Genomic DNA, 54,760 nt, shown 5'->3' on the forward strand with positions numbered 1-54,760 from the left:
GTGGTGGGAAAGAACTTCCGCGACACGCATCGGCAGCTCGACGAGATCATCGAGGCCGCGCGCGGGTTCAGCGACACCGTCGCCGAGCGGATGCGGGCGCTGCACGCCCTCCCCGACGGGCGCAGCGACACGGTGGCCGAGACCACGACGCTGCCGGAGTTCCCCCAGGGCGAGATCGCGACGGGCGATGTCATCGACCTCGTCACCGAGCGACTCGAGGCCACGATCGGAACGTGCCGCGATGTGCACGATGCCGTCGACGAAGAAGACCCCACGAGCGCCGACATCCTGCACGCGATCCTCGAGAGCCTCGAGCAGTTCGCGTGGATGGTGAGTGCGGAGAACCGCACGCCCACGGCCTGATCATGGGAAAGCTCACGTACGACCGGGTTGTGAAGGTCGACTTCGAAGACCGCCAGCTCGCACACCTCCAGCTGGTCATCGGGACCAAGCTGCGCCGCGGGGAATCGTTCCACTTCTCCTGGAAGGACGACACGAGCATCGGCGACGGCCGCACGACCATCTGGGTGCACCCGCACTGCTCGCTGGTCTACAAGTACTACGGCAGCCGCCGCCCCCAGCTCAACATGGCCTGGGTCGAGGCGCTGGCCTACACGGCGAATTCGCCGTCGGGCCTGTACCTCGTGCCGGAGCCGGCCGAGCGGGCGATCGAGGAGGGAACCGAACTGTGAAGCGGATCGACATCTACTACGGCGGCGAGCGGTACAGCGTCGGTCAGCGGACGCTGGAGGATGTGCAGGCCGACATCGAGGCGGCCATGGCGGCGAGCGGTCCCGCCTGGATCCAGGTGAATGACGGCGACGGCGCCCCGCGTACGGCGTACCTGCTGATCACCCCGGGGGTTCCGCTGGCCGTCATCCCGACCCCCGAGGGGGGTGGCGAGGACACCGGGCCGATCGTGGACATCTCCGACAAGCTCATCCCGAGCTGAGGTCAGGAAGCCGGTTCCTCATCCTCGGTTTCGAAGTGGTGTGAAACGAGGGTGATCCCTCCCGAGGAGTTCGCCGAGTTCGCGAGCTCCTCGATCCACTCGCGGCTGAGCGGCGGCGCCTCCGGCTCGTCGAAGACGAAGCGCAGAGGGATGGAGGGGTGCAGCCACAGCGTCGTCCGGCCCTGCGGATGGTCGTCGGGATGCTGCCAGGACACCGTGAAACTCTCAGAGCGGCGCAGCTTCGTCGCGATGACGACTTTGAGGTGCGCGAGGGTGCGATCCTCGATGTGGATCGGCGTGGCTGAACCGCCGTAATAGATCATCCCCATACGGCCACCATAATGGTGCCTGGGCTCCGATGGTCGCATCCGGCGACGGACCGGATCCTGGGAGGTTCGACCCGGTGGGAAAGTTCATCTACGAGGGCACCGTGAAGGTGGACTTCGACGACCGCACGATGGCGCACGTTCAGCTCGTCATCGGCAACAAGCTTCGACGCGGCGAGTCGTTCCACTTCACGTGGCGCGACGACAAGAGCATCGGCGAAGGTCGCACCTCCATCTGGCTGCACCCGCAGGCCTCGCTCGTCTACAAGTACTACGGCAGCCGCCCCCTGCGACTGAACCGCGCGTGGACCGAGGCGCTCATGTTCACGGCGAACTCGCCGACCGGGCTGCACATCGTGCCCGAGCCCGCCGACCCGGGCGACGGCGACCTCTCCGCCTGACCCGCGGCGGGTAGCCGGGGGGCTGGGCGGTGTCAAGCCCCTGCGTACCCTCGCGGCGCGCAGGCAGTCTGCCGACATGAGGCATCCCGCATCGGGGCGTGATGAACCGTCGTCGACGCCCCGCACGCCCCCCGATCCGTCGACGTCCACGACGCGCACCGGACGGCATACGAAGCCGGTGCCCGTGCCGCACCGTCCGCCGCCGAAGGGCGGCGCCCGGCGGGACGGCTGAGCTCAGTACCCGTCGAGTGCGGGGACGAGGGTGAGCACGACCTCATCGACCTCGCGGCCCAGGCCGGGGGCGTAGACGACACTGCGGGACACCTCCGTGAACCCGTTGCGCTCGAGGACGGCGAGGGCGGCCGCATTGTGCGCGGCGGCGCGGGCGTAGAGCGGACGCTCCGCCTCGTGCGAGATCAGCAGACGCAGCGCCGCCGCCCCGACGCCGTGTCCCCAGGACTGTCGCTTGATCCAGACGCTGACCTCGCGATCGCCGTCGACGGTGAACGCCGCGGCGGTGCCGGCGAACCCGCCTCGATCGGTCACCACGAGCAGTGTCACGTCCTCCGCGGCGCGTTCCCGGGCGATCCAGGCGTCGAAGGCGTCGCGGTCATCCGGCCTCTCCGCCGCGAACGCCGCCATCCGCACGGCCTCGGGGTCGCGCATCATCTCGAAGACGGCGTCGAGGTCGTCGTCGTCGAGGTCGCGCAGTTCGATGTGGCCCACGCCTCGACGCTAGCGATCAGGTCGGACGGAGGGAACCCGTCAGTAGGTGCTCATCCCGCCGATGAGCACGATGCACGGCCCCACCAGCACGATCCACATCGCGGCGAAGATGATGAGCACCCCGGTCGCGAAGCGTCGCCACGCCGGCAGGAAGTACAGCAGCGCGGTGAGCAGCGGGATCACGAAAAACGGCCAGAACGGCAGGATGAACGCGGCGCCGCCGAACACACTGCCGTCGGTGGCCGGCATCATGCTGCCGGTCGCGAAGAAGAGCACGACCCCGAGGATGAACAGACCGACGCCGGCCAGGGTTCCCAGCCCGATGCCCGGTCCGGGCGGCGTCGGCGGCACGCCGTACCCGGGCGGCAGGCCGACGCTGCCTGGCGGGGGAGCGCCGTACCCGGGCGGCGGCACGGGCGGCCCCGGGTCGGGTGGCAGCGGCGGACCCGGGTCGGGTGGGAATGTCGGGCCCGGGGCCGGTGGCTGAGCGTCCGGGCCGGCGGCATCCTCGTCGTCGGGCGGTTCAGGCGTGCTGTTGCTCATGCTGCGGCGTCCTTCCTGGTTCGGCGGGGGCGGACGCGCGGAACTGGCCGCGCGCGGACTTGTACGCGATGCGGGCGAGGAGCAGCGGGATCGTCACGAGCAGGAACAGCTGCGGTCGGGTGAGCCCCATCCAGGCCACGTCGTTGCCGCGGACGAATTCGACGGCGAAGCGGAACACGCCGTACGCCGCGATGTACAGCGTGAGTGTCTCGCCGGCCGCGATCGGGCGGTGCCGCAGCCACCACCAGAGCGCCGCGAACGCGACGACGTGGAAGACGATCTCGTACACGAAGCTCGGATGCAGCGGCACGCCCGCGGGTGCCCCTACGCGCGCCGCGGCATCCGCATCCAGCACGATGCCCCACCCCGCCCCGGTCGGGGTGCCGGGCTGCTCGGTGAGCAGGCATCCGATCCGCCCGATCGCCATCGCGAGGGCGACGGCCGGCGCGAACAGGTCGCCGGTGCGCTCCGGGTAGCGGACGATCCGCTTCGCCACGTGCACGCCGAGCCACGCGCCGACGAGCGCGCTGAGCATCGACGCGTTCCCGTAGGCGAGCTGGTCGACGAGGCTGAGGTTCCGGGTGGGGTCGAGGTGCTGCGCCCACGTCCCGAGCCGGGAGGAGAGGGCGGCGCCGAGCAGCGCGCCGAGCACGATGTGCGGGATGCGGGGGTCGGTCACGCCGCGTCGGCGCTTCTCGATGAGGAAGGCGGCGCCGGCGGCGCCGAGCCCCAGCGCCACGAAGACCGCGTGGGTGTCAGCCGGCGGCATCCACCCGAGGAGGTCCTGCAGCGTCGGGAACACGGGTCAGGTCCAGACCGAGACCCAGAGCGTGATCCACATCGGGACCGCGGCGGCGGCCGCCACGGCGATCACCGCGAGGTAGGCGAGCACGAGTCGCGTGTCGCCGAGCTTGCACCGGGAGCGCAGCAGCCCGGCGCGGCGGGCCTTGGCGTAGCCGGCGATCGCGACGACGGCGAAGGCGACCACCGCGATCGGTCCGAGGACGGCGGCGATGAGGGCGACGGTCGTGTACACGCACAGCCGCAGCGGGTCGAAGGGTGGGGCCGGGTCGGCGACGGAGTCGTCCCGCTGGTTGAGGCCGCTGAACTCGTACGCGCTCATCGCGCCACGCTCACCGGGATCTGGCTGCGCGTGCCCGTCGCGGCGGACAGGCGCCGGCGGCCGAGAGGTGCCCACGCCTGCACGGCGCAGAACGGCGCGCACTGATGCGCATCCGTCGTCTCGTTGACCGTCGCGACGTGCACGCAGCACTGGGTGAGGCGCTCCTCGATCATCGTGTTGATGTCCATGAAGGGCTTGATCGTGATGCGCTTGACGCGCTCGCCGAGCATCTTGCGGAGCCGCTGGCGCTGCCCGGGCAGCCCCGATGCCGCAAGGGTCGCGAGCGTGCCGATGCCGAGGTCGCAGTTCTGGCAGATGTCGCTCCAGATGTTCGCCATCGACGGGTGCGACAGCGAGGACTGCTCGCTCAGCAGGTCGAGGAGCGAGTTCTTCACGACCTGACGGATGGCCTTGTTGATCTGCGAATCCGCGATGCGGTTCGCGATGAGGTCGGGCTCGAGCTCGAGGAACTCCTTGAGCCGGTCGTGACCGATCAGCGCCGTCAGCGACTTCCAGTCGCCGGAATCGTCCTGCAGCAGGTAGCCGACCGAACAGCAGTGCGGATGGCTGCAGGGAAGGGCGGTGAGATCCTTCCAGCTGACCTCCCCGTCGGTCTGCGGTCCGAGGCGTGCCAGGACGCCGGTGTGGGTGAGCCGGTCCTCCGGGTCGATGCCGGCCGACCGGCCCGACCCGAACACGGGCTGGATCGTGACCCCGCCGACGTACGGGGTCGTCATCGCGCGGCGGATGACGTCCCCGATCTCGCCGTCGTTGACGCCGAGCGCCGCGGTCATCGTGAGCGTCGTGAAGATCCCGGCGTCGGACAGGCGCGCGAGCGCCTTCTCCTTGAAGCGGCGGATGTCGGCGCCGCGGTGGTGCGTCGAAGCCTGCGCGCTCTCGCCGTCGTACTGCAGGTAGATCTCGACGCGCTCGCGGTGGCGCTTGAGGGTCTCGACGAACGTGTCGTCCTGCGAGATGCGCAGACCGTTGGAGTTGATCAGGATGCGGACGACGGGCCGGGCCACGAGGTGCTCCAGCAGCTGCTCGAGCCACGGGTAGAGTGTCGGCTCGCCGCCGGAGAGCATGAGGACGTCGATCCGGTTGTTCTCGCGGGCCAGGCGCGCGTCGACGGAGGCCAGCACTTCGGCCAGCGGGGCGACGGCCGAGGCGGCCGGACTGGATTCGGCGAAGCACGTGGGGCAGCGCAGGTTGCAGTGGTCGGTGAGGTCCTGCAGCAGGATGCAGGTGTGCTGGGTCTGCATCTGCGGGAGGCCGTCCTCGTACGCCGAGGGCACGGGCTTGAAGTTCCCGGCCAGGTCGGGCTCATGCACCTTCGTGGGGGCCGTCCACTGCTCGAGGTAGCTGAGGATCTCGGCGGACTCGTCGTACATCGTGCGGATGAGGCCGTGGTCGGGGCAGCCTCGCTCGAGCCAGACGCGGCCGTCGCGCACCGCGAGCCAGCCGGACAGCCGCCGCACCTCGGACAGGTCGCGGTCGGGGTCCTCTTCGTGGCACCGCGGACAGAAGGCGTTCACGTACCGGTGGATGCGGTAGTCCCGCAGTGGCATCCCGGTCCCGGCGACGGCGCTCATGGGGCCACCCTAGCGACCGGGCGCCGAGCGCGCCGCGCCGCGTGGCGCAGTGATTTGCAGGACCGTGTGTGACGGATGGGGCGCATGCGCCTCATCCGCCCCACCAGTCACGGCCGCTCCTGCAGTTCGCCGCCAAGCGGGCAGGACTCAGGAAGCGGGCAGGACTCAGACGGCGGAGAGACGCCCGCGCGGCCGCGGGCCGTGCAGCTCGCGGTGCAGGCGCTCCATCCGGGCGTCCAGCTCCGCGGCCGTCTCGGCGGCGTCCTTCAGCTCGGCGAGGAGCGAATCGGGCACGACGCCGTCGTACTTGTAGTAGATCTTGTGCTCGAGGCTCGCCCAGAAGTCCATCGCGATGGTGCGGAACTGCACTTCGACGGCGACATCCAGGCGGCCGGACGACAGGAAGACCGGCACCTCGACGATGACGTGCAGGCTCTTGTAGCCGTTGGGCTTCGGCTCGGAAATGTAGTCCTTCACCTGCCGCACGCGGATGTCGTCCTGCTGCGTCAGCAGGTCGGACAGCCGGTGGGCGTCCTCCACGAAGCTGCACGTGACGCGGATGCCGGCGATGTCGGTGATGTGCGCGCGGATCGCGTCGAAGTCGGGGTCGACGCCCTTGCGCGCGATCTTCTCGACGAGGCTGTCCGCCGACTTCACGCGGCTGGAGATGTGCTCGATGGGGTTGTAGTCGTGCGTGAGCTGGAACTCGTCGCGGAGGATCCCGAGCTTCGTCTCGACCTCCCGCAGCCCGAACTGGTATTCCAGGAGGAACCGCTGGAACTCGTCGCGCATGCTGCGCAGCTGCTCCGGGGAGAAGGTCGCCACTCCGTCGGCCGTGGTCACGACGAGGGAGTCGGGCTTCGCATCCATGCTCCGACCGTATCGATCGGCGCTAGGCGGATGCTGTGAAGTCGAGGAGCGGTGAGACCGATCAGGCGCGGCGGTACTGGCCGACCATGGGGCAGTCGAACGGATCGCGGGCGGCGAGGCCCACCTCGTTGAGGTAGTTGATGACGATCGCATACGAGCGGATGAGGCTCGTCTCGGTGTACGGCACGCCGAGCGTCGCGCAGTGGTCGCGGACGATCTCGCGGGCCTTCGCCAGGTGCGGGCGCGCCATGCTCGGGAAGAGGTGGTGCTCGACCTGGTAGTTGAGGCCGCCCATGAGCCAGGTGGCCCACCAGCCGCCGCGGATGTTGCGCGAGGTCCGGACCTGCTTGGAGAAGAAGTCCAGGCGGGCGTCGGGGGCGATGATCGGCATGCCCTTGTGGTTCGGGGCGAACGAGGCGCCCATGTAGACGCCGAAGACGGCGAGCTGCACGCCCATGAACGCGAACGCCATGCCCAGCGGCAGGAACAGGAAGACGGGGACCAGCAGGGCGGCGTGCCGCAGCGCGATGAGCGACAGCTCGGTCCAGCGGCCCTTCACGCCCGGTGTCGTCACGAGGTACTTCACGCCGAGGTAGTGGAGGTTCAGGCCCTCGAGGGTCAGAAGGGGGAAGAAGAGCCAGCCCTGACGCTGCGTGATGAAGCGCTGGATGCCGCGGGCCTTCGCGGCGTCCTCGTCGAGGAAGGAGATCGTGTCGATCTCGATGTCCGGGTCCTTGCCGACGCGGTTGGGGTTCGCGTGGTGGCGGGAGTGCTTGGCATCCCACCAGGCGTAGCTCATGCCGACGACGCCGGAGGCGATGAAGCGGGCGAGGCGGTCGTTGGCGGGGCCGCTCGAGAGGATCTGGCGGTGCGCGGCCTCGTGTGCGAGGAACGCGGCCTGCGTGAGCAGGAGGCCCAGTGCGCCGGCGATGAGCAGCTGGAACCAGCTGTCGCCGAGCAGGATGAAACCGGTGATGCATCCGCCGATGCCGAGTGCGACCGCGGTGCCGACGAGGGAGTAGAACCACGGCGCCCGACGGAGCAGGCCCGTCTCCTTGACGACGTTGGAGACTTCGGAGTACGCGCGGCCGATGGGCGGGAACGCATCGGAACCGGCATACGTCTGACGAATGGGCCCCATCGTGGCGGCGGCGGTGGCAGTGGTCAAGTCTGCTCCTCGGATCGGCAGAAAGACCCGAGAGCCAGACTGTGCGGAGGGGAAGTCGTGTGACCGCCCTTCAGCGTGACTCTACGCGCGTATGGATTCCCGAAGCGGCATGTGCGGGACTTGCACAGGCATGTGGTGCCTGACTGTCAGGTTGCCCGCGCATGCAGACGGCGGGACAGGCGTGAAGCCCGCCCCGCCGCCGCTCGCGATCACAGGACGCGGATACGCGAAGCCTGCGGGCCCTTCGGGCCGCGCTCGACGTCGTACTCGACGCGGGCAGCCTCGTCGAGCGAACGGTAGCCGTTGCCCTCGATCGCGCTGAAGTGGGCGAAGACGTCCGCCGAGCCATCCTCGGGCTCGATGAAGCCGAAGCCCTTTTCGGAGTTGAACCATTTCACAGTGCCAACGGCCATTGTGTTCTTCCTTCTTGGTGTGGGGCCGCGGTGCGACCCTGGTGATCCGAAGCGACGGCGTCGCGACGGAAGCGGGGTGGAGTGTCCGAGCGTGGCGAAGGGCGAGGGTCCGGAGTGGACGAACTCGGCCTGCGCGGCGGCGAGGGACGGGTGGACGCCGCGTCGCCGGGCGAGCGCGTCGTGAGCGGTGTAGCCGTCGGCGTCGACGGTGATGAAGCCGGCGAACTCGCTGCCCCGCGTGGCGGAGTAGACGTCGTCGTCGGCCTGATGCCAGATGACCTGGTGCGCGCATGACGGGCACGCGACCGGATGGGGTGAAGAGATGAAGAGTTATTCGATTCGTGAGGCAATCAGCCCGATGCGCGAGTGCGCGGATCCCTGCAGATTGAGTGGATGACGGTATTCGGTTCGCAGATCTCCGAGTGACCAGGAGATCCGGACGGCGGTATCCGTCGTGATCACCTTAGCCGGTCCGGATGTGGTTGTGCTGTACTCGTGTCGAATTCGTGACAGATCAGGCGCGCCCGCCGCGCGGCCGGAGACCGTCGAGCGCGACGGCGAGCACGTCCTCCGCGAGGAGGGCGGGGTCCACCGGGCCGTCCGGGCGGTACCACTCGACGACGGAGTTCACCATCCCGAAGATGAGCCGGGTCGCGACGCCGGCATCGATGTCGGTGCGGATGCGGCCCTCGGCCTGGGCGTTGCGCACAAGGCCGGTGACACGCTGATCGAAGTGGCGGCGACGCTCGAGCGCCGCGACCTCGACGGGGCTGTTGCCGCGGAGGCGCAGCAGCAGCGTGACCGAGGGCAGTTCGGCGGTGAGGGCCGCGACCGCCCCGCGGATGACGTGCTCCAGGCGGTCGGCAGCGGAGGCTTCGCGCGCGAGAGCCTCGTCGAGGGCGGCCTCCAGGCGGCTGAGCGCCGTCTCGAGCGCGATCGCGAGCAGTTGCTCCTTCGACGCGAAGTGGTGGTACAGCGCGGACTTCGACAGGCCGAGCCGCTCCGCGAGCGCGGCGACCGAGGTCGCGTCATACCCCTGCTCGTTGAAGAGGGCCACCGCGACGTCGAGCACCTGCCGGCGGTCGTAGCCGGGCCGGCCGCGGCGGGCGGCCGCCGTGTCGGCGGGGGTGGTCACGGTTCAGTCTCCCATCCGCGCGGCGGGCCGTTGACCGCCCGTCGCGCCCTCTGACACTATTACTGAACGATCGGTGAGTAACAGTGTGCGCACCGGCGGGGCTCGCAACGCGGCGGGCGGGGCGGAAGGATGACGATGTCCGGTGCGACGAACGGCGCGAGGGTGCCGGGGGGCCCGCTCCGCATCGAACGACGGCCCGACCGCGTCGTCGCGACGCTCGACCGCCCCGAGGTCCGCAACGCGATCGACCAGGCGACGATCGACGCGCTGCACGAGCTGTGCGCCGAACTCGAAGCGGAGCCCCGTGTGCTGATCCTGCACGGCGCCGGAGGGGTGTTCGCGGGCGGCGCGGACATCGTCCAGCTGCGGGAACGTCGTGCGGACGACGCCCGCGCCGGGATCAACACGACGGCGTTCCTGCGGGTGCGGGCGCTGCCCATGCCGGTGATCGCCGCCGTCGAGGGCTTCGCGCTCGGCGGGGGCGCCGAGCTCGCCTACGCCGCCGACATCCGGATCGGCACCCCGGACGTCGCGATCGGCAACCCCGAGCCTGCGCTCGGCATCATCGCCGCGGCCGGGGCGACCTGGCTGCTGCCGCGGCTCGTCGGGTCCGGGCGTGCCGCCGAGCTGCTGCTGACGGGGCGCGCGCTCACCGCGGACGAGGCCCTCGCCTGGGGCCTGCTCTCCGCCGTGCATCCGGCGGCCGAACTGCTGCCCGCGGCGCACGCGATCGCCGACCGGATCGCCCGCCTCGACCCGCTCGCCGTGCAGCACACCAAGCGCGCGCTGCACGCGCCGCTCGCGGAGCACCCCGCGATCGACCTGGAACTGCAGGCCGAGCTCTTCGAGAGCCCGGAGAAGTTCCGCCGCATGACGGCCTTCCTGGAGAGGAAGCGGTCATGATCCTTCCCGTGCGGGTCGGCGTCATCGGCGGCGGGCGGATGGGTGCAGGCATCGCGCACGCGTTCCTCCTCGCCGGGTCGGCGGTGACCCTCGTCGAGCGCGATGGCGCATCGGCACGCGCCGCCCGGCAGCGCATCACGGCGAGTCTGCAGGGGTCCCATGAGCGCGGCGCGACCGAGCGACCGCCGGCCGAGGTCGCGCCGCGGCTGCGCGTGACGACGGATGCCGGCGATCTCGGCGGCAGCGCACTCGTCGTCGAGGCGGTGTTCGAAGACCGGGACGTCAAGACCGCGGCGCTGCGCCGCGCGGAGGCGGTGCTCGACGTCGACGCCGTCCTGGCATCCAACACGTCCGCCATCCCGATCGGCGACCTCGCGGCGGGGCTCGACCGTCCGGACCGTCTCCTCGGCCTGCACTTCTTCAACCCCGTCCCGTCCTCGGCCCTCGTCGAGATCGTCGTCGCAGCCCAGACCGCCCAGGGCCTCGTCGAGACGGCCCGCGAGTGGGTGCTCGCGCTCGGCAAGACCCCCATCGTCGTGCGGGATGCGCCGGGATTCGCCTCGAGCCGGCTCGGCGTCGCCCTCGCCCTCGAAGCCATCCGCATGCTCGAGGACGGCGTCGCCACGGCGACCGACATCGACGCCGCGATGGAACTCGGCTACCGGCACGCGACGGGGCCGCTCCGGACCACCGACATCGTCGGCCTGGACGTGCGGCTCGATATCGCGGAACAGCTGCACGCCGCGCTCGGCGAGCGGTTCGCGCCGCCCGAGCTGCTCCGTCGCCTCGTCGCGGACGGACACCTGGGCCGCAAGAGCGGCCGTGGATTCTACGAATGGAGCACCGGATGACCGGCATCCTGCCCAGCTATCTGTCCGGCACGTGGTGGACGCCGGCGGACGACGTCGACGCCGTGGACGTGCGCGACGCGTCCACCGGCGAGACCGTCGCCCGCGTGAGCGCGGAGGGTGCCGACCTCCCCGGCGCCCTCGCGCACGCCCGCACCGTGGGACAGGCCGCGCTCGGCGCGCTGACCTTCCACCAGCGCGCCCTGCTGCTCAAGCAGTTCGCCCTCGTGCTCACCGAGCGCAAGGAGGAGCTCTACGAGCTGTCCCGGCACGCCGGTTCGACGCTGCGCGACTCGCTGGGCGACGTCGACGGCGGCATCGGCGTGCTGTTCACCTACGCCTCGAAGGGCCGGCGCGAGCTGCCCAACGCCCAGGTGTACGTCGACGGCGCCCCCGAGCCGCTGTCGAAGGACGGCTCGTTCCTCGGGCAGCATGTGTACACCCGGCTGCCCGGTGTCGCGGTGCAGATCAACGCGTTCAACTTCCCCGTCTGGGGCGCGCTGGAGAAATTCGCGCCCGCGTTCCTGGCAGGCGTGCCCACCCTCGTCAAGCCCGCGACGCCCACCGCCTACATCGCGGAGGCGTGGGTGCGGATGCTGGTGGAGTCCGGGCTCGTCCCGGACGGCGCCCTGCAGCTCGTGAGCGGCGGGGTGCCCGGGCTCTTCGATCACCTCCGGCTCGGCGACCTCGTCGGCTTCACCGGGAGCGCCGACACCGCCGAGCGGCTGCGTGCGCAGGCCCCCGACGGGGTGCGCTTCACCAGGGAGACCGACTCCATCAACGCCTCGATCCTCGGGCCCGACGCCGCCCCGGGCACCCCCGAGTTCGACGCGTACGTGTCGCAGCTCGTCGTCGAGCTGACCGCCAAGGCGGGGCAGAAGTGCACGGCGATCCGCCGCGCCCTCGTGCCCGCCGGCGCCGTCGACGCCCTCGTCGACGCGGTCCGCGAGAAGCTCGACCGCCGGCTCGTCATGGGCGACCCGCACGCCGACGCCGTCACGATGGGCCCGCTCGTCTCGCTCGCCCAGCGCGAGGAGGTGCTCCGCCAGGTCGCGGCGCTGCGCGCGGCGGGCGGGCGGATGCTGCTGGGATCGATGGCCGAGCCCGACGTGGTCCGCGCCGACGGGACGACCGGGCCCGCGCCGGACGGCGCCTTCCTGGCCCCCATCCTCGTGGGCTTCGACGACCCGGCGACCCCGGCGGTGCACGCGATCGAGGCCTTCGGGCCGGTCGCCAGCGTCCTCGCCTACGACACTCTCGCCCAGGCGGCGGACCTCGTGGCGCAGGGTGGCGGCTCGCTCGTCACGAGCGTCGCGACGCACGATCCCGCCGTCGCCGTCGAGCTGCTGAGTCGCATCGGCGCGTTCAACGGCCGCGTCCTCTTCCTGAGCCGGGAGAACGCCCGCACCTCGACCGGCCACGGCGCCCCCGTCCCGCACCTCGTGCACGGCGGGCCCGGACGCGCCGGCGGGGGCGAGGAGCTCGGCGGTATCCGCGCCGTGCTGCACCACATGCAGCGCACCGCCGTGCAGGGCTCGCCCGACATGCTCACGGCGCTCACCGGCGTCTGGCACGCGGGGGCCGCCGCCGACCGCGGCGGACGGCATCCGTTCCGGAAGTCGCTCGCCGAGCTGCGGGTCGGCGACCAGTTCGCCTCGCCCCTCCGGGCGGTGTCGCTCGAGGACATCGAGACGTTCGCGCATTTCACGGGCGACACGTTCTACGCGCACATGGACGAGGACGCCGCCGCCGCCAACCCGTTCTTCCCGGGACGCGTCGCGCACGGCTACCTGCTCGTGTCGTGGGCGGCCGGCCTCTTCGTCGATCCCGACCCCGGTCCGGTGCTGGCCAACTACGGGCTGGAGGCGCTGCGATTCGTGACGCCCGTCTCGCCCGGGGACGAGATCCGGGTGACCCTGACGGCGAAGCAGATCACCCCGCGGGAGACCGACGAGTACGGCGAGGTGCGCTGGGATGCCGTCATCCACAACCAGCGGGACGAGATCGTCGCCCAGTACGACGTGCTGACCCTCGTCGCGAAGACCGCCGGCGGGACGTCCGCGGCGGAGCCCGCGGATCGTCCCGCCGCGGAGGCGATCGCATGACCGCACCGCTCCGCCCGATGATGCAGCGCGACCGGGCCTCGGCCGCGCTCGGGATGGTGGTGGAGCGCGATGAGCCCGGGGAGGCCGTCGTGTCAATGGTCGTCCGCGACGACATGCTCAACGGGTTCGACATCACGCACGGCGGCTTCGTGTTCGCGCTCGCCGACACCGCGTTCGCGATCGCCTGCAACGAGACCGACCGGGTCACGGTGGCCTCGGGCGCCGACATCACCTTCCTGAAGTCCACGCGCAGCGGACAGACGCTCACTGCGCACGCCGCCCGTCGCGTCCGCAGCGGCCGCGCGGGGCTGTACGACGTGACCGTCACGGACGAGACCGGCGCGGTGGTCGCCGAGTTCCGGGGGCGTTCGCTCGTCACCTCGGCGCTCACCTCGTCTCCCAGCACCTCGTCTCCCATCGCCGAGACCGTTGCCCCCTCGGCATCCGGCACCTAGACTTACTGAACGAACGGTCTGTAAAGGAGTCGACGATGACGACAGCACCGGACCTCACCGCGGTCACCGCGGGCAGTGCGGATGACACGGCCGCCGAGCAGGCGGCCTTCGATGCGCTCATCGACGCCGAGCAGCGCATCGAGCCGCGCGACTGGATGCCGGAGGGCTACCGGAAGACGCTCATCCGGCAGATCTCGCAGCACGCCCATTCCGAGATCATCGGCATGCAGCCCGAGGGGACCTGGATCACGCGAGCTCCGAGCCTCAAGCGCAAGGCCATCCTGCTCGCGAAGGTGCAGGATGAGGCCGGGCACGGCCTGTACCTCTACTCGGCGGCCCAGACGCTCGGCATCACGCGCGACGAGATGACCCAGCAGCTCATCGACGGGCGCGCGAAGTACTCCTCGATCTTCAACTACCCGACCCCCACGTGGGCCGACATGGGCGCGATCGGCTGGCTCGTCGACGGCGCCGCGATCTGCAACCAGGTGCCGCTGTGCCGCGCGTCGTACGGCCCCTACGGCCGCGCGATGGTCCGCATCTGCAAGGAGGAGTCGTTCCACCAGCGGCAGGGTTTCGAGATCCTCCTCACGCTCATGCAGGGCACCGCGGCGCAGCGCGCGATGGCGCAGGACTCCGTGGACCGCTGGTACTGGCCGTCGCTCATGATGTTCGGGCCGCCCGATGAGTCCTCGCCGAACTCAGCGCAGTCGATGGCGTGGAAGATCAAGCGGTTCTCCAACGACGAGCTGCGGCAGCGGTTCATCGGGATGCTGGTGCCGCAGGCGGAGATCCTCGGGGTCACGCTGCCCGACCCCGAACTCCGCTGGGACGAGGCGGCGCAGCGCTGGCACACCAGCGAGATCGACTGGACCGAGTTCCACGAGGTGCTCGCCGGCCGCGGCCCCATGAACGCCGCCCGCCTGCAGCACCGGCGCGCCGCCCACGAGGACGGCGCGTGGGTGCGGGAGGCCGCCGTCGCCTATGCGCGCCGGCAGGCGGAGAAGACCGAGAGGGCGGTGGCGTGATGACGACCCCGGGCTCCTCGGACCGCGACACCTGGCCGCTGTGGGAGGTGTTCGTCCGCGCGAACCGGGGGCTCTCGCACGTGCACGCCGGATCGCTGCACGCGCCCGATGCCGACCTGGCCCTCCGCAACGCGCGCGATCTGTACACGCGGCGCGGCGAAGGGACGTCGGTGTGGGTCGTGCCTGCGGAGGCCATCACGACGAGCGACCCCGACGCCAAGGGGGCGTTCTTCGAGTCCCCGGCGGGGAAGAACTTCCGCCACGCGCGGTACTACACCGCCTCCGAGGGGGTGCCGCACCTGTGAACACCGGATCCGACACGCACGGCGACGTCACCGTCGACGAGGTGCAGCTCTCCGCCGAGCTCGCCGGAGCCGGCCGGCGCGCCGCGACGGCGGAGGCGGCCGAGTATGCGCTCTGGCTCGGCGACGACGCGCTCATCCTCGCCCAGCAGCTCGCCGGCTGGATCTCCCGAGCCCCCGAGCTCGAGGAGGACATGGCGCTCGGCAACATCGCCCTCGACCTTCTCGGCCACGCCCGCTCGCTGCTGCACTACGCGGGAACGTTCGACGGCCGCACGGAGGATGACCTCGCCTACTTCCGTGACGAGCCGGAGTTCCGTTGCGCGTGGCTCGTCGAGCAACCCAACGGGGACTTCGCGCAGACGATCGCGCGCCAGCTCGTGGCATCCGCGTACCTGTTCGAGCTCTACGCGGCGCTCGCCGGATCGGCGGATGAGACCCTCGCCGCCGTCGCCGCGAAGGCCGTCAAGGAGGTCGAGTACCACCGCGACCACGCCGTGCAGTGGACGCTGCGCCTCGCGGGCGGGACCGACGAGTCGCGCCGCCGGATGATCCGGGCCACCGGCGACGTGTGGCCGTACGTCGACGAGCTCTTCCGCGACACGCCTCTCATCGATGCGCTCGAGGGTGTCGCGGTGCGGCCGTCGAGCCTGCGGGCCGGGTTCGACGCGGTCCTCGCCGCGGTGTTCGCGGAGGCGGAGCTCGAGGTGCCGGCGGTGCCGCCGTCTGCCGCGGGGGGCCGGCACGGCCGTCACTTCCCGCAGCTCGCCTTCCTGCTCGCCGAGATGCAGGTCCTCGCGCGACGGCACCCGGGGGCGACATGGTGACGGCCTGGGAGGCGGCCGCCGCCGTCTGCGACCCGGAGGTCCCCGTGCTCACGATCGAGGACCTCGGAGTGCTGCGCGGCGTGGAGGTCGACGGCCGGCACGTCACCGTCACGATCACGCCGACGTACTCCGGTTGCCCCGCCGTGTCCGCCATCCGCGACGACGTCGTGCTGGCCCTCACCCGCGCCGGGTACGCCGACGTGGATGTCCGGCTCACGCTCTCCCCGGCCTGGACGACGGACTGGATGAGCGAGGACGGCAAGCGCAAGCTCCTCGCGTACGGGATCGCGCCGCCGACCGAGCGCCGGGCCGTCGGCCCGATCCCGGTGCAGCTGGCCGTCCGCTGCCCGCAGTGCGGCTCGCTGGACACCCGCGAGGTGTCGCGCTTCGGCTCGACCTCCTGCAAGGCGCTCTACGCATGCCGGTCCTGCCTCGAGCCCTTCGACCACTTCAAGGTGCACTGATGACGGTTCCTCCGTCGACGGGCACCGCGGATGCCGTCGCCGACGCGTTCCTGCGGAGCGCCGTCGGGGGTCCGTCCGTCGCCGGCCGCGGCCGCGCGCGGTTCCATCCGCTGACCGTCGTCGAGGTGCGCCCGCTCACGGCGGATGCCATCGAGGTGACCTTCGCGGTGCCGGATCAGCTGCAAGGCGACTACGGCTACCTGCCCGGCCAGTACGTCGCGCTGCGGACGACGCTCGACGGTCAGGAGACGCGCCGCTCCTACTCCCTCTGCCGCCCGCCGACCCCCGGCTCGCTGAGCATCGCCATCAAACGCGATCGCGGCGGCCGGTTCTCGACGTGGGCGCAGACCGAGCTGCACCCCGGCGACACCCTCGAGGTCATGAGCCCGCAGGGCACCTTCACCTCCGCGCTCGCCGACCTCGACGGCGCGCACATCGCCGGGATCGCCGCCGGGTCGGGGATCACGCCGGTGATGGCCCTGGCATCCGCCGTCCTGGCTCGCTCGGACACGTCGCGGGTGACGCTCGTGTACACGAACCGCTCGAGCGCCGACGTCATGTTCCTCGAAGACCTCGCCGATCTGAAGGACCGCTACCCGACGCGCCTCGCGCTGCACCACGTCCTCTCCCGCGAGCAGCGCTCCGCGCCGCTGCTGTCCGGCCGGATCGACGCGGGGAAGCTCCGCACCATCCTCGACGCGCTCGTGCTGCCGGAGACGATCGACGAGTGGTTCCTCTGCGGGCCGCTCGAGCTCGTGCAGCTCTGCCGCGACACCCTCGCCGACATCGGGGTCGATCGCTCGCACGTCCGGTACGAGCTGTTCACGAGCGGCGACGACCCGCGGCCACACCCTGTCGCGCCTCTCGCGGTGCGGCCGGATGCGCCGTCCGTCACCGTCGAGATCACGCTGGACGGTCACTCCGCGACGGTGCAGAGCCCCGTCGACGCGCACGAGTCGATCCTCACCGCCGCCCTGCGCGTGCGTCCGGACGCGCCGTTCGCCTGCGCCGGCGGCGTGTGCGGCACCTGCCGCGCTCGCCTGCTCACCGGCTCCGTGCACATGACCGAGAACTACGCGCTCGAACCGGACGAGCTCGAGCGCGGCTACATCCTCACCTGCCAATCGCATCCGACCAGCGACCGCGTCGCGGTCGACTACGACGTCTAGGAGCCCGCATGATCGACCTCCGCATCGACGACGCCGTCGCGCACATCGTGCTCGACAACCCCGACCGGCTCAACGCGCTCGACGCGCAGGCGCTCCGCGACCTCGGCGACGCATACGCCGAAGCCGAACTCGCCGGGGTCCGCGCGCTCGTCCTGCGGGGGGAGGGGCGCGCATTCTGCGCGGGCCGCGACATCTCCGGGGTCGATCCGCGTGAGGACGACGTCTCCGGGTACCTCGACGGGCTCGTCGCCCCGCTCCTCCAGCGCATGGCGGGGTTTCCCGCCCCGACCTTCGCGGCCGCGCACGGCGCCTGCCTGGGCGTCGGTCTCGGCCTCCTCATCGCGACCGACGTCGTCTACGTCGCCGAGAACGCGAAGATCGGCTCGCCCTTCGCGGCTCTCGGCGCGACGCTCGATTCCGGCGGGCACGCCCTGTTCTTCGAGCGGCTCGGAGCCCACAAGACGCTCGACCTCATCTACACGGGACGGTTGATGACCGGCGCCGAGGCCGTGGCATCCGGCCTCTTCTCCCAGGTGTTCCCCGCCGACGCCGTCCTCGAGCAGACGATGGATGCCGCGGCCCGCGCGGCAGCCGGCGCGACGGCGGCGTTCCGGGCCAGCAAGCAGCTCGTCGCGCAGCTGCGCGACGAGCGGCTGGGCCTCTGGCGATCGATGAGCGCGGAGAACGCGGCGCAGGTCGCGCTGTGCGACACCGACGACTACCGCGAGGGATTCGCGGCGTTCCAGGCCAAGCGGACGCCGGAGTTCCACGGGCGCTGACCGGCTCTTCACGTATCCGGGACGAAGGTCCCTATTGCACCGCGCGCGGAAGGAGGATCGTAAGTGTGGTCAGACCACATACGAATCGCCCGAAGCCACAAGCCCACGGGCGGAGAAGGAGTCACAGAAATGACCACTCACGCGGTTCCCACCGTCCTCCCGATGACGGCGGCCCGCACCGCCACCGCCGTCGCCGCGAAGCCCCTCGCCCTGCAGGCGGAGATCGTCACCTCCGTGACGGCTCGCCGCTGGCTCGCCGTCACCCGGTTCGCCACGGGCTTCATCTTCCTCTGGGCCTTCCTCGACAAGACCTTCGGCCTCGGGTTCTCGACCCCCATCGAGCGCGCGTGGATCAACGGCGGCACCCCCGCCCAGGGCTTCCTCAACAGCCCCGCCGTCGTCGGACCGCTGCAGCCCTTCTTCCAGAGCATCGCGAGCCCCCTCGTGGACGTGCTCTTCATGGCCGGCATGCTCGGCGTCGGCGCGGCGATCATGCTCGGCATCGGCACGCGGGTCGCGGCCGTGGCGGGCACCGCGATCATGGTCATGATGTACCTCGCCGAGTGGCCGTTCATGGTGGGCTCCACCAACCCGCTCGTGGACTACCACATCATCTACGCACTCGCGCTGATCGTCGTCGCGGCAACGATGGCCGGCGACACGTGGGGCCTGGGTGCCATGTGGAAGAAGCTGCCTCTCGTGCAGCGCTTCCGCTGGCTCGTCTGATACCCGGGCCGCACCCGCGGCGCGGATCCCTCCGGGGGTCCGCGCCGCTTCTTCGTGCGTCGCGGTCGTCGGGGTCGTCGGGGTCGTCGCGGTCAGCTGAGCGTGCGCCGGACGGCGTACAGCGCGGCCTGCGTGCGGCTCTGCACGTCGATCTTCCGCAGCAGCGACGTGATGTAGTTCTTCACCGTCTTCTCCGCGATGCCCAGGCGCAGCCCGATCTGCCGGTTGCCGAGGCCGGCGCCGATGAGCTCGAGGATCTCCGTCTCCCGCCCGGTCAGAGCCACCGCATCCCGTCGCGTCGTCGTCTTGGCTGCGGCGGCCCGTGGCCGGAGGGTGGCCGCCAGCGTGCGACCGGCCGCCACGGCGCGGAGCGCCTCGAGGAGGTCGGCGGCGCGGATGCTCTTGAGGAGGAACGCCGCAGCGCCCGCCTCCACGGCCGCGGCACGCGCGGTGTCGTCGCCGACGGAGCTGATCACGACGCACCGCGTCGCGGGGGAGAACGAGCGGATGCTGCGGCACACCTGCGCGCCGTCGCCGTCGGGCAGGCGCATGTCGAGCACGGCGAGGTCGGGCGAGGTCGCCTGGGTGCGGGCGAGGGCCTGGTGCGCGCTCGCCGCCTCGGCGACGACGCGGAAGTCCGGTGCAGAGTCGATCGTGTCGGCGATGCCCCGCCGCATGAGGTCGTGGTCGTCGAGCACGAGCACCGAGGTCATCGCCTCAGGCTAGCGGCGAGCACGCCTTCGCCCGCGCCGAAGTGCGGGTCTTCGGGGTGCCGACCCGCCATTCGGCGCGAGTCAACCGCATCCCGCTTCCTCGCCCGCGCCGAAGTGCGGGTCTTCGTGGCCCTGACCCGCCATTCGGCGCGAGTCAACCGCACACCAGCAGGATCAGGCGCCGGGTCAGGCGATGCGGGAGTGGTCGCCGAGGCGGTGCCAGGTGCGGTTGTGGTAGACGAGCGCGTCGCCGTGGTCGCCGCCGTCGACGTCGCGCTCGAGGCGGGACTGCAGGGCGTGGGCGGCGATGACGGTGGAGCCGCCGGCATCCATCCGGCCGATGACGGCGCAGCGCACCCAGGCGCGCACGTCGTGGTAGACCGGCTCACCGGTCACGAGCCGCGACCAGCGGTGCGTCTCGGCGAAGCGGTCGACGCCGCTCGTCGCGCCCAGCTTCGCGACGTCGATGTCGTGCGCGTCCAGGAGGTGCACGACGACGGTCTCCGCGCGGGACAGGACATCGGATGCCGAGGACTGGGCCGAGATGGAGAAGATGAGCAGCGGCGGCTCGGCGCTCACCGACGCGACCGAGGTCGCGGTGAGTGCGACGGGGCCGTCGCCGGCGTCCGCCGTGATGACCGCGACGCCGCCCGGGTGCCCGCGGAAGAGCGCCTTGAACTCATCCGCCGACAGGGACGTGCCGAGCGTGTGGGCAGCGTGTGCGGCGGCGACCTCGACGGTGGCGGTGCGAGTGGTCATGATTCGACGCTAAGCCGCGCGGGAGTGGGGGCGGGTCGCGTGTGTGCCCCCGTGACAGTGTGTGACGGCATGTGACGGCGCGGGTTTCGTCCTGTTGCGGCGGCATGGGTGCGGATGCCGCTTCCCGGCGACGATGGGGGCATGTCGCCCCTCGTCCGCGTCGATGAGCTCGTCGCCGAGCTCTCGGCGGGCGCGCCCGTGCGGCTCCTCGATGTGCGGTGGCGGCTCAACCAGCCGGAGGGGCGGCCCGATTACCTCGCCGCCCACCTCCCCGGTGCCGTCTACGTCGATCTGGAGCGGGAGCTCGCCCGCCCCGGGCGTCCCGAGGAGGGGCGTCATCCGCTGCCGGAGCGGGCCGATCTCGAGGCGTCGGTGCGACGTTGGGGCGTGCGCGCCGGCGATCGTGTCGTGGCCTACGACGACAACGACGGGGTCGCCGCCGCGCGGGCGTGGTGGACGCTGCGGCGGCACGGCGTCGACGTGCGCGTGCTCGACGGCGGCTTCCGGGCGTGGATCGCCGCCGGGCTCCGCGTCGAGGCGAGCGACCGCGCCGTCCGGCCCGGCGACGTCGTGCTGACGGCGTCCGATGCGGGCACGGCGAGCATCGACGACGCCGCGCGCGCCCCGCGCACCGGGGTGCTCGTCGACGCACGCGCCCCGCAGCACTACCGGGGGCAGGTGCCGGGCGTCGATCCGGTCGCCGGGCACATCCCGGGCGCCGTGAACATCCCGACGGTGAGTCACATCGCGGCCGATGGGCTGCTGCGTCCCGCCGCCGAGATCCGGGCGACGCTGGCCGGGCACGGGATCGCGCCCGGCATCGACGTCGTCGTCTACTGCAGTTCCGGCATCCCGTCGACGCATTCGGCGCTCGCGTTCGCGGTCGCCGGTATCGACGCGCGGGTCTTCGTCGGGTCATGGAGCCAGTGGGCGCGCAGCCCCGGCCGGCCCGTCGCGCGCGGCGCGGGCGACGAACACGTCGTCGCCGCGGTCTGAACCTGGCCTCTGACTGAGCACGCGGTCGTGGCGCGGGGCGACTGCCGACGTCACATGGCGCAACGTGCCTACACATGTCGCAATGGTCCGCGCGGTGGCAGGCCGCCATGCCGCAGGATCAAGACTCCGCACGACAGCACCACATCGAAAGGAGATTCCGCATGGCGCGTCACATCACGTTCGGCGTGATCCTCACCGGCACCGGCGGCCCGGGGGAACACAACCGCTGGCTCGACCCGGAGATCCCCGGGGATGCGAGCGTCGACATCGACTGGTATATCGAGCAGGCTCGAACCGCCGAGCAGGCGGCACTGGATCTCGTCTTCATCGTGGACAGCCAGTTCATCACCCCCGACTCGCCGCCCCACTACCTCAACAGGCTTGAACCGCTGACGCTCCTCTCTGCGCTCGCCGTCCGCACCGAGCGAATCGGACTCGTCGGCACGGCCACGACCTCCTACAACTCGCCGTACAACCTCGCGCGTCGCTTCGCTTCCCTCGACCTCATCAGCCGAGGTCGGGCGGGGTGGAACGTCGTCACGAGCGGCGATGCGGGAACGGCCGGCAACTACGGGCTCGACGAGCACTACGACTACGCGACCCGCTACGGGCGCGCTGCCGAGCACATCGAGGTCTCCCAGGCGCTCTGGGATTCGTATGAGGACGACGCCTTCCCGCGCGACCGGGAGAGCGGCGTCTTCCTCGATCCGTCGAGGCTGCATGCGACCGACCACCACGGGGAGCACTTCTCCGTCGTGGGGCCGCTCAACATCGAACGCTCACCGCAGGGGCAGCCGGTCATCTTCCAGGCGGGTGACTCCGATGAGGGCCGTGACCTCGGCGCTCGGTACGCGGACGGCATCTTCACGCACGCGTCGACCATCGAGCGCAATCGCGCGTTCGCAGACGACATCAAGGGTCGCGCTGCGGCGGCCGGCCGCGAGCCCGAGAACGTCCTCATCCTCCCCGGCGTCAAGATCATCGTCGGAGACACCGACGAAGAAGCCCGCGAACTCGAACTGGCGCAGCACCGGCTCTCGAACACATTCGATCAGGCGCTGGGCGAGCTCGGCAGGCCGTTCGGCTGGCACGACTTCCGTCAGTACGACCTGGACGCCCCGTTCCCGGATGTCCTCGTCCATGCCGAGCGCAGCTTCAAGACACAGGCCACGCAGATCGTCGAGCTCGCGAAGGCCCAGAGCCTGACGCTACGTCAGGTTGTGGATCTCCACGCCGCCCCGCGGCGTTCGCCGTTCGTCGGCACCGCGCTCACGGTCGCCGACGCGCTCGAGGCGTGGTTCCGGGCCGGGGCGGCCGACGGATTCAACATCTACGTGTCCCAGCCGTCGCAGCTGCGCCGCTTCATCGATGAGGTTCTGCCGATCCTCCGGGAGCGAGGGCTCGCACGTTCCGGCTACGAGGGCACGACACTTCGTGACCACCTCGGTCTGCCCAAGCCCGCCAACCGGCACACGCTTGCCCGCGCCGCGGCCGAAGCCGACCTCGTAGCCGTCCCCTGACCTGCATCACCCCGACCACAGAAAGAACCCCATGACCAGGAACACCCGTCGCCTCGCGCTCGCCGCAGCCACCGCCGTCTCCGCGATGATGATGAGTGCCTGCGCGACCGCTGGTTCCGAGACAGCGACGCCGGACGCGACGGAGATCACCGTCGCCCTCGCACTGCCCACGTCGTGGGATCCCATCACCAGTCGCACCGGCTTCGACATCAACACGATCTCGCTGGCGTACGCCTCGCTCACGCGTCTCGACGCGGACGGCGCGGTCCAGCCCAGCCTCGCGGAGTCGTGGGAGTACTCCGATGACGGAACGGCCATCACGTTCACGCTGCGCGACGGCCTCACCTTCAGTGACGGGGAGCCGGTCGACGCCGCCGCGGTGAAGGCCTTCTTCGATCGCGGGACGACCCAGGAGGACTCGCACCTCAAGGACCAGCTCGCCGACCTGAAGGAGGTCACCGTCGACAGCGAGCTGGAGGTGACACTCCACCTGACCGAGGTCGACTACCAGATCCCGTACCTCGTCGCCGGACGCACGGGTGCCATCGCCAGTCCCGAAGCGGGCACCGACCCGGCACGATTGGCCATCGAGCCGGTCGGAGCGGGCCCGTTCATCCTGACCGACTTCGTACCCGAGTCGCAGGCGACGTTCGTGAAGAACCCCGACTACTGGGATGCCGAGAACATCCACATCGATGAGCTCGTCCTGAAGCCGCGTCTCGACGCCGCCACCGTCGTCGCGGCGATCCAGTCCGGCTCCGTCGATGTTGCAGTCATTCCCGCCACGCAGGTCGACGCGGCGGAGGCGGCGGGGATCGACGTCACGATCGAGACGGCATTGACGGCGAGCGATGCGTCGATCAACCTCAACAAAGCCCCGTTCGACGACCCCGCCGTCGTCGAGGCGTTCCGCTACGCCTTCGACCGGCAGGCATTCGTGGACGCGGTGACCGCCGGTCGGGGCAGTGTCACCCATCAGCCGTTCCCCGAGGGATACCTGGCGTTCAACCCCGCGGTCGAGGACCTTTGGGACTACGACCCTGCAAAGGCGAAGCAGCTTCTTGCGGACGCCGGCTACGAGGAGGGCGAGCTGTCGGTGGGAATCACCGCGCAGGCCGGCGCCGAGGTAGCCGCGGAACTCACGCAGGCGCAGTTGGAAGCCATCGGTGTCAACTCGACGATCAGCGTCGTTCCTGCGGGGTCCACCACGTGGCAGGACGAGGTCTACGTCGCCAAGTCCCCGCAGCTGGCCCTGGACGGCACCATCGGACGCGAGTCGCCGGTCGCGAACCTGCTGGCTACCTACGGGCCGCAGGGGATCATGAACCTCAGTGGACCTCACGCGACGGAAGAATTCCAGGCTGCGCTGGACGCCGTACGAGCGACGCCGATCGACGCTCCCGAGTACCAGCAGGTGCTGTGGGACGCCGTCGAGGTGGCCGTGACCCAGTCGCCCACGAACTACCTCTACAGCTCGCCGTGGATCTTCGCGACGAGCGAGAAGGTGGGTGATCTCAACCTCCTGCCCTCCCAGGTGCGCTGGGAAGGCGTCACCGTCAACGGGTGATGACGCACATGACCACGCTCGCTCCGCCCACCGCCGCTTCCCTCCCGCGACGGCGGGCGGAGCGCGCCCTGCGCCGCATCGCCGGAGCGGTCGGCAGAACGGCCCTCATCGTCATCCCGGTGTTCTTCCTCGCAACCGTCATCACCTTCGCGCTGGGCGCGGCAAGCGGTCTCAGCCCGGCCGCATCGCTCTCCGGGGATGAGGCGACACCGGAGCGCATCGCCGCCATCAACGCCGAGCTCGGCCTTGACCAGCCGGTCGTCGTGCAATACCTGACGTGGATGTCCCGGCTCCTGGCGGGAGACCTCGGCACGAGTTGGTACAACGGCTTCCCCGTGTCGGAGCTGATCACCGAGCGCCTCGCCGTCACGGCGTCCATCGCCGGCGTCGCCCTTGGCATCGCTCTCGTTGCGGGCGTGGGGCTTGGCCTGCTCGCCGTCGTCTTCCACGGGCGCTTGCTGGATCGGACGATCACCGCCTTCACGACCGCCATCTCCACGTTGCCGCCGTTCGTCGTCTCCATCGGCCTCATCGTGGTGCTGAGCGTGTGGCTGCGGCTGTTGCCCTCCTCCGGGTACGTGCCGTTCGCCGAGGATCCGGTGCTGTGGTTCCGGCTCATCCTCATGCCGGCCATCGCGCTGAGTCTGGATCCCGCGGCCGAGTTGGCCCGTCAGCTCCGTACCGGACTGGTCCACGTGCTCGAGCAGAACTACATCGTGGGCGCCCGCGTTCGGGGGCTGAGCCCGGCCCGCATCCTCTGGGTGCACGCCCTCCGCAACGGGGCCGGCCCGGCGACGGCGATCCTCGGGATGAAGATCCCGACTCTCCTCGGCGGAGCCGTCGTGACCGAGACGATCTTCAGCATGCCCGGGTTCGGGATGCTGGCCGCGGACTCCGCATTGCGCGGCGACGTCCCTGTCGTGCAGGGCACCCTCGTCGTCGCGGTCGTGCTCGTCCTGGCGTTCAGCCTGCTCGTCAACATCGTGCTCGAGGGGCTGCAGCCCGCGGGCCGGAGAGAGGCGCGATCCGAATGAGAGCCGTCTTCCGATCCGTGTCCGCCAAGATCGCCGCCGTGGTGCTGGCTCTCGTCGCGACGCTGGCCGCCTTCGGGCCGATCCTTGCGCCACATGACCCGCTCGCGCAGAACACGGCCCTCCTGCTGCAAGGTCCCTCCTTCGTGCACCTGCTCGGGACCGACGCGCTCGGACGGGATGTCCTGAGCAGGCTGCTCGCCGGGTCGCCCGTCTCGCTGTCGGCTGCGCTCCTGGCGGTCGTGGTCGGGCTGGTGCTCGGCGTCATCCCCGGCCTCCTGTCGGTCTATCTCGGGCGCGCGTTCGAATGGGTGTCCCTTCGGCTCATGGACACCCTCATCGCGCTGCCGTTCCTCGTGTTCGCGATCGCGATGACCGCGCTCCTCGGCAACGGCGTCATCCAGGCGATGGTCGCCGTCGGTGTGCTGATCTCGCCGGCCTTCTACCGGGTGAGTCGGGCGGCGGCGCTCACGGCTTCGCGCTCCATGTACGTGGAGGCTGCCACGCTTCTGGGCGCATCCACGGCCTGGGTGCTGCGCCGCCACGTCTGGCGTCATGTCCTCCCTGCTGTCGCCGTGACCGCGGCCGGCATGAGCGGCGCCTCGCTCGTGATCGTCTCGTCGCTGACGTTCCTCGGCATCGGCGTGGTTCCACCGACCCCGACGTGGGGAGGGCTGCTCGCCACCGATCTGCAGTACCTGTACCAGCGGCCGTGGGGGCCTGTCGCCCCGGCGCTCCTGATCGTCGCGACGGTGTGGGCGCTGAACGCCCTCGCCGATGCGCTGCGCGACGCGCAGACCGCGAAGGCGCGCCGTGTCGTCGCCGAGGAGCCCGCGACCGAATCCCTGCCGCTGTCCATAGCTGAACCGGAGGTCTCAAGATGACAGATCTGCCCCTGCTGGAGATCCATGACCTGCGTATCGCGTCGGGGGCTTCGCAACTGGTCGGCGGCGTCGACCTGGTCCTGCGCCGGGGCGAGAGCGTGGGCATCGTCGGGGAGTCCGGCAGCGGGAAGTCGCTGACATGCCGCTCCGTCCTCGGCATCGTGCCCGAGGGGCTGGAAGTCAGCGCCGCTCGACTGGCCTTTCAGGGGACCGATCTCCGGTCGCTCAGTGAGCGCGCGTGGCGCGGGGTTCGCGGAAGCCGGATCGGCGCCGTGTTCCAGGACCCGGCGTCCTACCTGAACCCCTCGCTCACCGTCGGACGGCAGCTCGCCGAGGTGCTTCGCGTGAAGCAAGGGCACACACGCGGTACCGCTCGGACCGAGGCGATCGACCTCCTGGACCGGCTCGGCCTCCGCGATCCCGCGCGCGTCTTCACGCGCTATCCGCACGAGCTCAGCGGCGGAATGCTGCAGCGCGTGCTGATCGCCGTCGCCATCGCCGAGGGCCCGGATCTCCTGATCGCGGACGAGCCGACCACGGCGCTGGACGCCACAGTGCAGGCCGAAGTGCTCGACGTGCTCGCCGACCTGCGTCGCTCGTCCGGATTGACGTTGCTGTTCGTCTCGCACGACCTCGCCGTCATCACGCAGGTGTGTGATCGTGTCCTCGTCATGCGTGACGGGGTGGTCGTGGAGGAGGGAGCGGTGACGGACGTCCTCAGGGCGCCACGGCATCCATACACGCAGTCCCTCCTCGCCGCCCACCGTGAGTACGGACTCGACCGTCTTCGGCAGCAGGAGGTGGCGCATGTCTGACCTCATCGCGGAATTGCGCGACGCGACCGTGGGGTACCACCGGGGAACGCCGGTGCTGAAGGGTGTCACGCTCCGCATCGCGCCGGGTGAGTCCGTGGGGCTCATCGGGGAGACCGGTTCCGGCAAGACGACGATCGCGCGGTCCCTCCTCGGGCTGACACGCGTCCTCGCGGGCGAGGTCGCCGTCGACGGCCGGGATCTCGCACGCCTCCGGGGTCGCTCCCTGCGCGCGTTCCGGCGTGAGGGGGTCGTGCAGTACGTCTTCCAGGATCCGTTGCGCAGCCTCGACCCCGACATCCCCGTGGGCGATTCCGTCGCCGAGGGGCTCGATGTGCGTGGCCGCCTGGAGCGATCCGATCGGGCCACCCGGATCGCGGACGCGCTGCACGCCGTCGGTCTGGACCCCGCGCTCGCCGCCCGCCGGCCGGGCGACATCTCGGGCGGCCAGCGTCAGCGCATCGCCCTCGCCCGTGCCCTCATCCTCGAGCCCCGCCTGCTCATCCTCGACGAGCCGGTGAGTGCGCTGGATGCCGCGAACCGCGTGCACGTTCTCGACCTGCTCCGCCTCTCGGCGGGGGAGCGCGGCTTCGCGCAGCTCTTCATCTCCCACGACCTGGGCTCGGTGGCGGGCGTCACGGACCGGATCGCCGTCGTGTACCGCGGACGGATCGTCGAGGACGGGCCTACGGCGCAGGTGCTGACCCGCCCGCAGCATCCGTACACCCGGCTGCTCGTCGAGTCGGCGCCCACCCTCGATGCCGCGGGCGCCGACCGCGCACATCGCGCGAGACTGCGAGCCGAGATCGCCGAGCACTCCGCGGCATGAGACGCAACAGACGGAAACACCCGCGATTTCGCCCGACCGCTGCTGTGGAATGGACACCATGACGAACGCCACCGCCCCCGCGCCCGCCCTCTGGACGCCGCCCGCCGCCGTGCGGGTGCGCGGCGCATTGGCCCTCGTGGCCGGTGCCGGGGAGACGACCCGCGTGTACGAGCGGTTCGGCAGCCGCATCGCGGTGGACGGCTACGTCGTCGCCGCGTTCGAGGCGCCGGCCGCGGCCGATGCCGCCGCGTGGCTCGCCGTGCAGGAGCACGCGCCGCGCGTGCTGGTCGGCTCCGACCGTGGCGCCGCCGCCGTGCTGGCTCTGGCCGCGGACGGCGCTCCGGTCGACGGCGTCATCGTCGCCGGCACCCCGGCCGGGCCGGGCGACGACGCGGCGGCTGACGACGCGGAGCGCACCGCCTGCCCCGTGCACCTCGGCGTCCTCGGCGAGGCGGCGGCGCGCGCGACCTCTGCCGCCGTCGCGGCCGAGATCGATCTCCCGGATGCCGCGGCCCTCGGCCGCCTGAGCGTCCCGGTCCTCGCGATCCACGGCGGCGCCGACGTCATCGCCCCGCTGGCCGCGGCCCGCGATGCCCTGACGCCGATCCCGCACCTCGATCTCGTCGAGACGGTCGACGGCCTGCATGACGCGCTCAACGACGCGAGCCACCGCTCGGTCGCGGCGACGATCATCCTGTGGCTCGAGCGGCTTCGCGCCTCCGGCGTGCAGACGCCGATCGTGCGGGAGATCGTCCGATGACCGACGGATTCGCCTCGCTCCAGGTCCAGCGCGGCTACACGCCCGGCACACCGCAGAACGCCGTCGCACCACCGATCTACCAGACCACGGCGTACGAGTTCGCCTCGCTGCAGGATGCCGCCGACATCTTCGCGCTCCGCAAGGTCGGGAACCTCTACAGCCGTGCCGCGAACCCCACGCAGCTCATCCTCGAAGAGCGCGTCGCCGCGCTCGAAGGCGGGCGCGCGGCGGTGGCCGTGGCATCCGGTCAGGCGGCCGTCGCGATCTCCCTGCTGGCCCTCGCCAAGGCGGGGGAGCACATCGTCGCTGCCCGCCAGCTGTACGGCGGCACCGTCGACCTCCTCCAGGAGACGTTCGCCGACTGGGGCATCGACGTCACCTTCGTCGACCAGGACGACCTCCACGCGTGGCGCGCAGCCCTCCGCCCCACGACGCGCGCCCTGTTCGCCGAGTCGGTGACCAACCCGACGGCGCAGGTGCTCGACATCCGGTCGGTCGCCGACATCGCGCACGCGGCGGGCGTCCCGCTCGTCATCGACAACACCGTCGCCACGCCGTACCTGCAGCGTCCGGGCGAGCACGGCGCCGACATCGTCGTGCACTCCGCGACGAAGTACCTCGGCGGGCACGGCACCTCGATGGGCGGCGTCATCGTCGACATCGGCTCGTTCGACTTCGGCGCGGAGCCGGCCCGCTGGCCGCAGCTGACCGAGCCGTACCCGCGCATCGCGGACGTCGTGCTGTGGGACCGGTTCGGCCCATCCGGGCAGGCGCTCGCCGTGCTCATCAAGACGAAGTACGTGCACGACCTCGGGCCATCGCTGTCGCCGTTCAACGCCTTCCAGTTGCTGCAGGGCATCGAGACGCTCGACCTGCGGATCGCCAAGCACAGCGCCTCCGCGCTCGCCGTCGCGGAATACCTCGCGCAGCACGAAGGCGTCGCGAGCGTGCAGCATCCCGGCCTCCCGTCCAGCCCGTGGTCAGAGGCCGCGCGCCGCTACCTGCCGCGGGGCGTCCCCGCCGTGTTCTCCTTCGACCTCGTCTCCACCGGCGACGCGGAGGCCGACCGCATCCGGGTGCACCGCTTCGTCGACGCGCTGCGGCTGGTGAAACTCGTCGCCAACATCGGCGACGCGCGCAGCCTGGTCGCCCACCCGGCATCCATGACCCACAGTCACCTGACCGAGACGCAGCTCGCCGAGGCGGGCATCTCCCGCACGACAGTGCGTCTGTCGATCGGGCTGGAGGACCCGGCCGACATCATCGCCGACATCGCGCAGGCGCTCATCGCCGCATCCATCGAGACCGTGGAGGTCACCCCATGACGATCAACCTCGGCTACTGGACCCCCGTCTACGGCGGCTTCCTGCGGAACGTCGGCGACGAGGAGGGCATGGCCGCCACGTGGGCGTCGATCCGCGAGGTCTCCGTGACTGCAGACCGGCTCGGCTTCCACACGACGCTCGTCCCCGAGCTGTACCTGAACGACCGGAAGGGCATCGACGCGCCGAGTCTCGAGGCGTGGTCGCTGACCGCTGCGATCCTCGCCGTCACCGACCGCCTGCGGGTCATGACGGCCGTGCGGCCCGGTTTCCACTTGCCCGCCGTGCTCGCCAAGACCGTCTCGACCCTCGACTCCATCGCGCCGGGCCGCGTCGCCCTCAATGTCGTCGCGGCGTGGTGGGCGGAGGAGGCGCGCCAGTTCGGCGGCACCTTCACGACCCACGACGACCGGTACGTGCAGGCCGAGGAGTTCGTGCAGGTCCTCCGCGGACTCTGGGGGCGCAGCCCGTTCACGTTCGCAGGCGACCACTATGAGCTCGAGGGCACGATCGTCGAGCCGAAGCCGTCCGCGCAGCCCGTCGTCTTCGCCGGCGGCGAGAGCGAGGCCGGCAAGGAGTCGATCGCGCGTTTCGCGGACGCGTATGTCATGCACGGCGGCACGCTCGACGAGGTGCGGGCCAACGTCGCCGACATCACCGAGCGCTCGCTGCGCATCCACGACCGGCCGCTCCGCGAGATCGGGATGCCGGCCTACGTCATCGTCCGCGACACCGAGGCGGAGGCGCAGCGGGAGCTCGAGCGCATCACGACGGTGGACCCGACCTCGCCGGGGTATGCGTCGTTCGAGGAGTTCCAGCGCAACTCCAAGCTGTCGCTGGAGCTGACCAAGCGTGAGTACTCCGTGGGCACGCGCGGCCTGCGCCCGAACCTCGTCGGGACGCCCGAGCAGGTCGCCGAGCGCATCCGCGCGTACGGGGATGCCGGCATCTCGCTGCTGCTCATCCAGTCCTCGCCGCTGAAGGAGGAGCTGGAGCGCATCGCCGAGCAGGTCTTCCCGCTCGTGCCGCAGGGCGAGTTGGTGCACTGATGGCGCTCCGGGCCGTCGCCGTCTCGGGGAGCCTCCGGTCGCCCTCGACGACCGCGGCGCTCATCGACGGCATCCTGGACGAGCTGTCGGCGCACGTCGACATCACCCGCGAGGTCATCGAGTTGCATCCGATCGCGGGCGACCTCGCCGCCGCGCTGACGGGCGGGGGGACGTCGGATGCCGTCACGGCGGCGCTGGACGCCGTCGCCGGCGCCGACATCCTCGTCGTCGCGACGCCGATCTACCGCGGTTCGTACACGGGTCTGTTCAAGGAGTTCTTCGACCTCGTGCACCAGGACGCGCTCGCCGGCACCCCCGTGCTGCTCGCCGCCGGCGGCGGCGACGACCAGCACTCGCTCGCGATCGACCACCAGCTGCGGCCGCTGTTCGCGTTCTTCCGCGCTGTCTCGCTGCCGGTCGGGGTCTACGCGCGCGGCGCGGACTTCGCCGACCGCCGCATCAGCGGCGAGGCTCTCCCGGCCGCCATCCGCCGCGCCGTCGAGGCGGCACTCCCGGCGCTGCCCGGCGTGCCCAGCGTGACCCGCGTGCCCGTGCCGTAGCCCGCGGTCAGGCCGAGGCGAGCATCCGGCGCAGGTGCGCGCGCAGCGCCGTCAGCTCCTCCGCGCCGAGCGCGCCGGTCAGCTCGGCATCCGCGACGTTCACGCGCGGCCGCAGCGGTCGGACTCGGCGCCCTCGACGCGGACGGCGGTGACGCCGAAGCGGAGATCCTGCCCGCCGGCGAGACGCGCCGCGATGAGGTCCTTGAGCGCCTCGTGCTGCGGGTACAGCCAGACGCTCCGGTCCACGAGGTGGGCGAAGTCGATGCGGTGGCCGGCCCCGTCGAAGCGCAACTCGATGCCGTCGTGCCGGTGCCCCACGGTGCGGGCGCGGCTGAAGTCGCCGAGACCGTCGAGGACTTCGACCGTGCCCTGCTCGAGGATGCCGGCGCGGATCGTGGACTCGATCTCCTCGCGGGTGCGCTGGTCGATCACGATCGATTCCATGCCGGCCTCGGCGAGGAGGTGCGAGAGCAGCAAGCCGGCGGGGCCGGCTCCGATGATCGCGACACGGGTGGTGGTGGGCATGACGTCTCCTTCGACGGGTGGGATGTCGGAGCCCAGTCTGCGCCGCCGCCGCCCACCCCGGAACGAGTCTTCCCGTTGAACGGGAGCGCTCAGTGGTACCGGGCGAGCGCCGCTTCGATGCCGCGTGCCGCGCGGTGCAGCTCGGCGAGGGCCGGCTCCGGCGACGCCTCGCGGGGCAGCACGACCGACAGCGCCGCGATCACGCGCCGCGTGCCGTCCCGCACCGGGACGGCGACACCGGTCGAGACGTCCTCGATGAAGCCAGGGGCGACGGCCTGGCCGCGCGCGCGGATCTCGGCGAGCAGGCGGCGGATCGCGGCGGGGTCGGCGGGCGTCGCGGCGGTGAGCCGTGCGAGCGGGCGGGCGAGCACGCGATCCTGCGTCCCCCGATCGGCGTACGCGAGGAGCAGCAGGCCGGACGAGGAGGCGTGCAGGGGCAGCCGCCCCGCGACCCGGGTGATGTTGGCGCCGGACCGCGGCCCGCTGAGCCGCTCCAGGAACAGGGCCTCGTCCTGCTCGAGGATCGCGAGCTGGGTGTGCTCGCGCACCCGGGTCTGCACGGCATCCATGAAGGGCATCGCCGCCTGACGCAGCCGCAGCGCGGCCGAGGACCGGGTGGCGAGCTCCCACAGCCGCATCCCGATCCGGATGCCGTTGTCGTCGTCGCGCTCGAGGAGCCCGGCGCCGACGAGATCGGCGACGATCCGGTGCGCCGTCGAGCTCGGCAGATCGGCGCGGCGCCCGATCTCGGCGGCCGTCTGCACCGTGCGGGTCGGGGTGAAGGTCTCGAGCACCCGCACGAGCCGCTCGGTCATGCCGTCACCGGAGGAGGAGTTCGCCACGGGGACAGTCTGACAGCGGTCTCCCGTTGATCGGGATGGATCAGCGGATCCGGGTGCCGGCGCGCTGCAGGTCCGCCTCGATGCGGCGGGCGGCCTCGAGGAGGGGCGGCACGACCCGCTCCCGCGTGTCGTCGACGCCGCCGCGGCGGACCGGCGTCGAGACGTTGACGGCGGCGGTGACGGCGCCCGAGGCGTCGCGGATGGGCGCGGCGAACGACCGCAGCCCCTCCTCGAGCTCCTGGTCGACGAAGCTCCAGCCCTGGGCGGCGATCTCCTCGAGGGCCTTCCGGAGGCGCACGCGGGTCGTGATCGTGAAGTCGGTGAGCGGGCGCAGCTCGACCCGCTCCAGGAACGCCTCCCGTTCCGCGGGCGGCAGGAAGGCGAGGAGGGTCCGTCCCATCGAGGTCGCGAACGCCGGCAGGCGGGTGCCGACGCCGATCGCCGCGGAGATGATCCGGTAGGTCGCCACGCGAGCGACGTAGACGATGTCGTCTCCGTCGAGGATCGCGACCGAGGTCGACTCGCCGGTCCGCTCGCTGAGCTCCCGGAGGTGCGGCTGCGCGATCTCCGGCAGGCCGAGGCCGGAGAGGTACGCGAACCCGAGGTCCAGGAGGCGCGGACGCAGGAAGAAGGCGCGACCATCCGTTCCCACGTAGCCGAGTTCGACGAGGGTGTGCAGGAAGCGGCGCGCGCTGGCCCGGCTGATCCCCGCCTCCCGGGAGACCTCGCTGAGCGTCAGCAGCGGACGCTGCGGCCCGAAGGCGCGGATGACGGCGAGTCCGCGGTCCAGAGACTGGACGAACTCGCCCGCGGTCGGGGTCTCCTCCGCCATGGCGGCTCCTTTCGCGGCTGGCCGCACCGGGTCGATAGGGGCTAGCATAGTGCGAGAAGCGAACGGGCGTTCGCACAGCGAACATTCTTCGCGGAACGCTCAGATCAGTGAGGAGTGCGCGTGATCGACAAGACCGTGCCCGATGGCGCCGCCGCGGTGGCCGACATCCCCGAGGGCGCGACCATCCTGATCGGCGGGTTCGGGCGTGCCGGCCAGCCCGTCGAGCTCATCGACGCCCTGATCGCACACGGCGCGGGCGGCCTGACCGTCGTGAACAACAACGCCGGCAACGGCGACACGGGGCTCGCGGCGCTGCTGGACCGCGGACTCGTCCGCAAGATCATCTGCTCCTTCCCGCGCCAGCACGACTCCTGGGTCTTCGACCGGCTCTACCGCGCCGGCGAGATCGAGCTCGAGCTCGTGCCGCAGGGGAACCTCGCCGAACGTATCCGCGCCGCCGGCGCCGGCATCGGCGCGTTCTTCACCCCGACCGGGGTCGGCACGCAGCTCGCCGAAGGCAAGGAGACCCGCACCATCGACGGCCGGGACTACGTGCTGGAGTATCCGATCCGCGCCGACTTCGCCCTCATCAGCGGCCTCCGCGCCGACCGATGGGGCAACGTCGTCCACCGCGAGACCGCCCGCAACTTCGGGCCCATCATGGCCTCCGCGGCCACGACGACGATCGTGCAGGTCTACGAGGTCGTGCCGCTGGGCGGCATCGACCCCGAGACCGTCGTCACGCCGGGCATCTTCGTCGACCGCGTCGTCGCGGTGGGGGAGCGCGCGTGGCTGCAGGGAGGCGCCTTCGTCGGGGGCGTCGATGTGGAAGGGCGTCCGCACGGGGACGCGACAGCGGAGGTGGACCAGTGAGCACCCGGATCAGCCGCGACGACCTCGCGCGTCGCATCGCGGCAGACATCCCCGAGGGGTCGTACGTCAACCTCGGGATCGGTGCGCCCACCCTCGTGGCGAACTTCCTCCCGGTCGACCAGGAGATCATCCTGCACACCGAGAACGGGCTGCTCGGGATGGGGTCGGCACCGGATGCCGCGCACGTCGACCCCGATCTCATCAACGCCGGGAAGCAGCCGGTCACCGCGCTGCCGGGGGCCGCGTACTTCCACCACGCCGACTCGTTCGGCATGATGCGCGGCGGCCACCTCGACGTGTGCGTGCTGGGTGCCTTCCAGGTCTCCGAGACCGGCGACCTCGCGAACTGGTCCACCGGCGCGCCCGGTGCGATCCCTGCCGTCGGCGGCGCCATGGACCTCGCGATCGGCGCGAAGAGCGTGTACGTCATGACCGACCTGCTCGCGAAGGACGGCTCGTCCAAGCTCGTGGCATCCTGCACCTACCCGCTCACCGGCGTCGGCTGCGTCTCGCGGATCTACACCGATCACGGCATCTTCGATGTGACGGCGGACGGGCTCGCGGTGCGCGAGGCGTTCGGGGAGAACACCGTCGCCTCGCTCGCCGAGCTCACCGGCCTGGTGCTGGCCGATGCCACCGGCGCGGACCTCACGGAAGGGAACCGCTGACATGGGAACCAGCTACATCTACGACGCCGTCCGCACGCCGTTCGGCCGGGCCGGCGGCGCGCTCGCCGGGGTCCGGCCCGATGACCTCGCCGCCGTCGTCATGAAGGCCATCGTCGAGCGGAGCGGTATCGACCCGGCCCGCATCGGCGACGTCATCTTCGGCGACGCCAACCAGGCCGGCGAGGACAACCGCAACGTCGCGCGCTTCGGCGCACTGCTGGCCGGCTTGCCGACGACGGTCACCGGCGTGACCGTCAACCGCCTGTGCGCCTCGTCCGTCGAGGCCGTCATCCAGGCATCCCGCGCCGTGGAGTCCGGCGACGCCGATCTCGTCCTCGCCGGCGGCGTCGAGTCGATGAGCCGGTCGCCGTTCGTCGTGGAGAAGTCCGCGAAGCCGTTCCCCGCCGTCGGCAACCAGACGATGTGGAACACCGCGATCGGCTGGCGCATGACCAACCGGAAGCTGCCGACGCACTGGACCGTCAGCAACGGCGAGGCGGCGGAGAAGACCGCGCGCACGTGGGGCATCGGCCGGGAGGCGCAGGACGAGTTCGCCGTCCGCTCGCACCGGCTCGCCGCGCAGGCCTGGGCCGATGGCGTCTTCGACGGCGAGATCGTGCAGGTCCCCGGGGCGGAGCTCGCCCGCGACGAGGGCATCCGCGACGACACGTCGGTGGAGAAGCTCGCGGGCCTCCGCGCCCTCTTCGCCGAGGACGGCACCGTGACGGCGGGCAACTCCTCCTCGATCAACGACGGCGCCTCCGCCGTGCTCATCGGCGGCGAGGGCGCGATCGACGCCGAGCCGCTCGCGCGCATCACCGGGCGTGCCGCGCACGGCGTCGACCCCGACGACTTCCCCACGGCGCCGATCGAGGCGGCGAACAAGGCGCTCGCGCGCGCCGGCCGCACGTGGGCCGAGGTCGACGTCGTCGAGCTGAACGAGGCGTTCGCGTCGCAGTCGCTCGCGTGCCTCGCCGGCTGGCCCGACCTCGACCCCGCCAAGCTCAACGCGCACGGCGGCGCGCTCGCGATCGGCCACCCGCTCGGCGCCTCCGGCGGCCGGGTCATCGCCCGCGCCGCGCACGACCTCGTCGCGCGGGGCGGCGGCGTCGCCGTCGTCGCCGTGTGCATCGGCGTCGGGCAGGGGCTCGCGGTCGTCCTCGAGCGCTGAGCGTCATATGACGACGTCCGGGGTGCCACCCGGGCGCGACGGGCTAGGGTGACTTCATGCTCCTCACCTGTCAGTGTTGTCGCTGAGCGCTTCTGCGCGCCTCCGACGAACCGACAGCCCGTCGCGCCTCTGCGTGCGCGACCACATCACAGGACATCCTCGTGCGCTACGCATCACACATCGCCGACATGGTCGGCAACACCCCCCTCGTCCGTCTCAACACGGTGACCGACGGGATCGCCGCCACCGTGCTGGCGAAGGTCGAGTACTTCAACCCGGGGAGCTCCGCGAAGGACCGCATCGCCCGGAACATCATCGAGGCGGCGGAGGCCTCCGGGCAGCTGAAGCCGGGCGGGACGATCGTCGAGCCGACGAGCGGCAACACCGGCGTCGGGCTCGCGCTCATCGCCCTGCAGCGGGGCTATCGGATGATCTTCGTCGTCCCGGACAAGTTCGCCGGTGAGAAGGTCGCCGTGCTGAAGGCGTACGGGGCGGAGGTCGTGATGACCCCGACGAGCGTGCCCCCGGAGCATCCGGACTCGTACTACAGCGTCTCCGACCGGCTCGCCGCCGAGATCCCGGGCGCCTTCAAGCCGAACCAGTTCGCGAACCTCAACGGTCCGCGCGCGCACTACGAGACGACCGGTCCGGAGATCTGGCGCGACACCGACGGGAAGGTCACGCACCTCGTCGCGGGTGTCGGCACCGGCGGCACGATCAGCGGCACGGGACGCTTCCTCAAGGAGGCCTCCGCCGGCGAGGTCGTCGTGATCGGCGCCGACCCGAAGGGCTCCATCTACTCCGGCGGCCCGATCCACGGCTACCTCGTCGAGGGGGTGGGGGAGGACTTCTACCCCGCGACCTTCGACCCCACCGTCGTCGACGGCTACGAGCGGGTGGGCGACGCCGAGTCGTTCGCCATGACGCGGCGGCTCGCGCGCGAAGAGGGTCTCCTCGTCGGCGGGTCGTCGGGCATGGCGGTCGTCGCGGCGCTGCGCGTCGCCCGCGACCTGCCGGCAGATGCCGTCGTGGTCGTCGTGCTGCCCGACCATGGCCGCGGGTACCTCAGCAAGCTGTACGACGACGAGTGGATGCGCGAGCGCGGTTTCGCCACCGAGTCGACCACCACCGAAACCACCGGGAGCCTCACATGACCGAGTACGCACGCGGCTTCGAGAGCCTCGTCATCCACGCCGGGCAGGAGTTCGACCCCGCGACGGGTGCCGTCATCCCTCCGGTGCATTTCTCCACGACGTTCGCGCAGGACGGCATCGGCGGCCTCCGCGGGGGCTACGAGTACGGCCGCAGCGGCAACCCGACGCGCACGGCGCTGCAGACGCAGCTCGCCGCGATCGAGGGCGGCGCGCACGGGTTCTCCTTCTCCTCCGGGCTCGCCGCAGAGGACGTGCTCCTGCGCGCCGCGCTGCAGCCGGGCGACGAGGTGCTGCTCGGCAGCGACGTCTACGGCGGCACGCACCGCCTCATCGCGCGGGTGCTCGGGCCGTGGGGGGTCGGGCTGCGGGTCGTCGACATGAGCGACCTGGATGCCGTTCGCGCGGCGCTCGAGGAGAGCGCCCCGAAGGTGCTGTGGGTCGAGACGCCGTCCAACCCGCTGCTGCGGATCACCGACATCGCCGGGCTCGCCGCGATCGGCCACGAGGCCGGCGCGCTCGTCGTCGTGGACAACACCTTCGCGACGCCCGCGCTGCAGCAGCCGCTCGCCCTCGGCGCCGACGTCGTCGTGCACTCGACGACGAAGTACCTCGGCGGGCACTCCGACGTCGTCGGCGGCGGCCTGGTGCTGAACGACGATGCGCTCGCCGAGATGATCGGCTTCCTGCAGTTCGCCGCCGGCGCCGTCTCCGGCCCGCTCGACGCGTGGCTCACGACGCGGGGCATCAAGACGCTCGCGGTCCGGATGCAGCGCCACAGCGAGAACGCCGCCGCCGTCGCCGCGTTCCTCGAGGGCTCGGATCGCGTCGCCCGCGTCTACTACCCGGGGCTCGCCTCGCACCCGGGCCACGAGCTCGCGGCCCGGCAGATGTCCGGCTTCGGCGGCATCGTCTCGGTGGCGCTGGAGAGCGGCACGGCAGCCCGTCGCTTCGCGGAGTCGACGCGGCTCTTCCAGCTCGCCGAGTCGCTCGGCGGCGTGGAGTCGCTCGTCAACTACCCCGACGCCATGACGCACGCCTCGGTGCGGGGCACCGAAGCCGCCGTGCCCGTCGAGGTCGTGCGGCTGTCGGTCGGCATCGAGTCGGTCGACGATCTGCTCGCCGACGTCGAGCAGGCCCTCGGCGCGTAGTCCGGCTCAGCGCCGCCGGAACCAGCGACGCGTGCGCGGCGGTTCCGGCGGGGGAGCGGATGCCGCGAGCCGCGCCGCGCGGCACTCCCGCCACGCCGTGACGTCGGCCTCGACGTCGTGCGTCGGTGTCACGACCGGCGGCCCGCCCTGCAGCTGCCGCCGCGCCTCGATGACGCGCCGGTTGAAGTCCTCGACGTACTCGCGGACATCGCCCTCACGCGCGAGAGTGTCCAGCCGCTCGGCGAACTCGGCGTGCTTGGTGCGCAGCGTCAGGGCGGCGGGGCCGAGCCCGGTGAGCTTCTCGGTCTGGATCTTCCGCCGGATCCACCAGTCCGGATCGTGGCTCTCCCCGAGCCCTTCGAGCGGCTTGCCGTACCCGGGCAGGTCGTCGAAGTCGCCGCGGCGGATGGCCTGCTGGATCGCCGTCTCCACGTACAGCGCCCGCTCGTGCGCGGTGGGAGCCGCGGCATCCGTCGTCTCGTTCGCCGGCTTCTGGTCGGCATCCGGGTCTTCCCCCAGCTCGCGCCGGAGCTTGTCGACGCGATAGCGGGCGGCATCCAGTCTCGGATCCTCGCCCATCCGCGTCTCCCTCCGCGCCGTGTGTTCCAGCGTACGACGCGCCGCGAGACCCGGCGCTGGACGATGGGATGCCGCGTATGTATATACTCAGAAATCACATACGCGGTATGCATGAACGCGTGTCCATGAACGGAGTCATGATGTCGGTGCGACAGAGCCTGCTGGCCATCCTCGATCAGGGGCCGTGCTACGGCTATCAGCTGCGGACGGAGTTCGACCGCCGCACCGGCTCGACCTGGCCGCTCAACGTCGGGCAGATCTACAACACCCTCGACCGGCTGGAGCGCGATGGGCTCGTCGAGAAGGGCGACGTCGACGAGCAGGGTCACGTGTACTGGCAGATCACGGATGCCGGCCGGCTCGAGGTGCGCGCCTGGCTCGCCTCGCCCGTGGAGCGCTCGCAGGGGACGCGCGACGAGCTGGCCATCAAGCTCGCCGTCGCCGCAACCCTGCCGGGCATCGACGTGGGCGACGTGATCCAGACGCAGCGCCTCGCATCGCTGCGGCAGCTGCAGGAGCTCAACCGCGCGAAGTACGCCGGCGCCAATCCCGATGGGCCGGAGGAGCTCGCGTGGTCGCTCGTCGTGGACTCGATGATCTTCACGGCGGAAGCGGAGATCCGCTGGCTCGACCACACCGAGCAGCGGCTCGCGCTGCACCCGCAGCACGCCATGGAGCTCGAGCTGTCGACCGAGAAGCCCAAGCGCGGACGCCCGGTCAAGACGGAGGCGGGCGCATGACCGACGCGCCGGTGCTGCAGCTGACCGGGGTCACGCAGCAGTACGGCGAGGGTGCGACGTCGGTCTCCGCGCTCTCCGGCGTCGATCTCACGGTGCAGCGGGGCGAGCTCGTCGCCATCATGGGGGCCTCCGGGTCGGGCAAGTCGACGCTGCTGTCGATCGCCGGGGGGCTGCAGAAGCCCACGACCGGCGAGGTCATCGTCGAGGGCACGTACCTCTCGACGGCATCCGCTCGTCAGCTCGCGCAGCTGCGGCGGCGCTCGCTCGGATTCGTCTTCCAGGACTTCAACCTCATCCCGACGCTCACGGCGCTCGAGAACGTGACGCTGCCGCTCGAGCTCGACGGCTTCCGGGCACGCGTCGCCCGGCGCGCCGGCCGGGACGCGCTCGCGTCGGTCGGGCTGGAGGACAAGCTCGCGGCCTACCCCGACGACCTCTCCGGCGGTCAGCAGCAGCGCGTCGCGATCGCCCGCGCCGTCGTCGGCGGCCGCCGGCTGATCCTCGCCGACGAGCCCACCGGCGCACTGGACTCGGTGACGGGCGAGGCGGTCATGAAGATGATCCGCTCCCGCGTCGACCAGGGGGCGGCCGGCATCCTCGTCACCCACGAGGCGCGGCACGCCGCGTGGGCCGACCGCATCGTGTTCCTCCGCGACGGCCGTATCGTCGACCAGTCGCGCCGCGATGGTGCCGAGACGCTGCTGGCGGGCACGCCGTGACCGGGCTTCTCGAGCGCGCCGATGCGCCGCCCGCCGCGCCGGCCGCCGACCCACGCCCCGACCGTCCGAGCATCTGGCCGCGCCTGCGCGCCGACCTGCGGCTCGCCCGGCGGCAGTCGCTGCGCGGCTGGGCCTCGAGCCTGCTCGTCGTGGCGCTCATCGCGCTGCCCATGACCCTCGTCGCGGGGGCCATCGTGTTCGGCATGGGCCACGTCGCAACGACGGAGGAGCGGATCCGCGCCGAACTCGGCGGGGCGGACGCCTGGGTGTCGATCGTGCACGGCCCGGACCCGTCGCTCACGCAGTACCTCGACGAGCCCACCTGGTGGGATGTCGCGCGAGAAGAGCAGACCGGTGAGCTCATCAACGAGGAGCTGCCGCCCCACGGGAGCGCCCGCCCGTTCCTCCCAGCCGGCGCCATCGAGATCGGTGCGGGGCGGGTCACCGCCGAGACGGCGGGCGGCATCGGCGCGATGACCGCCGTGATCGGGGATGCCGCGGCGTCGGTGCTGCGCGGGCGATTCGAGCTGATCGAGGGGCGGGCTCCTGCGAGCGACAGCGAGGTCGTCGTCTCGCCCGGTGCCCTCGAGCGTCTGGGCGTGGGGGTCGGCGACCGGCTGGAGCTCACCGAGCCGGTCGCGACCTACACCGTGACCGGTGTCCTCAAGCGCGCCGAAGACCCCCATGCCGCCGAAGTCGTGTTCCTCCCCGGCACGCCGGCCAACCGCGCCCTGCAGGAGGACGTCTCGAGCACGGTCTGGTACCTGCCGGAGTGGAGTCCGACCCCGGACGACGTCCGTGCGTTGAACCGGGAGGGGATGATCGTCTTCGACCGCGACCTCTTCGTCGCGCCGGGCGACATGGCGAACCCCTGGGCGTCGGGGGATGCGCTCGCCCTGTCGATGGTCTGGCTCATCGGCGCCGCCGCCGCCTTCGCCGGGTACCTCGTCGTCCTCCTGGCCGGCGCAGCCTTCTCGGTGAGCGCGCGCCGGCAGCAGCGCGCGCTCGCCGTCGCCGCGAGCGTGGGAGCCACCCGCGCGGACGTCTTCCGCGTCGTGCTGCTGCAGGGCACCGTGCTCGGCGGGGTCGGCGGCATCGTCGGGTCCGCGGCCGGCATCGGGCTCGGCATCCTGTTCCTCCATCTCTTCGACGACGGGTCGACGACCGCGTTCCAGGGCGTGCACGTGCCCTGGTGGGGCCTTGCCGCCGTCATCGCCTTCGCCGTGATCGTGGGGACGATCGCGGCCATTGCGCCGGCGCGCGCCGCGACGAAGGGCGAGGTCATCGCCGCGCTCCGCGGGTCGCGCCGGCCGGCGCGGGTGCGCGTGGACCGCCCCCTGTGGGGCGTGCTGCTCATCGCGGCCGGCGTGGGGCTGACAGCGGTGTGCGCGCTCTGGCTCGCCGCGATCAATGCCGAGGAGTTCGTCAGCGGCGACGACGGCCGGCGCACGATCTGCATCATCGGCATCATCCTGGGCCCGATCCTGCTGCAGGTCGGCGTCATGCTGGGCGGGCACTGGCTCATCTCGCTCCTGGCACGGCCGCTCTCCCGCCTCGGGCTCGCCTCGCGGATCGCGAGCCGGGATGCCGCGGCGAACCCGGGCCGGATCGTCCCGGCCTTCGCCGCGATCGCGGCCTGCGCGTTCTTGGCAGCCGCCTCGCTCGGGTCCATCGCCCTCGTCACGAAGCAGGCCGAGCGGGGCTGGACCTACGCCGCGCCGGTGGGCAGCGTCTCGGTGGCGGGCTGGATGGACGACATCGACCGGCAGCACCTCGCCGTCGGCACCGTCGTGACCGGGTGGCAGGACGACGGCGCGGGGGCGTCGCGCGGCGTCTACATCGACGCGGAGGCGACCGCCCGGAGCCTGCTCGAGTCCGCCGGTCCGGGCACGCTCGGCACCGTGTGGGATGCCGGGACCGGGCGATGGGATGCAACGGGCACGCTGCTCAACCCGGACGACATCCTGGCCTTCCCGCGGATGGAGCACATCGATGCCGCGCTCGCGGCGGACCAGTGCAAGGAGCTCGAGATCGCGGACTGCCGGTGGCACCAGTCACCGTGGTGGAACCTCGGCATCGTCGATGCGACGGAGCTGGAGGCGGTGACGGGGGAGGAGCTGTCGACGGCGGAGCTCGCCGCCTACCGCGACGGCGCGGCCCTCGTCCTCGATCCCGACTACATCCGCGACGATGGCACGGTGGCGGTGGCCTTCTCAACGCAGGAGAGACTCGCCAAGACCGAGGTCGCCGAGGCCCCCACCGACGTCGTCTCGGTCGCCGCGATCCGGCGCGATCAGCCCCAGCGCCAGGTCTCGGTGCTCATCGCCCCGGAACTCGCCGACAGCTGGGGACTCCGCTCCGGCAACTGGACGGTCATCGCGACCTACGACGTGCCGCTGACGACGGCGCAGGTCGACAGCCTGCAGCAGGAGGCGGACACCCTGTCGCGCACAGGCGAGGTCGGCATGTGGCCGCACCTGGAGTCCGGCCCGCCGGACGCCGCCCCCTGGATGTGGCTCGCCGTCGGCGCGACCGCCGTGCTCGTCATCGGCGCCTCGAGCGTCGCGCTCGGGCTCGCGCGCGTCGAGCGGCGACCCGACGACGCGACGCTCGCCGCCGTCGGCGGCACCCGCCGGCTGCGCCGGGGGATCGCGCTCTGGCAGGCCGCGATCGTGGCCGGCCTCGGCATGGTGACGGGTACGGTCGCCGGCATCCTCCCCGTCTGGGGTGTCGCCCTCGCGTCGGAGCGGATCTACAACCCGCCGTCCTTCGGCGACATGCCGTGGCTGTGGCTCGTCGTGCTCGCCCTCGGCCTGCCCGCGGTGATTGCGCTCGTGTCGTGGCTCGTGCCACCGCGCGACCCCGACCTCACCCGGCGGACCGCGATCGCCTGACGGTCAGCACGCCGACGCGGGCGTCGCGGCCTACGCTCGGAGGATGGGCGCAGAACTGATCACCCCCGCCGAGCTCGATGACCTCCTCGGATCGGAGCGACCGCCGGTCGTCCTCGACATCCGCTGGCGGCTCGACGCGCCGGATGGTCGGGAGGCCTACCGTTCCGGCCACATTCCCGGCGCGGTATACGTCAGCCTGGACGACGAGCTGCCCGCGCACGGCGAACCGGCCGACGGCCGGCATCCGCTGCCCGCGGCGGCCGACTTCGAGGCCGCCGCGCGGCGCTGGGGCCTCAACGACGGCGACACCGTCGTGGTCTACGACGACTGGCAGTCCTTCGGCGCGGCTCGCGCGTGGTGGATGCTGACCGACGCCGGTGTCGCCGACGTGCGTCTCCTCGACGGCGGGCTGGGCTCATGGCGGACCGCCGGGTTGCCGCTCGAGACCGGCGATGTCGTTCCCGTGCCTGGCACGGTGAGGCTCGCGCCCGGGCATCTGCCGCAGCTCACGATCGACGAGGCCGCGGCGCTCCCCGCGCACGGCGCGCTCCTCGACGTCCGCGCGACAGAGCGGTACCGCGGCGAGAACGAGCCGATCGACCCGCAGGCGGGCCACATCCCGGGTGCACTCAATCTCCCCACGGCGGCGAACGTCGACGCGGACGGCAGATTCCTGCCCGCGGAGGCGCTCCGCGAACGCGTCGCCCACCTCGAGGCGGACGGCCCCGTCGGCGTGTACTGCGGCTCCGGTGTCTCGGCCGCGCACGCCGTGTTCGCGCTGCAGCGCGCCGGGCTCGACCCTGCACTGTACGTCGGCTCGTGGAGCCAGTGGTCCAATCATCCGGGCCGTCCCGTCGCGACGGGAGCGCAGCCGTGACCGCGCGCTGGGCGATCCTCGGCGCCGGCGCCATCAGCCGCGACTTCGTGAACGGGCTGACCCACGCGACGCTCGGCCACCTGCACGCGGTCGGCGCCCGCTCCGCGGCCGACGCCCGAACCTTCGCCGACGCGCACGGTGCCGTCGTCGCCGGAACCTACGAGGAGATCCTCGAGCGCGACGACGTCGACGCCGTCTACATCGGCACGGTCCACACGACGCACGGCGAACTCGCGATCGCGGCCCTCGAGGCGGGCAAGGCCGTGCTGTGCGAGAAGCCGCTGACGACGACTCCCGCCGACACGGATGCTGTGTGCGCGGTCGCCGCCCGCACCGGCCTCCCGCTCGTCGAGGCGTTCAAGTACCGCTTCGGCCCCTTCCCCGAGCTGCTGCGCCGGAGAATCGAGGACGGGGCGATCGGAGAGGTCACCGAGGTGGTCACGACGATCGGGTTCACGGCGACCGAACGCTCGGGCCGCCTCTTCGACCCCGCCGTGGCCGGCGGGGCGATCCTCGACGCCGGCTGCTACCCCGTCTCCCTCGCCGTCGGCGTCGCGGCCTGGGCGGGGCAGTCCCTCGAAGGCGCGCGGGTGCGTAGTGCAGATGGGACCGTCGGCGACACCGGCGTCGACGAGACGGCATCCGCTGTTCTTCAGCTCGGCGCTGTGACGGCGCGCGTCCGCACGGCCATCGTCGAGGACCTGCCGCGCTCCGCGCGCATCGTCGGCACGTCGGGTGAGATCGAGGTGCCCAACGTGTGGGGGAGCCGGCAGCAGAGCACGGATGCCGCCGTGCTGCGCCGGCCCGACGGAACGGTCGAGCACCTGACGGCCGAGACGCTGAACCCGATGGGGGCCGAGGCGGATGCGGTCATCGCGGCGCTCCGCGACGGACGCACCGAGGCGCCGGAGATGCCGTGGGCGCAGACTCGCGTCATCGCGCGTCTGCTCGAGGACTGGCGCCGCGCCCTCGACTGACTCACGCCCGCCGGGGCCTCACGAGTTGGGGTCACTTGGTGCCGCCTCGGCCCCCGCGAGGCGGCGCGAACTGCCACGCATCCAGGGCGCGCCCTGGGCCTCACGAGTTGGGGTCACTTGGTGTCGCCTCGACCCTCGCGAGGCGGCACGAACTGACCCCAATCCCAGCGCGCCGCCTTAGGTCTCACGAGTCGGGGTCACTTGGTGCCGCCTCGACCCCCGCGAGGCGGCGCGAACTGCCATGAGTTCGGGGTCACTTCGCGTCGCCTCGGCCCCCGCGAGGCGGCTCGAACTGCCACCAATCCCAGCGCGCCGCCTTAGGTCTCACGAGTGGGGGTCACTTGGTGCCGCCTCGGCCCCCGCGAGGCGGCACGAACTGACCCCAATCCCAGCGCGCGCCCGCGCCCGCCCACGCTCAGGTGATGAGCGGCCCGAGCTCCCGCGCGGCGGCCACGAGCACGGCCGCGGTCTCCGCCGGATCGTCCACGCGCCGCCGCGGCCCGGAGTAGGCGAGGGCCCCCGCGAGGGCTCCGGACGCATCGCGGATCGGCGCTGCGAGGCATCCCGACGTCGCTCCCGCGCGACGCACGACGCCGTAGGTGCGCAGGTCCGCGGCGGCGTCCGGCGCGGACGAGGGGCGGGCGTCCACGTCCCGCAGGAGTCCCAGCGCGAACCTCTCCGGCTCACGCGCGAGGCGCTGCTCGTCGGACAGCGGGAAGTCGGGGTCGGCGTCGGCCACGACGATGCGCCCCTCCGTGTACACGACGAGGTGGACGCCGCCGCGCACCCGCCGCCGCGTCTCCTCGACGATGTCGCGCGCCGCGCGCGGGATGCGGACCGGCGCGGCCGCAGCGGCGAGGTGGATGACCTTCGCGCCGAGCGCGAAGCCCGCGAGGTCGGGCGTGCGGACGAGGTACTCGTCCTGGACCAGCAGGTTCAGCAGCCGGTAGGCCGTGGCCCGTGGCAGGCCGAGGGCGAGGGAGATCTCGCGCGCCGTGACGCCGGCGCCGAGCGCCGCGACCGCCTCGAGCACCGTGAGCGCACTGTGGATCGCGCGCGGCTGCCGCGCGCTGAGGGTCGGCGCTGCGCCCCGGTCGGCGCCCCCGCCCGGCCCGCCCGCCGCGTCGCCCACTCCCGCCGGCTCACCCATCGCGCGCGACCCCGCCCAGGACATGGGATGCCGTCGGCTCGTCGTACCCGCCGATGCCGTCGAGCGGGGCGCCGCTGCGGCGCCGCCACGCGATCAGGGCTCCGGCGAGGCCGCCGAGGCCCAGCGAGATCCAGACGCCGGGATTTCCCTGCTGTGCCTCGACCACGAGGTAGACCGCGAGGCAGCCGACGATCGCGATCGCGGCGGTCGCCGCGACGACCGTGGCCGCGACGGTCGTCTCGCCGATGCGGCGGAGGAACACCGGCGCGGCGGCGCACACGATCGCGTACGCCGTGATGTAGCCGACCGCGGAGATCACGATGACGGCACCCATGGCATCCCAGGGGCGAACGCCCAGCGCGACGATGACGACCGGCAGCGCGGCGATCGCCGTGACGGTAGGCCACACGGCGCCGATGGGCGTCCGGTGCCGCGGGTGGGTGCGGCCGAGGAAGTGCGGCCCGACGCCGTCGCGGCCCATCGCGAACAGCACGCGGGTCAGCGCCGTCGTCGACGCGATGGCGCACGCGAGGAACGACGCGGCGATCCCCACGTCGGCCGCCGCCGCCCACGGCGCGAGGCCGAACGCGCCGGCGAGCTCGTCGATGGGAGCTGCGGAGGTCACCAGGTCGCGGCCGATCGCCGCGAACCCGGCGACCTGCGTGTACGCGGCGAGCAGGTACAGCGCACCCGCGACGAGTACCGTCCCGACGATCGCGCGGGGGATGTTGCGCAGCGGCGCGCGCGCCTCCACTCCGAGCGTCGCGGAGCTTTCGAACCCGACGAACGCGGTGAGCGCGAGCACGGCGCCGGCCGCCACAGCCGAGACCGACACCCCGCCCGGCGGGAGGATCGCCGAGATGTCGAACGGCCCGATCTGCACGAGGAGCGCCGTCAGCAGCGTGACGATCAGCGCGACCGACACCGACTCGACGATGAGCGCGATCCGCGCAGAGAGCCGGATGCCGCGCACGAGCACGACCGCGAGCACCGCGGCCTCGCCGACGAGCGCGGCGATCGCGGCGAGCGGCGCCGGAACCCCCGGCGCGACCCGTGCGAGCAGCATCGACAGGTAGTGCGCGCCGCCGAGCAGCGCGAAGACGGAGATGAACGCGTACCCGACGATGATCGCGGCGCCGGTCGCGAGGCCCGCCGTCGGGCCGAGCCCGCGCGCCGCGTACGTGTAGAGCGATCCGCTCGCTGCGAGGCGCCGCGTGAACTGTGTGACGGTCCCCGCGACGAGCAGGGCGAGCACGGTGGCGAGCGCCACCGCGGGCAGCGTCGCGCCACCGGCGGCGCCGGCCACGAGCAGGATGACGGTGGTCGCGGCGGCGGCGGGCGCCACGGCGGCGACGGACTGCGCCAGGACGTCGGCGAATCCCACGGTCCGGCGCTCGAGGCCGTCCAGGGGCGACGTCGCCGCGAACTCGTGGACCGGGTCGGGGCGGGCGATCGCGCGCTCGAGAGCTGTCATGGGGCCTCCGCCTCTGGATCTGCGCGTGGCCGACGCTACCGAGACCCCGTTGCCCCGCGACTACCGCCATGTTTCGCGTTCGTGTCGTCCGAATGAGACACCGCGCGCGCGGCGTCCCGTTCGGGATGCCGGGAGGTTTCACACGGGCGAGACCGCCGGGCAACGACGACGGTCCACGGTGGGGGGAAACGTCCCGCCCGCCCGAAGGGAACCCCATGACCCAGCTCGAATCTCCGGGAGTCGAGGCATCCGCGAAGCGGACGCTGTCCGGCTCCCTCGGCGCCACCGCCATCGTCTTCATGGTCGTCGCCGCCGCCTCACCGCTCACCGTCATCGGCGGCGCCGCGCCACTCGGCATCCTGCTCGGCAACGGCGCGGGATTCCCCGCGCTCTACGCCATCAGCGCCGTCATCCTGCTGCTCTTCGCCGTCGGCCTCGCGGCGATGTCGCGTCACATCCCGAAGCCCGGCGCATTCTTCACCTACGTCGGTTACGGGCTCGGTCGCTCCAACGGCCTCGCCGCCGCGTGGCTCGCGATGCTGACGTACACGACCATCCAGGTGTCGGTGTACGGCTACATCGGCTTCATCCTGAGCTACACGCTGGAGACCTACACCGCCGTCGCCCTGCCCTGGTGGCTGTTCTCGCTGCTGGTCATCGGGCTCGTCGGCATCCTCGGCTACCGGCACATCGACCTCTCCAGCAAGGTGCTCGGGGTCCTGCTGATCGCCGAGGTCGGCGTCGTGGCCGTCCTCGTCGCCGCAGTCGTCTTCTCCGGCGGCGCGGACGGCCTCAGCCTCGCCCCCTTCGAGCCCGCGAACGTCGTCAGCGGGTCGCCCGGTGTCGGGCTCATGTTCGCGATCGCCGCGTTCATCGGCTTCGAGGCCACCGCGATCTTCCGCGACGAGGCGAAGGACCCCGACAAGACGATCCCGCGCGCGACCTACATGGCCGTCATCGGCATCGGCCTGTTCTACACGCTGGCCTCGTGGGGTCTCGTGATGGCGTGGGGGCCGGATGCCGTGCTCGACGAGGCCGCGGCCGATCCCGGCAGCCTCATCCTCCGCACGATGGCCGCCTACCTGGGCGCGACCGGCGAGATCATCACCAACGTCCTCCTGATCACGTCGATGTTCGCGTGCGTGCTGTCCTTCCACAACGTCGTCACCCGCTACCAGCACTCGATGGCCGCCGCGGGGGTCCTGCCCGACAAGCTGGCCTCGGTCCACCACGCGCACCTCTCGCCGCACGTGTCCTCCGTCGTGCAGACCGGGACGTCGGTCGTCCTCATCGCCGTGTTCGCGCTGTTCCAGCTCGACCCGGTGCTCGCGGTCTTCACCTGGTTCGCCGGCGTCGCGACCCTCGCCATCGCGATCCTCATGGCGCTCACCTCGGTCGCCGTCATCGTCTACTTCGTCAAGACGCGTAAGGACACCCGGCTCTGGAACACGATCCTCGCGCCGGGGCTCGGCTTCCTCGGGCTCGTGCTCTCGGCGGCCCTGATCATCGCCTACTTCCCGATCATGGTGGGCGATGTGGATGCCGAGGGGGCGCCGGTCTTCGGCGGCCTCAGCTGGTTCCTGCTCGCCCTCGTCGTCGTCTTCCCCGTCGCCGGCTACCTGCAGGCCGCCTGGATCAAGGCCCGCCGGCCCGCCGCGTACGCCAAGCTCACCGACTCGATCGCCGCCTGAAGCCCCACCGCAAGGAGAACCACCCATGAGCATCACCGACATCCAGTCCACCGCCGCCCACACGGCACCGCCCGCCCCCGCGCACCCGCTGTCCTCGCTCACCGCGGCGGAGCTCGAAGCCGTCCGCGCCGTCGTGCTCGCGCTGCCGGAGACGACCGACCGCACCCGGTTCGCCTACGTCGGGCTCGAGGAGCCGCACAAGGCGGAGGTCCTCGCGTGGGAGGCGGGCGGGGCGCTGCCCGAGCGGCGCGCCCGCGTGCAGGTGCTCGACCTGACGACCACGCGCTCGTCCGACCTGGTGGTCTCCCTCGCCACCGGCGAGGTCGTCTCCGAGACGGTCCTGGACGGCACGGCCGGTCAGCTGCCGATCCTGGACGCCGAGTTCGAAGAGGTCGAGCTCATCGCGAACGCGGATGCCGGCTGGATCGCGGCGCTCGCCGCCCGGGGCCTCACGACCGACGACGTCGTGCTGGTCCCGCTGTCGGCCGGGCACTACGGCTACCCAGAGGAGGAGGGGCGCCGCATCCTCCGCACCTTCGCATTCCAGCAGTTCCACCCCGCCGACCACCCGTGGGCGCACCCCGTCGACGGCCTCACGGCGTACATCGACGTCGCGGACCGGAAGGTCATCCGCATCGTCGACACCCCCGGGTTCGAGGTGCCGCAGACGAGCGGCAACTACGACGACCCGGAGCTGCAGGGTGCACCCCTGGAGGGGCTCAAGCCGATCGTCATCACGCAGCCCGACGGCGCGAGCTTCACGGTCGACGGGGAGCACGTCACGTGGGGGGAGTGGGACCTGCGGATCGGGTTCGACACCCGCGAGGGTCTCATCCTGCGCCAGCTCACCTTCGCCGGCCGCCCCGTCATGTACCGTGGGTCGATCAGCGAGATGGTCGTGCCCTACGCCGACCCCGCACCGAACCGGTTCTGGCAGAACTACTTCGACACCGGCGAGTACCTGTTCGGCCGGTACACGAACGAGCTGGAACTCGGTTGCGACTGCGTCGGCGACATCACCTACCTCGACGCCGTCCTGGCCGACGAACTGGGCGCCCCGCGCACCGTCCGCAACGGCGTGTGCATGCACGAGGAGGACTTCGGCTCGCTCTGGAAGCACACCGACATCTTCACGGGGGCCAGCGAAGTGCGCCGTCAGCGCCGCCTCGTCATCTCCTTCTTCACGACGGTCGGCAACTACGACTACGGGTTCTTCTGGTACCTCTACCTCGACGGAACGATCGAATGCGAGGCCAAGCTCACCGGTATCCTGTTCACCTCGTCCTACCCCGGGGAGGACTACCCGTTCGCGTCGCAGGTCGCGCCGGGACTCGGCGCGCCCTACCACCAGCACCTCTTCTCGGCCCGCCTGGACATGACCGTGGACGGCCTCGCGAACGTCGTGAACGAGATCGACGCCGTGCGCGTGCCGATCTCCGAGGCCAACCCGGCAGGCAACGCCTTCACGAAGCAGGTGACGCCGATCACGTCGGAGCTCGTGTCCGGCCGTGTCGCGGACGGCGCGGTGAACCGCGTGTGGCAGGTCGCCTCCACCGAGAAGACGACGTCGATGGGGCAGCCCACGTCGTACATGCTCTTCCCGACCGAGACGCCCGTGCTGCTCGCCGACGACACGTCCTCGATCGCGTCGCGCGCCGCGTTCGCGACGAAGAACCTCTTCGTCACGAAGTACGACCCCGCCGAGCGGTATGCGGCCGGCGACTTCGTCAACCAGCACCCGGGCGGCGGCGGCATCCCCGCCTTCATCGCGGGGGACGAGCCGCTCGTCGGCGAGGACCTCGTGCTGTGGCACACGTTCGGCCTGACGCACTTCCCGCGCAACGAGGACTGGCCGGTCATGCCGATGGACTACGCCAAGTTCACGCTGAAGCCGTACAACTTCTTCGAGCGCAACCCCACGCTGAACGTGCCGGCGCCGGTCTCCGACCACTGCTCGGCGGGGACGGCGGGGTCGCACGCCGTCGCGGGCGACCACGACCACCACGCCGGTCACGGGTCGCACGGTCACGGGTCGCACGATCACGGCGCGCACGGCCACTGAGCGCATGGCCGACCTGCTCCACCTCTGGGCGCTCGCGCCCGCCACGCTCGGCGCGTGCTGTGTCGCCGCCGACCGGGGGCGGGCGCGGGCGCCCGAGCTCGTGGCATCCGTCCTGATGGTGCTCGCCATGACGGATGCCGCGACCGGCTCGGGCGTGCTCGCGCCGGTCCTCTGGGCGGCGCTGCTCGTCGTCGCCGCGATGGCCCTCGCGGCCGTGCGCGGTCGGCGCCGGTCCGCCGCGGCGCATCCCGCGCCGGCGATGAGCGTCATGACGACCCTCGGGCTCGTCGTGATGGCCGCGCTCACCGTCGCGATGGGCGTCCACGGAACGGGCCACGCCACCGGACACGCGCACGGGGTCGGCGCTCCCGGCCTCGCGCTGGGCGTCGGCGCCGTCACGGCCGCCTACGTCGGCGCCGCGGGCGTCCTCGCGGTGCGCGGGATGCCGTGGCTGGATCGCGTCCAATACGCGGCGATGGGCGCGTCGACCCTGCTCATGGGGCTCGCGGCCCTCGTCTGACCCGGGGCCGAGCTCGGCCCCGGGCGTGGCTCCGGGAAAGGTGTCAGCTCGCGCCGCCTCGACCCGCGCCAGGCGGCACAAGCTGCCACCTTCTGCGCGCTGCACCCTCATGGCCCTGGGAAAGGTGTCACTTCGCGCCGCCTCGAGTCGCTCGACGCGGCATGAGCTGTCCCTCCTCGCGTGGGGCGTCCTCGCGGCCCTGGAAAAGGTGTCAGCTCGCGCCGCCTCGACCCGCGCGAGACGGCGCGAGCTGCCCCCATTTGGGCGCCCGCCCCGCCGACGCGAACCTCCCGAGGCCCGCGGCCACAGCATCCGTAGTTGAATCGGACCATGCGAGCCACCTACATGTTCGGCGCGGGTGACGTCCGCGTCGTCGACGCCCCCGATCCGACCATCGAGCAGCCGACCGACGCCGTCCTCCGGGTCGCAGCGGCCTGCGTGTGCGGCAGCGACCTGCATCCGTTCCACACGATGCCGGTGCGTGAGCGCGGGTCCTCGATGGGGCACGAGATGATCGGCGTCGTCGAGGAGATCGGCGCCGACGTCCGCACGGTGAAGCCCCGCGACGTCGTCATCGTGCCGTTCGTCTGGTCGTGCGGCGAATGCGACTTCTGCCGCGAAGGGCTGCAGACCTCGTGCCGCTTCGGGCGGCAGCGCACCGGCGGCGCGCAGGCGCAGTACCGGCGCGCGCCGCTGGCCGACGGGACGCTGTACCGCCTCGACGTCGACGAGGACGACGAGCGGATGCCGGGACTCCTGACCCTCAGTGACGTCTACGGCACCGGCTACCACGCGGCCCTCACCGGCGGCGCGGGCCCCGGGAAGACGGTCGCGGTGATCGGCGACGGCGCCGTCGGCCTCCTTGCCGTGCTGTCGGCGCGGCAGCTCGGCGCGGAGCGCATCATCCTGATGGGGCGGCACGACGCGCGGACCGACCTCGGCCGCCGCTACGGCGCGACCGATGTCGTGGCGGCGCGCGGCGACGAGGGAATCGCGGCGGTCCGCGACCTCACCGGCGGCGACGGGGCGCACGTCGTCGTGGATGCCGTGGGCCACCTGCCCGCGTACGAGCAGGCGCTCGGCATCGTCCGCGACGGCGGGGCGGTCAGCCGCGTCGGGGTCCCGCAGTACACGTCCGGGCCCATCGGGCGGACGCAGTTCGATCGCAACATCACGATCACCGGCGGCGTCGCGCCCGTCCGGGCGTACATCGACCGGCTGCTGCCCGGCATCCTGGACGGCACGGTCGACCCGGGCGCCGTGTTCGACCGCGAGGTCGGGCTCGAGGAGATCCCCGAGGCGTACCGGCTCATGGATGCCCGCGAGGCGCTGAAGGTCCTCGTCCGGCCCTGAGTCGCGGCATCCGCCTCCATCCGCTCGGCATCCGCTCGGCATCCGCCCTTCATCCGCTCGGCATCCGCCCCCCACCGTGCGCCGGGCACGGGCGCGGCGTGCCGTCCGGGAGGAGATGTCACGTCGGGAGGATCACCTGGTCCGTGGCAGCCTCCCGAGGCGTCATCTCCTCCGGAACCGCCCACCCCGCCGCCCGCGGAGCGATGCGGGGCGCCGCCACCCCTGCGCGTCGCGCCGTCAGCCCTGCGCGTCGCGCCAGGAGTGCTGCGGCTCGTACCCCAGCAGACGCCGCGCCTTCGCCGTCGAGAACAGCGAGTCGTTGACGCCCACATCGCCGCGCACCTCGACGCCGGGGAAGACCTCGGCGATCAGCTCGGCGTTCGGCCGGGTCATGACGGTGTCGGCCGCCGCGATGAGGAAGCGGTCGAAGCCGGCGGGGGCCACCTCCAGCGCGCGCAGGATCGCCTGGGCGCCGTCGCGCGCGTCGATGTAGCTCCACAGGTTCCACTTCCGCAGGCGCGGGTCGGCATCGAACGCCGGGAACTCCGCGTAATCCTCCGGCACCATGACGTTGGAGAACCGCAGCGCCGTGATCGACGCCTGCGGATGCCACCGCACGAGCTCGATCGCGAGCTGCTCCTCGAGGTGCTTGACCAGGGAGTAGACCGACTCGGGGCGCGCCGGGTAGTCCTCGTCGACGGGAACGTACGGCGGGGGGACGTCGAACGGCAGCCCCTGGACGGTCTCGCTGGATGCGTAGACGATCCGCGTGATGCCCAGTCGCAGCGCCGCCCAGAAGACATTGAAGGTGACCGCGATGTTGTTGTGGAAGGTCGCGACGTCGGCGCGGATGC

The 54,760-nt window shown here is 71.7% G+C and carries 60 protein-coding genes (2 of these 60 cut by a window edge); 41 read left to right on the top strand and 19 right to left on the bottom strand.

Annotated elements, in window-relative coordinates; all coding sequences use genetic code 11:
• The 3 genes in view from MSA03_RS08155 to MSA03_RS08165 are tightly spaced (at most 2 nt apart) and all read left to right on the top strand, a layout consistent with a single transcriptional unit that may run on beyond the window.
• Positions 1-363 carry the 3' portion of a Dps family protein gene (locus tag MSA03_RS08155; protein WP_028497074.1) on the top strand. The gene continues 222 nt to the left of window position 1, outside the view, so 363 of the gene's 585 nt are visible here — the last part of the coding sequence; its start codon lies beyond the left edge, outside the window; the stop codon is at positions 361-363.
• A 2-nt stretch (positions 364-365) separates the two neighbouring features.
• Positions 366-692, top strand: a complete 327-nt coding sequence (locus tag MSA03_RS08160; RefSeq protein WP_147050354.1) for a DUF7882 family protein — start codon at positions 366-368, stop codon at positions 690-692.
• The gene (locus MSA03_RS08165) at positions 689-952 is read left to right on the top strand and encodes a hypothetical protein (protein ID WP_174799861.1); all 264 of its coding nucleotides are present in this window, start codon (positions 689-691) and stop codon (positions 950-952) included. Before MSA03_RS08160 ends, MSA03_RS08165 begins: the two co-directional genes overlap by 4 nt.
• Before the next feature lie 2 nt (positions 953-954).
• Here the strand turns inward: MSA03_RS08165 and MSA03_RS08170 are convergent, their stop codons facing one another.
• Entirely contained in the window at positions 955-1,281 is a 327-nt protein-coding gene (locus MSA03_RS08170; protein ID WP_028497076.1) for a DUF7882 family protein, read from the bottom strand.
• A 74-nt stretch (positions 1,282-1,355) separates the two neighbouring features.
• On the opposite strand from MSA03_RS08170, the gene MSA03_RS08175 reads away from it, so the two are divergent.
• Positions 1,356-1,679 carry a DUF7882 family protein gene (locus MSA03_RS08175; RefSeq protein ID WP_028497077.1) on the top strand — a complete coding sequence of 108 codons (324 nt, stop codon included), beginning with the start codon at positions 1,356-1,358 and terminating at the stop codon, positions 1,677-1,679.
• 234 nt (positions 1,680-1,913) lie between these two features.
• On the opposite strand, the gene MSA03_RS08180 is transcribed toward MSA03_RS08175, so the two are convergent.
• From MSA03_RS08180 to MSA03_RS08215, 8 genes are all read right to left on the bottom strand, one after another.
• Entirely contained in the window at positions 1,914-2,405 is a 492-nt protein-coding gene (locus MSA03_RS08180) for a GNAT family N-acetyltransferase (protein WP_147050355.1), read from the bottom strand.
• A 39-nt stretch (positions 2,406-2,444) separates the two neighbouring features.
• Entirely contained in the window at positions 2,445-2,948 is a 504-nt protein-coding gene (locus tag MSA03_RS14465) for a hypothetical protein (RefSeq protein WP_147050357.1), read from the bottom strand.
• Entirely contained in the window at positions 2,929-3,750 is an 822-nt protein-coding gene (locus MSA03_RS08190; protein ID WP_147050360.1) for a prolipoprotein diacylglyceryl transferase, read from the bottom strand. Before MSA03_RS08190 ends, MSA03_RS14465 begins: the two co-directional genes overlap by 20 nt.
• Positions 3,751-3,753: 3 nt before the next feature.
• Complete coding sequence (locus tag MSA03_RS08195; protein WP_147050362.1) at positions 3,754-4,071, bottom strand: hypothetical protein; 318 nt, start codon at positions 4,069-4,071, stop codon at positions 3,754-3,756.
• Entirely contained in the window at positions 4,068-5,663 is a 1,596-nt protein-coding gene (locus MSA03_RS08200) for a radical SAM protein (protein ID WP_244946374.1), read from the bottom strand. The genes MSA03_RS08195 and MSA03_RS08200 overlap by 4 nt, the downstream gene beginning before the upstream one ends.
• A gap of 165 nt (positions 5,664-5,828) precedes the next feature.
• Positions 5,829-6,533, bottom strand: a complete 705-nt coding sequence (locus tag MSA03_RS08205; RefSeq protein WP_147050364.1) for a GTP pyrophosphokinase — start codon at positions 6,531-6,533, stop codon at positions 5,829-5,831.
• Positions 6,534-6,594: 61 nt separating this feature from the next.
• Positions 6,595-7,701 (bottom strand): fatty acid desaturase family protein, encoded by a 1,107-nt coding sequence (locus MSA03_RS08210; protein ID WP_371863088.1) that lies wholly within the window; start codon positions 7,699-7,701, stop codon positions 6,595-6,597.
• A gap of 209 nt (positions 7,702-7,910) precedes the next feature.
• Positions 7,911-8,114: a cold-shock protein gene (locus MSA03_RS08215; protein WP_036273086.1), complete on the bottom strand. Its 204-nt coding sequence runs from the start codon at positions 8,112-8,114 to the stop codon at positions 7,911-7,913.
• A 114-nt stretch (positions 8,115-8,228) separates the two neighbouring features.
• On the opposite strand from MSA03_RS08215, the gene MSA03_RS08220 reads away from it, so the two are divergent.
• Positions 8,229-8,408 carry a hypothetical protein gene (locus MSA03_RS08220; RefSeq protein WP_028497085.1) on the top strand — a complete coding sequence of 60 codons (180 nt, stop codon included), beginning with the start codon at positions 8,229-8,231 and terminating at the stop codon, positions 8,406-8,408.
• A gap of 220 nt (positions 8,409-8,628) precedes the next feature.
• On the opposite strand, the gene MSA03_RS08225 is transcribed toward MSA03_RS08220, so the two are convergent.
• Positions 8,629-9,249 carry a TetR/AcrR family transcriptional regulator gene (locus MSA03_RS08225; protein WP_028497086.1) on the bottom strand — a complete coding sequence of 207 codons (621 nt, stop codon included), beginning with the start codon at positions 9,247-9,249 and terminating at the stop codon, positions 8,629-8,631.
• Between the two features lie 135 nt (positions 9,250-9,384).
• Between MSA03_RS08225 and MSA03_RS08230 the strand changes: the two genes are divergently transcribed.
• From MSA03_RS08230 to MSA03_RS08280, 11 genes are all read left to right on the top strand, one after another.
• A complete protein-coding gene (locus MSA03_RS08230; RefSeq protein ID WP_147050366.1) occupies positions 9,385-10,152 on the top strand; it encodes an enoyl-CoA hydratase/isomerase family protein in 768 nt (255 codons plus the stop codon).
• Positions 10,149-11,003 (top strand): 3-hydroxyacyl-CoA dehydrogenase family protein, encoded by an 855-nt coding sequence (locus tag MSA03_RS08235; RefSeq protein WP_147050368.1) that lies wholly within the window; start codon positions 10,149-10,151, stop codon positions 11,001-11,003. The genes MSA03_RS08230 and MSA03_RS08235 overlap by 4 nt, the downstream gene beginning before the upstream one ends.
• Positions 11,000-13,105, top strand: coding sequence for a phenylacetic acid degradation bifunctional protein PaaZ (paaZ, locus tag MSA03_RS08240; RefSeq protein ID WP_147050369.1), 2,106 nt, complete (start codon positions 11,000-11,002; stop codon positions 13,103-13,105). The genes MSA03_RS08235 and paaZ overlap by 4 nt, the downstream gene beginning before the upstream one ends.
• Positions 13,102-13,560, top strand: a complete 459-nt coding sequence (gene paaI, locus MSA03_RS08245; RefSeq protein ID WP_147050371.1) for a hydroxyphenylacetyl-CoA thioesterase PaaI — start codon at positions 13,102-13,104, stop codon at positions 13,558-13,560. Before paaZ ends, paaI begins: the two co-directional genes overlap by 4 nt.
• Positions 13,561-13,595: 35 nt before the next feature.
• A complete protein-coding gene (paaA, locus tag MSA03_RS08250) occupies positions 13,596-14,588 on the top strand; it encodes a 1,2-phenylacetyl-CoA epoxidase subunit PaaA (RefSeq protein WP_147050372.1) in 993 nt (330 codons plus the stop codon).
• Positions 14,588-14,893 (top strand): 1,2-phenylacetyl-CoA epoxidase subunit PaaB, encoded by a 306-nt coding sequence (paaB, locus tag MSA03_RS08255; protein WP_028497090.1) that lies wholly within the window; start codon positions 14,588-14,590, stop codon positions 14,891-14,893. The genes paaA and paaB overlap by 1 nt, the downstream gene beginning before the upstream one ends.
• Entirely contained in the window at positions 14,890-15,717 is an 828-nt protein-coding gene (gene paaC / locus MSA03_RS08260) for a 1,2-phenylacetyl-CoA epoxidase subunit PaaC (protein WP_147050374.1), read from the top strand. Before paaB ends, paaC begins: the two co-directional genes overlap by 4 nt.
• On the top strand, positions 15,711-16,181 hold the full coding sequence (gene paaD / locus MSA03_RS08265) for a 1,2-phenylacetyl-CoA epoxidase subunit PaaD (RefSeq protein WP_147050376.1): 471 nt from the start codon (positions 15,711-15,713) through the stop codon (positions 16,179-16,181). Before paaC ends, paaD begins: the two co-directional genes overlap by 7 nt.
• The gene (paaE, locus tag MSA03_RS08270; protein WP_147050378.1) at positions 16,181-17,350 is read left to right on the top strand and encodes a 1,2-phenylacetyl-CoA epoxidase subunit PaaE; all 1,170 of its coding nucleotides are present in this window, start codon (positions 16,181-16,183) and stop codon (positions 17,348-17,350) included. The genes paaD and paaE overlap by 1 nt, the downstream gene beginning before the upstream one ends.
• An 8-nt stretch (positions 17,351-17,358) precedes the next feature.
• Positions 17,359-18,129, top strand: a complete 771-nt coding sequence (locus MSA03_RS08275) for an enoyl-CoA hydratase/isomerase family protein (RefSeq protein WP_147050380.1) — start codon at positions 17,359-17,361, stop codon at positions 18,127-18,129.
• 129 nt (positions 18,130-18,258) lie between these two features.
• Complete coding sequence (locus tag MSA03_RS08280; protein ID WP_197018631.1) at positions 18,259-18,855, top strand: DoxX family protein; 597 nt, start codon at positions 18,259-18,261, stop codon at positions 18,853-18,855.
• 92 nt (positions 18,856-18,947) lie between these two features.
• On the opposite strand, the gene MSA03_RS08285 is transcribed toward MSA03_RS08280, so the two are convergent.
• Together MSA03_RS08285 and MSA03_RS08290 are read right to left on the bottom strand one after the other, a co-directional pair.
• Positions 18,948-19,568 carry a response regulator gene (locus MSA03_RS08285; RefSeq protein ID WP_147050381.1) on the bottom strand — a complete coding sequence of 207 codons (621 nt, stop codon included), beginning with the start codon at positions 19,566-19,568 and terminating at the stop codon, positions 18,948-18,950.
• Between the two features lie 186 nt (positions 19,569-19,754).
• Positions 19,755-20,327 carry a flavin reductase family protein gene (locus tag MSA03_RS08290; RefSeq protein WP_147050383.1) on the bottom strand — a complete coding sequence of 191 codons (573 nt, stop codon included), beginning with the start codon at positions 20,325-20,327 and terminating at the stop codon, positions 19,755-19,757.
• A gap of 141 nt (positions 20,328-20,468) precedes the next feature.
• Between MSA03_RS08290 and MSA03_RS08295 the strand changes: the two genes are divergently transcribed.
• From MSA03_RS08295 to MSA03_RS08345, 11 genes are all read left to right on the top strand, one after another.
• Positions 20,469-21,323 carry a sulfurtransferase gene (locus MSA03_RS08295; RefSeq protein ID WP_147050385.1) on the top strand — a complete coding sequence of 285 codons (855 nt, stop codon included), beginning with the start codon at positions 20,469-20,471 and terminating at the stop codon, positions 21,321-21,323.
• Positions 21,324-21,484: 161 nt separating this feature from the next.
• Complete coding sequence (locus MSA03_RS08300) at positions 21,485-22,843, top strand: LLM class flavin-dependent oxidoreductase (protein WP_147050386.1); 1,359 nt, start codon at positions 21,485-21,487, stop codon at positions 22,841-22,843.
• 31 nt (positions 22,844-22,874) lie between these two features.
• Positions 22,875-24,410 carry an ABC transporter substrate-binding protein gene (locus MSA03_RS08305; RefSeq protein ID WP_147050388.1) on the top strand — a complete coding sequence of 512 codons (1,536 nt, stop codon included), beginning with the start codon at positions 22,875-22,877 and terminating at the stop codon, positions 24,408-24,410.
• An 8-nt stretch (positions 24,411-24,418) separates the two neighbouring features.
• Positions 24,419-25,444, top strand: coding sequence for an ABC transporter permease (locus tag MSA03_RS08310; protein ID WP_028497101.1), 1,026 nt, complete (start codon positions 24,419-24,421; stop codon positions 25,442-25,444).
• Positions 25,441-26,325 (top strand): ABC transporter permease, encoded by an 885-nt coding sequence (locus tag MSA03_RS08315; RefSeq protein WP_028497102.1) that lies wholly within the window; start codon positions 25,441-25,443, stop codon positions 26,323-26,325. Before MSA03_RS08310 ends, MSA03_RS08315 begins: the two co-directional genes overlap by 4 nt.
• Entirely contained in the window at positions 26,322-27,140 is an 819-nt protein-coding gene (locus MSA03_RS08320) for an ABC transporter ATP-binding protein (protein ID WP_051526388.1), read from the top strand. Before MSA03_RS08315 ends, MSA03_RS08320 begins: the two co-directional genes overlap by 4 nt.
• Positions 27,133-27,966, top strand: a complete 834-nt coding sequence (locus tag MSA03_RS08325; protein ID WP_028497103.1) for an ABC transporter ATP-binding protein — start codon at positions 27,133-27,135, stop codon at positions 27,964-27,966. The genes MSA03_RS08320 and MSA03_RS08325 overlap by 8 nt, the downstream gene beginning before the upstream one ends.
• A gap of 58 nt (positions 27,967-28,024) precedes the next feature.
• Positions 28,025-28,726, top strand: a complete 702-nt coding sequence (locus tag MSA03_RS08330; RefSeq protein WP_147050390.1) for an alpha/beta fold hydrolase — start codon at positions 28,025-28,027, stop codon at positions 28,724-28,726.
• Complete coding sequence (locus tag MSA03_RS08335) at positions 28,723-30,051, top strand: O-acetylhomoserine aminocarboxypropyltransferase/cysteine synthase family protein (RefSeq protein ID WP_147050392.1); 1,329 nt, start codon at positions 28,723-28,725, stop codon at positions 30,049-30,051. The genes MSA03_RS08330 and MSA03_RS08335 overlap by 4 nt, the downstream gene beginning before the upstream one ends.
• Positions 30,048-31,097, top strand: coding sequence for an LLM class flavin-dependent oxidoreductase (locus tag MSA03_RS08340; protein ID WP_244946375.1), 1,050 nt, complete (start codon positions 30,048-30,050; stop codon positions 31,095-31,097). Before MSA03_RS08335 ends, MSA03_RS08340 begins: the two co-directional genes overlap by 4 nt.
• On the top strand, positions 31,097-31,657 hold the full coding sequence (locus tag MSA03_RS08345) for an NAD(P)H-dependent oxidoreductase (protein ID WP_147050394.1): 561 nt from the start codon (positions 31,097-31,099) through the stop codon (positions 31,655-31,657). Before MSA03_RS08340 ends, MSA03_RS08345 begins: the two co-directional genes overlap by 1 nt.
• Positions 31,658-31,756: 99 nt before the next feature.
• Here MSA03_RS08345 and MSA03_RS08350 read toward each other — a convergent pair whose 3' ends face one another.
• The 3 genes from MSA03_RS08350 to MSA03_RS08360 all read right to left on the bottom strand — a co-directional run bounded on the left by MSA03_RS08350 (position 31,757) and on the right by MSA03_RS08360 (position 33,856).
• Positions 31,757-32,182: an FAD-dependent monooxygenase gene (locus MSA03_RS08350; protein WP_371863089.1), complete on the bottom strand. Its 426-nt coding sequence runs from the start codon at positions 32,180-32,182 to the stop codon at positions 31,757-31,759.
• Between the two features lie 89 nt (positions 32,183-32,271).
• Positions 32,272-33,024: an IclR family transcriptional regulator gene (locus tag MSA03_RS08355; protein WP_147050396.1), complete on the bottom strand. Its 753-nt coding sequence runs from the start codon at positions 33,022-33,024 to the stop codon at positions 32,272-32,274.
• 40 nt (positions 33,025-33,064) lie between these two features.
• Entirely contained in the window at positions 33,065-33,856 is a 792-nt protein-coding gene (locus MSA03_RS08360) for an IclR family transcriptional regulator domain-containing protein (RefSeq protein ID WP_147050398.1), read from the bottom strand.
• A 120-nt stretch (positions 33,857-33,976) separates the two neighbouring features.
• Between MSA03_RS08360 and MSA03_RS08365 the strand changes: the two genes are divergently transcribed.
• From MSA03_RS08365 to MSA03_RS08385, 5 genes are all read left to right on the top strand, one after another.
• Positions 33,977-34,729, top strand: coding sequence for a 3-oxoacid CoA-transferase subunit A (locus MSA03_RS08365; protein WP_147050400.1), 753 nt, complete (start codon positions 33,977-33,979; stop codon positions 34,727-34,729).
• Positions 34,726-35,397 carry a 3-oxoacid CoA-transferase subunit B gene (locus tag MSA03_RS08370; RefSeq protein WP_028497118.1) on the top strand — a complete coding sequence of 224 codons (672 nt, stop codon included), beginning with the start codon at positions 34,726-34,728 and terminating at the stop codon, positions 35,395-35,397. Before MSA03_RS08365 ends, MSA03_RS08370 begins: the two co-directional genes overlap by 4 nt.
• 1 nt (position 35,398) lies before the next feature.
• Positions 35,399-36,568 carry a thiolase family protein gene (locus MSA03_RS08375; RefSeq protein ID WP_028497119.1) on the top strand — a complete coding sequence of 390 codons (1,170 nt, stop codon included), beginning with the start codon at positions 35,399-35,401 and terminating at the stop codon, positions 36,566-36,568.
• Positions 36,569-36,729: 161 nt separating this feature from the next.
• A complete protein-coding gene (locus tag MSA03_RS08380; RefSeq protein ID WP_147050402.1) occupies positions 36,730-37,722 on the top strand; it encodes a pyridoxal-phosphate dependent enzyme in 993 nt (330 codons plus the stop codon).
• Positions 37,719-38,870, top strand: coding sequence for a cystathionine gamma-synthase (locus MSA03_RS08385; RefSeq protein WP_147050404.1), 1,152 nt, complete (start codon positions 37,719-37,721; stop codon positions 38,868-38,870). Before MSA03_RS08380 ends, MSA03_RS08385 begins: the two co-directional genes overlap by 4 nt.
• Positions 38,871-38,876: 6 nt before the next feature.
• On the opposite strand, the gene MSA03_RS08390 is transcribed toward MSA03_RS08385, so the two are convergent.
• Complete coding sequence (locus MSA03_RS08390) at positions 38,877-39,449, bottom strand: DnaJ family domain-containing protein (protein ID WP_147050406.1); 573 nt, start codon at positions 39,447-39,449, stop codon at positions 38,877-38,879.
• 140 nt (positions 39,450-39,589) lie between these two features.
• On the opposite strand from MSA03_RS08390, the gene MSA03_RS08395 reads away from it, so the two are divergent.
• The 5 genes from MSA03_RS08395 to MSA03_RS08415 are packed head-to-tail and all read left to right on the top strand — an operon-like array spanning position 39,590 to position 45,656.
• Positions 39,590-40,189: a PadR family transcriptional regulator gene (locus MSA03_RS08395; RefSeq protein ID WP_028497123.1), complete on the top strand. Its 600-nt coding sequence runs from the start codon at positions 39,590-39,592 to the stop codon at positions 40,187-40,189.
• Complete coding sequence (locus MSA03_RS08400; protein ID WP_147050408.1) at positions 40,186-40,908, top strand: ABC transporter ATP-binding protein; 723 nt, start codon at positions 40,186-40,188, stop codon at positions 40,906-40,908. Before MSA03_RS08395 ends, MSA03_RS08400 begins: the two co-directional genes overlap by 4 nt.
• Positions 40,905-43,802 (top strand): ABC transporter permease, encoded by a 2,898-nt coding sequence (locus MSA03_RS08405; protein ID WP_147050410.1) that lies wholly within the window; start codon positions 40,905-40,907, stop codon positions 43,800-43,802. The genes MSA03_RS08400 and MSA03_RS08405 overlap by 4 nt, the downstream gene beginning before the upstream one ends.
• Positions 43,803-43,845: 43 nt before the next feature.
• Positions 43,846-44,679 carry a sulfurtransferase gene (locus MSA03_RS08410; protein WP_147050412.1) on the top strand — a complete coding sequence of 278 codons (834 nt, stop codon included), beginning with the start codon at positions 43,846-43,848 and terminating at the stop codon, positions 44,677-44,679.
• Complete coding sequence (locus tag MSA03_RS08415; protein WP_147050414.1) at positions 44,676-45,656, top strand: Gfo/Idh/MocA family protein; 981 nt, start codon at positions 44,676-44,678, stop codon at positions 45,654-45,656. Before MSA03_RS08410 ends, MSA03_RS08415 begins: the two co-directional genes overlap by 4 nt.
• Before the next feature lie 415 nt (positions 45,657-46,071).
• Here MSA03_RS08415 and MSA03_RS08420 read toward each other — a convergent pair whose 3' ends face one another.
• Together MSA03_RS08420 and MSA03_RS08425 are read right to left on the bottom strand one after the other, a co-directional pair.
• Positions 46,072-46,806 carry a helix-turn-helix domain-containing protein gene (locus MSA03_RS08420; RefSeq protein WP_147050416.1) on the bottom strand — a complete coding sequence of 245 codons (735 nt, stop codon included), beginning with the start codon at positions 46,804-46,806 and terminating at the stop codon, positions 46,072-46,074.
• Positions 46,799-48,280 carry an APC family permease gene (locus MSA03_RS08425; protein WP_028497203.1) on the bottom strand — a complete coding sequence of 494 codons (1,482 nt, stop codon included), beginning with the start codon at positions 48,278-48,280 and terminating at the stop codon, positions 46,799-46,801. Before MSA03_RS08425 ends, MSA03_RS08420 begins: the two co-directional genes overlap by 8 nt.
• 215 nt (positions 48,281-48,495) lie before the next feature.
• Here MSA03_RS08425 and MSA03_RS08430 point away from each other — a divergent pair, with 215 nt between their 5' ends.
• From MSA03_RS08430 to MSA03_RS08445, 4 genes are all read left to right on the top strand, one after another.
• Positions 48,496-49,971: an APC family permease gene (locus tag MSA03_RS08430; protein ID WP_028497204.1), complete on the top strand. Its 1,476-nt coding sequence runs from the start codon at positions 48,496-48,498 to the stop codon at positions 49,969-49,971.
• A 25-nt stretch (positions 49,972-49,996) separates the two neighbouring features.
• The gene (locus tag MSA03_RS08435) at positions 49,997-52,033 is read left to right on the top strand and encodes a primary-amine oxidase (protein ID WP_147050418.1); all 2,037 of its coding nucleotides are present in this window, start codon (positions 49,997-49,999) and stop codon (positions 52,031-52,033) included.
• 4 nt (positions 52,034-52,037) lie between these two features.
• A complete protein-coding gene (locus MSA03_RS08440; protein ID WP_147050420.1) occupies positions 52,038-52,553 on the top strand; it encodes a hypothetical protein in 516 nt (171 codons plus the stop codon).
• A 330-nt stretch (positions 52,554-52,883) separates the two neighbouring features.
• Positions 52,884-53,906, top strand: coding sequence for a zinc-binding dehydrogenase (locus MSA03_RS08445; RefSeq protein WP_028497205.1), 1,023 nt, complete (start codon positions 52,884-52,886; stop codon positions 53,904-53,906).
• 237 nt (positions 53,907-54,143) lie between these two features.
• Here MSA03_RS08445 and MSA03_RS08450 read toward each other — a convergent pair whose 3' ends face one another.
• A protein-coding gene (locus tag MSA03_RS08450; RefSeq protein ID WP_147050422.1) for an NAD-dependent epimerase/dehydratase family protein crosses the window boundary here: on the bottom strand, positions 54,144-54,760 show its 3' portion. Its footprint extends 232 nt past the window's final position; the window shows 617 of its 849 coding nt (coding positions 233-849); the start codon falls outside the window, past its right edge; its stop codon occupies positions 54,144-54,146.

It is taken from the genome of Microbacterium saccharophilum (assembly GCF_007992455.1).
GTDB classification, from domain to species: Bacteria; Actinomycetota; Actinomycetes; order Actinomycetales; family Microbacteriaceae; genus Microbacterium; species Microbacterium saccharophilum.

Bases quoted from the DNA above. Each gene is read 5' to 3' on its own strand.
- MSA03_RS08305 (WP_147050388.1), top strand. From the start codon at position 22,875: ATGACCAGGAACACCCGTCGCCTCGCGCTCGCCGCAGCCACCGCCGTC.
- MSA03_RS08235 (WP_147050368.1), top strand. From the start codon at position 10,149: ATGATCCTTCCCGTGCGGGTCGGCGTCATCGGCGGCGGGCGGATGGGT.
- MSA03_RS08395 (WP_028497123.1), top strand. From the start codon at position 39,590: ATGTCGGTGCGACAGAGCCTGCTGGCCATCCTCGATCAGGGGCCGTGC.
- MSA03_RS08330 (WP_147050390.1), top strand. From the start codon at position 28,025: ATGACGAACGCCACCGCCCCCGCGCCCGCCCTCTGGACGCCGCCCGCC.
- MSA03_RS08200 (WP_244946374.1), bottom strand. From the start codon at position 5,663: ATGAGCGCCGTCGCCGGGACCGGGATGCCACTGCGGGACTACCGCATC.
- MSA03_RS08385 (WP_147050404.1), top strand. From the start codon at position 37,719: ATGACCGAGTACGCACGCGGCTTCGAGAGCCTCGTCATCCACGCCGGG.
- MSA03_RS08170 (WP_028497076.1), bottom strand. From the start codon at position 1,281: ATGGGGATGATCTATTACGGCGGTTCAGCCACGCCGATCCACATCGAG.
- MSA03_RS08205 (WP_147050364.1), bottom strand. From the start codon at position 6,533: ATGGATGCGAAGCCCGACTCCCTCGTCGTGACCACGGCCGACGGAGTG.
- MSA03_RS08440 (WP_147050420.1), top strand. From the start codon at position 52,038: ATGGCCGACCTGCTCCACCTCTGGGCGCTCGCGCCCGCCACGCTCGGC.
- MSA03_RS08160 (WP_147050354.1), top strand. From the start codon at position 366: ATGGGAAAGCTCACGTACGACCGGGTTGTGAAGGTCGACTTCGAAGAC.
- paaZ (WP_147050369.1), top strand. From the start codon at position 11,000: ATGACCGGCATCCTGCCCAGCTATCTGTCCGGCACGTGGTGGACGCCG.
- MSA03_RS08445 (WP_028497205.1), top strand. From the start codon at position 52,884: ATGCGAGCCACCTACATGTTCGGCGCGGGTGACGTCCGCGTCGTCGAC.
- MSA03_RS08375 (WP_028497119.1), top strand. From the start codon at position 35,399: ATGGGAACCAGCTACATCTACGACGCCGTCCGCACGCCGTTCGGCCGG.
- MSA03_RS08325 (WP_028497103.1), top strand. From the start codon at position 27,133: ATGTCTGACCTCATCGCGGAATTGCGCGACGCGACCGTGGGGTACCAC.
- MSA03_RS08435 (WP_147050418.1), top strand. From the start codon at position 49,997: ATGAGCATCACCGACATCCAGTCCACCGCCGCCCACACGGCACCGCCC.
- MSA03_RS08275 (WP_147050380.1), top strand. From the start codon at position 17,359: ATGATCGACCTCCGCATCGACGACGCCGTCGCGCACATCGTGCTCGAC.
- MSA03_RS08360 (WP_147050398.1), bottom strand. From the start codon at position 33,856: ATGGCGGAGGAGACCCCGACCGCGGGCGAGTTCGTCCAGTCTCTGGAC.
- MSA03_RS08340 (WP_244946375.1), top strand. From the start codon at position 30,048: ATGACGATCAACCTCGGCTACTGGACCCCCGTCTACGGCGGCTTCCTG.
- paaB (WP_028497090.1), top strand. From the start codon at position 14,588: ATGACGACCCCGGGCTCCTCGGACCGCGACACCTGGCCGCTGTGGGAG.
- MSA03_RS08280 (WP_197018631.1), top strand. From the start codon at position 18,259: ATGACCACTCACGCGGTTCCCACCGTCCTCCCGATGACGGCGGCCCGC.
- MSA03_RS08425 (WP_028497203.1), bottom strand. From the start codon at position 48,280: ATGACAGCTCTCGAGCGCGCGATCGCCCGCCCCGACCCGGTCCACGAG.
- MSA03_RS08400 (WP_147050408.1), top strand. From the start codon at position 40,186: ATGACCGACGCGCCGGTGCTGCAGCTGACCGGGGTCACGCAGCAGTAC.
- MSA03_RS08420 (WP_147050416.1), bottom strand. From the start codon at position 46,806: ATGGGTGAGCCGGCGGGAGTGGGCGACGCGGCGGGCGGGCCGGGCGGG.
- MSA03_RS08290 (WP_147050383.1), bottom strand. From the start codon at position 20,327: ATGACCACTCGCACCGCCACCGTCGAGGTCGCCGCCGCACACGCTGCC.
- paaD (WP_147050376.1), top strand. From the start codon at position 15,711: ATGGTGACGGCCTGGGAGGCGGCCGCCGCCGTCTGCGACCCGGAGGTC.
- MSA03_RS08285 (WP_147050381.1), bottom strand. From the start codon at position 19,568: ATGACCTCGGTGCTCGTGCTCGACGACCACGACCTCATGCGGCGGGGC.
- paaA (WP_147050372.1), top strand. From the start codon at position 13,596: ATGACGACAGCACCGGACCTCACCGCGGTCACCGCGGGCAGTGCGGAT.
- MSA03_RS08430 (WP_028497204.1), top strand. From the start codon at position 48,496: ATGACCCAGCTCGAATCTCCGGGAGTCGAGGCATCCGCGAAGCGGACG.
- MSA03_RS08320 (WP_051526388.1), top strand. From the start codon at position 26,322: ATGACAGATCTGCCCCTGCTGGAGATCCATGACCTGCGTATCGCGTCG.
- MSA03_RS08335 (WP_147050392.1), top strand. From the start codon at position 28,723: ATGACCGACGGATTCGCCTCGCTCCAGGTCCAGCGCGGCTACACGCCC.
- MSA03_RS08315 (WP_028497102.1), top strand. From the start codon at position 25,441: ATGAGAGCCGTCTTCCGATCCGTGTCCGCCAAGATCGCCGCCGTGGTG.
- paaE (WP_147050378.1), top strand. From the start codon at position 16,181: ATGACGGTTCCTCCGTCGACGGGCACCGCGGATGCCGTCGCCGACGCG.
- MSA03_RS08195 (WP_147050362.1), bottom strand. From the start codon at position 4,071: ATGAGCGCGTACGAGTTCAGCGGCCTCAACCAGCGGGACGACTCCGTC.
- paaI (WP_147050371.1), top strand. From the start codon at position 13,102: ATGACCGCACCGCTCCGCCCGATGATGCAGCGCGACCGGGCCTCGGCC.
- MSA03_RS08350 (WP_371863089.1), bottom strand. From the start codon at position 32,182: ATGCCCACCACCACCCGTGTCGCGATCATCGGAGCCGGCCCCGCCGGC.
- MSA03_RS08295 (WP_147050385.1), top strand. From the start codon at position 20,469: ATGTCGCCCCTCGTCCGCGTCGATGAGCTCGTCGCCGAGCTCTCGGCG.
- MSA03_RS08215 (WP_036273086.1), bottom strand. From the start codon at position 8,114: ATGGCCGTTGGCACTGTGAAATGGTTCAACTCCGAAAAGGGCTTCGGC.
- MSA03_RS08230 (WP_147050366.1), top strand. From the start codon at position 9,385: ATGTCCGGTGCGACGAACGGCGCGAGGGTGCCGGGGGGCCCGCTCCGC.
- MSA03_RS08310 (WP_028497101.1), top strand. From the start codon at position 24,419: ATGACCACGCTCGCTCCGCCCACCGCCGCTTCCCTCCCGCGACGGCGG.
- MSA03_RS08410 (WP_147050412.1), top strand. From the start codon at position 43,846: ATGGGCGCAGAACTGATCACCCCCGCCGAGCTCGATGACCTCCTCGGA.
- MSA03_RS08345 (WP_147050394.1), top strand. From the start codon at position 31,097: ATGGCGCTCCGGGCCGTCGCCGTCTCGGGGAGCCTCCGGTCGCCCTCG.
- MSA03_RS14465 (WP_147050357.1), bottom strand. From the start codon at position 2,948: ATGAGCAACAGCACGCCTGAACCGCCCGACGACGAGGATGCCGCCGGC.
- MSA03_RS08300 (WP_147050386.1), top strand. From the start codon at position 21,485: ATGGCGCGTCACATCACGTTCGGCGTGATCCTCACCGGCACCGGCGGC.
- MSA03_RS08390 (WP_147050406.1), bottom strand. From the start codon at position 39,449: ATGGGCGAGGATCCGAGACTGGATGCCGCCCGCTATCGCGTCGACAAG.